Origin of the sequence: Cellulophaga sp., from assembly GCF_039943695.1 — a bacterium.
In the GTDB taxonomy this organism is placed as follows: domain Bacteria; phylum Bacteroidota; class Bacteroidia; order Flavobacteriales; family Flavobacteriaceae; genus Cellulophaga.
In genome coordinates, this window is the sequence record NZ_JBDVAA010000217.1 from 1 (window position 1) to 57671 (window position 57671).

The 57671-nt window shown below is 33.8% G+C and carries 46 protein-coding genes, 1 tRNA gene and 1 riboswitch (1 of these 48 running past the window's edge); of the genes, 23 read left to right on the forward strand and 24 right to left on the reverse strand.

Annotation, left to right across the window (positions count from 1 at the left end):
- The coding region (locus ABJD66_RS15995) for a porin family protein (RefSeq protein WP_348133505.1) at positions 1 to 443 on the forward strand (443 nt) is incomplete at its 5' end.
- Here the strand turns inward: ABJD66_RS15995 and ABJD66_RS16000 are convergent.
- From ABJD66_RS16000 to rplM, 11 genes are all read right to left on the reverse strand, one after another.
- Positions 438 to 1043: a hypothetical protein gene (locus tag ABJD66_RS16000; RefSeq protein WP_100893926.1), complete on the reverse strand. Its 606-nt coding sequence runs from the start codon at positions 1041 to 1043 to the stop codon at positions 438 to 440. The two genes, ABJD66_RS15995 and ABJD66_RS16000, sit on opposite strands and share 6 nt — an antisense overlap.
- Positions 1043 to 2494: an RNA polymerase factor sigma-54 gene (rpoN, locus tag ABJD66_RS16005; RefSeq protein ID WP_100893925.1), complete on the reverse strand. Its 1452-nt coding sequence runs from the start codon at positions 2492 to 2494 to the stop codon at positions 1043 to 1045. Before rpoN ends, ABJD66_RS16000 begins: the two co-directional genes overlap by 1 nt.
- 37 nt (positions 2495 to 2531) lie before the next feature.
- Complete coding sequence (asnS, locus tag ABJD66_RS16010; protein ID WP_100893924.1) at positions 2532 to 3965, reverse strand: asparagine--tRNA ligase; 1434 nt, start codon at positions 3963 to 3965, stop codon at positions 2532 to 2534.
- A gap of 68 nt (positions 3966 to 4033) precedes the next feature.
- Positions 4034 to 6451, reverse strand: a complete 2418-nt coding sequence (locus tag ABJD66_RS16015; RefSeq protein ID WP_303540544.1) for an MMPL family transporter — start codon at positions 6449 to 6451, stop codon at positions 4034 to 4036.
- A gap of 89 nt (positions 6452 to 6540) precedes the next feature.
- Positions 6541 to 6939 carry a hypothetical protein gene (locus ABJD66_RS16020; protein ID WP_348133511.1) on the reverse strand — a complete coding sequence of 133 codons (399 nt, stop codon included), beginning with the start codon at positions 6937 to 6939 and terminating at the stop codon, positions 6541 to 6543.
- Positions 6940 to 6950: 11 nt separating this feature from the next.
- Positions 6951 to 7508 carry a ribosome recycling factor gene (frr, locus tag ABJD66_RS16025; RefSeq protein WP_100893921.1) on the reverse strand — a complete coding sequence of 186 codons (558 nt, stop codon included), beginning with the start codon at positions 7506 to 7508 and terminating at the stop codon, positions 6951 to 6953.
- Between the two features lie 41 nt (positions 7509 to 7549).
- A complete protein-coding gene (pyrH, locus tag ABJD66_RS16030) occupies positions 7550 to 8257 on the reverse strand; it encodes a UMP kinase (protein ID WP_100893920.1) in 708 nt (235 codons plus the stop codon).
- A 172-nt stretch (positions 8258 to 8429) separates the two neighbouring features.
- Positions 8430 to 9395, reverse strand: coding sequence for a translation elongation factor Ts (tsf, locus tag ABJD66_RS16035; RefSeq protein ID WP_100893919.1), 966 nt, complete (start codon positions 9393 to 9395; stop codon positions 8430 to 8432).
- A gap of 96 nt (positions 9396 to 9491) precedes the next feature.
- Complete coding sequence (gene rpsB / locus ABJD66_RS16040) at positions 9492 to 10523, reverse strand: 30S ribosomal protein S2 (protein ID WP_100893918.1); 1032 nt, start codon at positions 10521 to 10523, stop codon at positions 9492 to 9494.
- Positions 10524 to 10777: 254 nt separating this feature from the next.
- Positions 10778 to 11164 (reverse strand): 30S ribosomal protein S9, encoded by a 387-nt coding sequence (gene rpsI / locus ABJD66_RS16045; RefSeq protein WP_100893917.1) that lies wholly within the window; start codon positions 11162 to 11164, stop codon positions 10778 to 10780.
- Positions 11164 to 11616, reverse strand: coding sequence for a 50S ribosomal protein L13 (rplM, locus tag ABJD66_RS16050; RefSeq protein ID WP_100893916.1), 453 nt, complete (start codon positions 11614 to 11616; stop codon positions 11164 to 11166). Before rplM ends, rpsI begins: the two co-directional genes overlap by 1 nt.
- A 241-nt stretch (positions 11617 to 11857) precedes the next feature.
- Between rplM and ABJD66_RS16055 the strand changes: the two genes are divergently transcribed.
- Both ABJD66_RS16055 and ABJD66_RS16060 read left to right on the forward strand, forming a co-directional pair.
- On the forward strand, positions 11858 to 14482 hold the full coding sequence (locus ABJD66_RS16055; RefSeq protein WP_348133517.1) for a DUF5916 domain-containing protein: 2625 nt from the start codon (positions 11858 to 11860) through the stop codon (positions 14480 to 14482).
- A 71-nt stretch (positions 14483 to 14553) separates the two neighbouring features.
- Positions 14554 to 15039, forward strand: coding sequence for a lipocalin family protein (locus tag ABJD66_RS16060; RefSeq protein ID WP_100893914.1), 486 nt, complete (start codon positions 14554 to 14556; stop codon positions 15037 to 15039).
- 72 nt (positions 15040 to 15111) lie between these two features.
- Here ABJD66_RS16060 and polA read toward each other — a convergent pair whose 3' ends face one another.
- Together polA and ABJD66_RS16070 are read right to left on the reverse strand one after the other, a co-directional pair.
- Positions 15112 to 17955, reverse strand: a complete 2844-nt coding sequence (gene polA / locus ABJD66_RS16065; protein WP_348133520.1) for a DNA polymerase I — start codon at positions 17953 to 17955, stop codon at positions 15112 to 15114.
- 47 nt (positions 17956 to 18002) lie between these two features.
- Positions 18003 to 18995 (reverse strand): N(4)-(beta-N-acetylglucosaminyl)-L-asparaginase, encoded by a 993-nt coding sequence (locus tag ABJD66_RS16070; RefSeq protein ID WP_348133523.1) that lies wholly within the window; start codon positions 18993 to 18995, stop codon positions 18003 to 18005.
- 41 nt (positions 18996 to 19036) lie between these two features.
- On the opposite strand from ABJD66_RS16070, the gene ABJD66_RS16075 reads away from it, so the two are divergent.
- The 3 genes from ABJD66_RS16075 (at position 19037) to ABJD66_RS16085 (ending at position 21428) form a co-directional block, all read left to right on the forward strand.
- On the forward strand, positions 19037 to 19765 hold the full coding sequence (locus ABJD66_RS16075) for a copper homeostasis protein CutC (RefSeq protein WP_348133526.1): 729 nt from the start codon (positions 19037 to 19039) through the stop codon (positions 19763 to 19765).
- Positions 19766 to 19813: 48 nt separating this feature from the next.
- The gene (locus ABJD66_RS16080) at positions 19814 to 21040 is read left to right on the forward strand and encodes a metallophosphoesterase (protein ID WP_348133529.1); all 1227 of its coding nucleotides are present in this window, start codon (positions 19814 to 19816) and stop codon (positions 21038 to 21040) included.
- A gap of 91 nt (positions 21041 to 21131) precedes the next feature.
- A complete protein-coding gene (locus ABJD66_RS16085; RefSeq protein ID WP_100893909.1) occupies positions 21132 to 21428 on the forward strand; it encodes a thioredoxin family protein in 297 nt (98 codons plus the stop codon).
- 63 nt (positions 21429 to 21491) lie between these two features.
- On the opposite strand, the gene ABJD66_RS16090 is transcribed toward ABJD66_RS16085, so the two are convergent.
- Positions 21492 to 24845, reverse strand: a complete 3354-nt coding sequence (locus ABJD66_RS16090; RefSeq protein ID WP_348133532.1) for a DUF2723 domain-containing protein — start codon at positions 24843 to 24845, stop codon at positions 21492 to 21494.
- Between the two features lie 155 nt (positions 24846 to 25000).
- On the opposite strand from ABJD66_RS16090, the gene ABJD66_RS16095 reads away from it, so the two are divergent.
- Positions 25001 to 25075, forward strand: a tRNA-Gln gene (locus ABJD66_RS16095).
- A gap of 47 nt (positions 25076 to 25122) precedes the next feature.
- Here the strand turns inward: ABJD66_RS16095 and ABJD66_RS16100 are convergent.
- Entirely contained in the window at positions 25123 to 26472 is a 1350-nt protein-coding gene (locus tag ABJD66_RS16100; protein ID WP_348133535.1) for a cation:proton antiporter, read from the reverse strand.
- Between the two features lie 200 nt (positions 26473 to 26672).
- Here ABJD66_RS16100 and rimP point away from each other — a divergent pair, with 200 nt between their 5' ends.
- Genes rimP through infB form a run of 3 tightly spaced genes read left to right on the forward strand, consistent with a single transcriptional unit; the run spans position 26673 to position 31277 of the window.
- Entirely contained in the window at positions 26673 to 27137 is a 465-nt protein-coding gene (gene rimP, locus ABJD66_RS16105; protein WP_100893906.1) for a ribosome assembly cofactor RimP, read from the forward strand.
- Between the two features lie 13 nt (positions 27138 to 27150).
- The gene (gene nusA / locus ABJD66_RS16110) at positions 27151 to 28383 is read left to right on the forward strand and encodes a transcription termination factor NusA (RefSeq protein WP_100893905.1); all 1233 of its coding nucleotides are present in this window, start codon (positions 27151 to 27153) and stop codon (positions 28381 to 28383) included.
- Positions 28384 to 28424: 41 nt separating this feature from the next.
- Positions 28425 to 31277 (forward strand): translation initiation factor IF-2, encoded by a 2853-nt coding sequence (gene infB, locus ABJD66_RS16115; protein WP_348133540.1) that lies wholly within the window; start codon positions 28425 to 28427, stop codon positions 31275 to 31277.
- Positions 31278 to 31348: 71 nt separating this feature from the next.
- Here infB and ABJD66_RS16120 read toward each other — a convergent pair whose 3' ends face one another.
- Both ABJD66_RS16120 and ABJD66_RS16125 read right to left on the reverse strand, forming a co-directional pair.
- Positions 31349 to 31717 carry an SPOR domain-containing protein gene (locus tag ABJD66_RS16120; RefSeq protein WP_348133542.1) on the reverse strand — a complete coding sequence of 123 codons (369 nt, stop codon included), beginning with the start codon at positions 31715 to 31717 and terminating at the stop codon, positions 31349 to 31351.
- 493 nt (positions 31718 to 32210) lie between these two features.
- Positions 32211 to 32582, reverse strand: a complete 372-nt coding sequence (locus ABJD66_RS16125; protein ID WP_348133545.1) for an SPOR domain-containing protein — start codon at positions 32580 to 32582, stop codon at positions 32211 to 32213.
- A 230-nt stretch (positions 32583 to 32812) separates the two neighbouring features.
- Here ABJD66_RS16125 and ABJD66_RS16130 point away from each other — a divergent pair, with 230 nt between their 5' ends.
- The 11 genes from ABJD66_RS16130 to ABJD66_RS16180 all read left to right on the forward strand — a co-directional run bounded on the left by ABJD66_RS16130 (position 32813) and on the right by ABJD66_RS16180 (position 47996).
- Positions 32813 to 34141, forward strand: coding sequence for a cytochrome c3 family protein (locus ABJD66_RS16130; RefSeq protein WP_348133547.1), 1329 nt, complete (start codon positions 32813 to 32815; stop codon positions 34139 to 34141).
- A 35-nt stretch (positions 34142 to 34176) separates the two neighbouring features.
- Positions 34177 to 37302 (forward strand): TAT-variant-translocated molybdopterin oxidoreductase, encoded by a 3126-nt coding sequence (locus tag ABJD66_RS16135; protein ID WP_348133550.1) that lies wholly within the window; start codon positions 34177 to 34179, stop codon positions 37300 to 37302.
- 32 nt (positions 37303 to 37334) lie between these two features.
- Complete coding sequence (nrfD, locus tag ABJD66_RS16140; protein WP_100893899.1) at positions 37335 to 39077, forward strand: NrfD/PsrC family molybdoenzyme membrane anchor subunit; 1743 nt, start codon at positions 37335 to 37337, stop codon at positions 39075 to 39077.
- A gap of 2 nt (positions 39078 to 39079) precedes the next feature.
- Positions 39080 to 39601 carry a DUF3341 domain-containing protein gene (locus tag ABJD66_RS16145; RefSeq protein ID WP_013621427.1) on the forward strand — a complete coding sequence of 174 codons (522 nt, stop codon included), beginning with the start codon at positions 39080 to 39082 and terminating at the stop codon, positions 39599 to 39601.
- A gap of 14 nt (positions 39602 to 39615) precedes the next feature.
- Complete coding sequence (locus ABJD66_RS16150; protein WP_100893898.1) at positions 39616 to 40176, forward strand: cytochrome c; 561 nt, start codon at positions 39616 to 39618, stop codon at positions 40174 to 40176.
- Between the two features lie 16 nt (positions 40177 to 40192).
- Positions 40193 to 41518 (forward strand): quinol:cytochrome C oxidoreductase, encoded by a 1326-nt coding sequence (locus ABJD66_RS16155; protein WP_348133555.1) that lies wholly within the window; start codon positions 40193 to 40195, stop codon positions 41516 to 41518.
- Positions 41519 to 41554: 36 nt separating this feature from the next.
- Entirely contained in the window at positions 41555 to 42622 is a 1068-nt protein-coding gene (locus tag ABJD66_RS16160) for a cytochrome c oxidase subunit II (protein WP_100893896.1), read from the forward strand.
- A gap of 46 nt (positions 42623 to 42668) precedes the next feature.
- Complete coding sequence (locus tag ABJD66_RS16165) at positions 42669 to 44474, forward strand: cbb3-type cytochrome c oxidase subunit I (protein ID WP_100893895.1); 1806 nt, start codon at positions 42669 to 42671, stop codon at positions 44472 to 44474.
- A gap of 143 nt (positions 44475 to 44617) precedes the next feature.
- Positions 44618 to 45439, forward strand: coding sequence for a DUF2807 domain-containing protein (locus ABJD66_RS16170; RefSeq protein WP_348133559.1), 822 nt, complete (start codon positions 44618 to 44620; stop codon positions 45437 to 45439).
- Positions 45440 to 45488: 49 nt separating this feature from the next.
- The gene (gene ruvB / locus ABJD66_RS16175) at positions 45489 to 46511 is read left to right on the forward strand and encodes a Holliday junction branch migration DNA helicase RuvB (protein ID WP_100893893.1); all 1023 of its coding nucleotides are present in this window, start codon (positions 45489 to 45491) and stop codon (positions 46509 to 46511) included.
- 9 nt (positions 46512 to 46520) lie between these two features.
- On the forward strand, positions 46521 to 47996 hold the full coding sequence (locus ABJD66_RS16180; protein WP_348133563.1) for a P-loop NTPase fold protein: 1476 nt from the start codon (positions 46521 to 46523) through the stop codon (positions 47994 to 47996).
- Positions 47997 to 48000: 4 nt separating this feature from the next.
- Here the strand turns inward: ABJD66_RS16180 and thiH are convergent, their stop codons facing one another.
- From thiH to ppk1, 7 genes are all read right to left on the reverse strand, one after another.
- Positions 48001 to 49110: a 2-iminoacetate synthase ThiH gene (thiH, locus tag ABJD66_RS16185; protein WP_100893892.1), complete on the reverse strand. Its 1110-nt coding sequence runs from the start codon at positions 49108 to 49110 to the stop codon at positions 48001 to 48003.
- Positions 49103 to 49876, reverse strand: a complete 774-nt coding sequence (locus tag ABJD66_RS16190) for a thiazole synthase (RefSeq protein ID WP_100893891.1) — start codon at positions 49874 to 49876, stop codon at positions 49103 to 49105. Before ABJD66_RS16190 ends, thiH begins: the two co-directional genes overlap by 8 nt.
- Positions 49866 to 50528 carry a thiamine phosphate synthase gene (thiE, locus tag ABJD66_RS16195; protein WP_100893890.1) on the reverse strand — a complete coding sequence of 221 codons (663 nt, stop codon included), beginning with the start codon at positions 50526 to 50528 and terminating at the stop codon, positions 49866 to 49868. Before thiE ends, ABJD66_RS16190 begins: the two co-directional genes overlap by 11 nt.
- A complete protein-coding gene (locus tag ABJD66_RS16200; RefSeq protein WP_348133568.1) occupies positions 50521 to 51135 on the reverse strand; it encodes a thiamine phosphate synthase in 615 nt (204 codons plus the stop codon). Before ABJD66_RS16200 ends, thiE begins: the two co-directional genes overlap by 8 nt.
- A gap of 123 nt (positions 51136 to 51258) precedes the next feature.
- Positions 51259 to 53121, reverse strand: coding sequence for a phosphomethylpyrimidine synthase ThiC (gene thiC, locus ABJD66_RS16205; protein ID WP_100893888.1), 1863 nt, complete (start codon positions 53119 to 53121; stop codon positions 51259 to 51261).
- Positions 53122 to 53144: 23 nt separating this feature from the next.
- Positions 53145 to 53348 carry a sulfur carrier protein ThiS gene (thiS, locus tag ABJD66_RS16210; RefSeq protein ID WP_100893887.1) on the reverse strand — a complete coding sequence of 68 codons (204 nt, stop codon included), beginning with the start codon at positions 53346 to 53348 and terminating at the stop codon, positions 53145 to 53147.
- Between the two features lie 113 nt (positions 53349 to 53461).
- Positions 53462 to 53555, reverse strand: a riboswitch (TPP riboswitch).
- Positions 53556 to 53624: 69 nt separating this feature from the next.
- The gene (gene ppk1, locus ABJD66_RS16215; RefSeq protein WP_348133573.1) at positions 53625 to 55643 is read right to left on the reverse strand and encodes a polyphosphate kinase 1; all 2019 of its coding nucleotides are present in this window, start codon (positions 55641 to 55643) and stop codon (positions 53625 to 53627) included.
- Positions 55644 to 55787: 144 nt separating this feature from the next.
- Between ppk1 and queG the strand changes: the two genes are divergently transcribed.
- Together queG and ABJD66_RS16225 are read left to right on the forward strand one after the other, a co-directional pair.
- Positions 55788 to 56717, forward strand: coding sequence for a tRNA epoxyqueuosine(34) reductase QueG (queG, locus tag ABJD66_RS16220; RefSeq protein ID WP_348133601.1), 930 nt, complete (start codon positions 55788 to 55790; stop codon positions 56715 to 56717).
- Positions 56718 to 56772: 55 nt separating this feature from the next.
- A protein-coding gene (locus tag ABJD66_RS16225) for an NADP-dependent malic enzyme (RefSeq protein ID WP_100893884.1) crosses the window boundary here: on the forward strand, positions 56773 to 57671 show its start. 1396 nt of this gene lie beyond the right edge of the window; 899 of the gene's 2295 nt are visible here — the first part of the coding sequence; the start codon lies at positions 56773 to 56775; its stop codon lies beyond the right edge, outside the window.

The window sequence follows — 57671 nt, forward strand, 5'->3', positions numbered from 1 at the left end:
TAGGTTTGGGCTATGCAGTAAATAATTACTATTCTAATTTAGTTGCTTCTAAACAGCATAATACTATTAGTTATGTTCTTGTTGATGATGATTTTGATTATACGCGTAGTAAAATAGAAACTCATTTGATAGAAATGCCTATAGAGTTTCGTTGGCGAAGATCTACACCTACTAAATATAAGTTTTTTAGAATTTATGCAGGTGCAAAATTGGGTTATGTTTTTAGCGCTAAGTCTAAATTTGTTTCTGATGATTTAAAAGACGTATTTAAAAACACAGATGTATCTAACTTTAGATATGGACTACAGTTTAACATTGGGTATAATACGTGGAATATACACGTTTATTACGGGTTGAATAGCTTGTTGGATAATGGTTATGTTGGTGGTGAGCAATTAAATATGAAGCCAATACGAGTAGGTTTTAACTTTTATATATTATAGCCAATATTTAATGGTGATTAACTGTGAGGTTAATCCAATTACAAAACCAACAATTATTTCTAAAGTAGTATTTGTTTTTAAATAGAGTTTAGCTGTAGATACTAAACCTGTGCATAAAATAGTAATTGCAATTGCATAGATGATATTTATCTCAAAATGCACGCTAAGGCTTATTAAAAACATAAGTAAGCTTCCCATTCCTGCGGCGTGTAAACTGCTCTTAAAACGAATAAAAAGCAACAATAGAGAGCTAAATATAGCAGCAAGCATACCTAGAAAGAAAAAGAAAAGTTCTGCGCTGTAGTTGTTAGGTATAACTTTATAAACTACAAGTAGCAATAATCCTAAGCTAATATATAAAGGGTATTTGCGTTCTTTTATGGTTGGTAGACTGTAAGATGTAATTATACCTATACTCCTAAGTATAATATAGCACACTACAGGTACAATAACAGTTAAAATTAGAATAGGTAACATATTACCTAAAAAATGATTTTGAGTATAATACTGTGGTGTTATTTTAAAATAGCAAATACAACCAATTATGGGAATAAATAAAGGGTGGAAAATAGAGGATATAATCTTGTAAAATCCCTTCATTAAATTTGTTTTCTTAACCTTGCTACAGGTATGTTTAATTGCTCCCTGTACTTTGCAACTGTACGGCGTGCAATAGGATATCCTTTTTCTTTTAATATAGCAGCAAGTTTGTCATCTGTTAAAGGCTTTCTTTTTTCTTCTTCGCCAATAACATTTTCTAATATTTTTTTAATCTCTTTAGTAGATACATCTTCGCCTTGTTCGTTTTTCATTGATTCAGAAAAGTATTCTTTTATCAATTTGGTTCCGTATGGTGTATCTACATACTTACTGTTTGCTACTCTAGAGACTGTAGATACGTCCATACCAATAGTATCTGCAATATCTTTTAATATCATTGGTCTAAGTTTGCGCTCATCACCGGTTAAAAAATATTCTTCTTGGTAGTTCATAATAGCGCTCATTGTTACAAAGAGTGTTTGTTGTCTTTGTTTTATAGCGTCTATAAACCATTTAGCTGCATCTAACTTTTGTTTGATGAAGAAAACAGTGTCTTTTTGAGATTTAGATTTTGTTTTTGAGTTTTTATATCCTTCTAGCATATTATTATATTGCCTAGATACGTGCAACTCAGGAGCATTTCTTCCGTTTAAAGTAAGTTCTAATTCTCCTTCAGCAATTTTTATAGAAAAATCTGGTACAATATGCTCAATAGCTCTAGTGTTTCCAGCATATGATCCGCCCGGTTTTGGGTTTAGTTTTTCAATTTCTGAAATAGCACCTTTTAGTTCTTCTTCAGTAATGTTGTGCTTTTGTATTAGTTTTTTGTAATGTTTTTTTGTGAACTGATCAAAAGACTTTTGTAAAATCTGAATAGCTAATTCTATCTCTGGAGTTTGCTCCTTTCTAGATAATTGAATAATCAAACATTCTTCTAAAGATCTTGCGGCAACTCCAGGAGGGTCTAATTCTTGTACTAAATTTAAAACCTTTATTATGTCTTTTTCTTCGGCAAATACATTTTGTGTAAAAGCCAGGTCATCCATAATGTCTGTAATTGGCCTACGTATGTAACCGCTTTCATCTACACTTCCAATTAAAAACTCGGCTATAGACCAATCTTTATCGTCTAAGTAAACCGTATTTAATTGGGTCATTAAATATTGATGAAAAGAGGTTCCTGCTGCATAAGGAATACTCTTTTCATCATCATCTGCACTGTAATTATTTGCTTGTGTACGGTAATCTGGTACTTCATCATCAGAAAGATATTCATCTATATTAATATCTTCAGCTTCAATTTTTTCAGTATCATTATCGTACAAATCATCATATTCATCCTCTATAGAATCGGCTTCATCTTTACCGGTTTCTAAAGCGGGATTTTCTTCTAACTCTTGTTTTAAACGTTGTTCAAAAGCCTGAGTAGGAAGTTGAATTAACTTCATAAGTTGAATCTGTTGTGGAGACAACTTTTGAGATAACTTAAATTGTAGGTGTTGTTTAAGCATTAATGTTAATTCTTTTTATGATTTTGTTTGTTAATTATTAAAATTCAGCATTTTGAGGTGTTCTTGGAAAAGGAATCACATCTCTAATGTTACCCATTCCTGTAGCAAAAAGTACTAGACGTTCAAAACCAAGACCAAAACCACTGTGTACAGCACTACCATATTTACGTAGGTCTGTGTACCACCATAATTCTTTTTCGTCTATATCTAATGCTTTCATTTTTTCTAAAAGAACATCTAAACGTTCTTCTCTTTGTGAGCCACCAACTATTTCTCCAATACCAGGGAAAAGAATGTCCATTGCTCTTACTGTTTTTCCGTCTTCATTTAAACGCATATAAAATGCTTTTATTTTTGCAGGATAATCAAACAATATAACCGGACATTTAAAATGCTTTTCTACTAGAAAACGTTCGTGTTCACTTTGTAAATCTGCACCCCACTCATTAATTAAGTATTTAAACTTCTTCTTTTTGTTTGGTTTGCAGTTTCTTAAAATATCTATAGCCTCTGTGTAAGTTACTCTTTTGAAGTTATTTTCTGTGATAAATTTTAATTTTTCAATTAAAGGCATATCACTACGTTCTGCTGCAGGTTTAGATTTTTCTTCGTCTAATAAACGTTTTTCTAAAAACTCTAAATCGTCTTTACAATTTTCTAATACATAAGATAAGACACTTTTTATAAAATCTTCTGCTAGGTCCATATTGGCATCTAAATCATAAAAAGCCATTTCAGGTTCTATCATCCAAAACTCTGCTAAATGTCTAGATGTGTTAGAGTTTTCTGCTCTAAATGTTGGTCCAAATGTATATACTTTACCAAGGCCCATCGCATAAGTTTCTGCTTCTAATTGGCCAGATACGGTAAGGTTGGTTTCTTTACCAAAAAAATCTTCGCTGTAGTTTACGGTGCCATCTTCATTTAAAGGTGGGTTTTTGCTATCTAAAGTAGATACTTTAAATATTTCTCCAGCCCCTTCTGCATCAGAACCAGTTATAATTGGTGTGTGCACGTGGTAAAATCCATTTTGCTGAAAGTATTGGTGTACAGCAAAAGATAATGCAGAGCGCATGCGCATAACTGCAGAAAAAGTGTTTGTTCTTACACGTAAATGTGCTTTTTCTCTTAAAAATTCTAAAGTGTGTTTTTTAGGCTGAATTGGATAAGTCTCTGGGTCAGCACCACCGTGAATTTCTAAGGTAGAAACTTGTATTTCTACAGACTGTCCTTTTCCTTGACTTTCTACAAGTGTACCTTTTACTTTAATAGCAGCGCCAGTAGATACTTGTTTTAGTAAACTTTCGTCTAATTTTTCAAAATCTACAACACATTGAATGTTTTGTATAGTAGAACCATCATTTAAGGCAACAAATCTGTTGCTTCTAAATGTTTTTACCCAACCGCTAACGGTTACTTCTTGTAAAAGATGTTTTCCGGACAATAAATCCTTAATGCTGTTTGTGTTCATTATAAAATATACTTCTTATTTTAAGTGATAAAGATAACTTTTTTTAAATCGTCTTTAAAATACTCAAATTAGTTTTGATTATTGATTTGATTTTTTTTCTTGATTTTAACCTCGTCTTTAGGTAAAATATCTATTTGTGGTTTTTTTAGAACTTCTTTATTTGCAATACTACGTTCTAAAGACAGTAGTAGTGACGGTAGTAATATTAAGTTTGCTAACATAGCAAATAATAACGTTGCAGATACTAATGCGCCTAATGCAACTGTACCTCCAAAGTTAGAAATTACAAAGACTGAAAAGCCAAAAAATAGAACAATAGAGGTGTAAAACATACTAACTCCTGTTTCTCTTAATGCGGCATAAACAGATTTTTTAATTGCCCATTTGTTAACCACTAGTTCTTGCCTATATTTAGCTAAAAAGTGAATTGTATCATCTACAGAAATACCAAAAGCAATACTAAATACTAAAATTGTAGATGGTTTTATTGGTACGCCTACAAAGCCCATCACACCTGCGGTAATAATTAGCGGTAGTAGGTTTGGTATTAGTGATATAATAATCATTCTAAAAGACCTAAACAAATAAGCCATAAAAAGGGCTATAAGTGCAATGGCTAGTGCTAGAGAAAGTACTAAATTGTTAACTAGGTACTTTGTTCCTTTTAAAAATAAAAGAGCTTTACCAGTTAAAAATGTATTGTATCTTTCTTTTGGAAATATTTTGTCTAAATTCTCTTGCAGTCTACTCTCTATATCTTGCATACGCTCTGTATCTACATCTCTCATAAATGTTGTGATACGTGCGGTTTGTCCTGTAGAATCTACAAAACTTTCTAGTAAATTACCATTGCTTTGAGAATTACGAGCCACATCCATAATAAAATTATTCTCTTGTGTGGTTGGTAATTGGTAATATTTAGGAATTCCGTTGTAAAATGCTTGCTTAGAATATTTCACAAGATTAACTACAGATATTGGGTGAGAAAGCTCTGGAATTTCTTCAATTACTTCACCAAATTTATCCATTCTTTTTAAAGTAGCTGGTTTTAAGACTCCATTTTTTCTTTTGGTGTCTATTACAACTTCAACAGGCATTATGCCTTTAAACTCTTTTTCAAAAAACCGTATGTCTTTAAAAAACTCGGCCTTTTTGGGCATATCTTCAATAGGGCTTCCAGAAATATCTATTTGATAAATCCCAATGATACTAATTGTTAATAGTAGAACAGAAACAATATAAACAGATATTCTTTTGTTTCTAACAATGTTTTCCATCCAGCTAACAAAAGTATCAATCCACTTTGTGTTTAGGTGTTTTAAATGTTTGTCTTTTGGCATTGGTAAAAAGCTGTAAACAATTGGTATAATTAGTAATGATAAAATAAAAATGCCAATAATGTTTATTGATGCTACAATACCAAACTCTTTAAGTAGTTGACTATCTGTAATAATAAAAGTAGCAAAACCAGATGCTGTTGTAATGTTAGTCATTAACGTAGCATTACCAATTTTAGAAATTACACGCTGTAAAGACAGTGCTTTGTTTCCGTGTTTTTTAACTTCTTGTTGGTATTTGTTTATTAAAAAGATACAATTTGGTATCCCTATTACAATTATTAATGGTGGTATTAGAGCTGTAAGTACTGTAATTTCATACTGTAAAAGACCTAGAATACCAAAGGCCCACATTACGCCAATAATTACTACGCACATAGATATAAACGTGGCTCTAAAACTCCTAAAAAAGAAAAAGAATATTAAAGACGTTACGCCAAGTGCAGCAAGTATAAACTTGTTTATTTCGTCTATAATATTTTTAGAATTCATTGTGCGTATATATGGCATTCCAGATATATGCAAATTCATTTCTGTTTCTTTTTCAAATGTATCTGTAAGGTGTTTAAAGTCTTTTAATATAAAATCTTTACGTACAGATGTATTTACAATGTCTTTATCTAAATACACTAAAGTTCTAATAGTGCCTGTTTCTTTATTGTAAAGTAGGTTCTCGTAAAACGGCATATTGTTAAATAAATGCTGTTTTAGACTATCTATTTCTTTGGTGGTTCTTGGTTTAGACTTTATAAAGTTTTGAAGTATAAATTTTTGCCCGTCTTCAGTTTTTACAAGCTCTTTAAGGTTGTCTGTAGATAAAACAAAATCAACCTCTGGAAAAGCGTCTAGCTGTTTGCTAAGTTTGTTCCATCTATTAAATTTTTCAGGAGTATAAAGTGTACTGTCTTTTGCAGCAATAGCAATAACATTACCTTCTTCGCCAAATAACTTTAAAAACGACTGATATTTAATATTAACCGGATGATGATCTGGTAATAAATTAGCTTCTGAGTTAGAAAACTTCATGTTTTTCCATTGAAAACCTAGAAAAACGGTGAAAGCTATTATTAGTAGTATAATGAGAATTCTATTTCTTAGAATTATCCGAGCAGTTTTTGCCCAAAAACCTTGCGTAATCTTTGCAACCATTATATGTAATTAAGGTGCGCAAAGGTAAAGAAGTATTATTAGTGTTCCCAAAAAATGGGCTTTAAATACGTGTTAATAGTAAATAAAACTTAATCTTCTATTTTGATTTTGTGTTGTTTGCAGAAATCTATAAGTTCTGCGGCAGTGCTACTTTGTTTAGAAACTTCTAGGTCTCTGTGTTTTTTGTTGCTTAGTTGAAACCTGTAATAGGTTATGCTAAATATTTTAATTGTTTTGAGTTGTGTAATCTCGCTTAGGTTATATGTTTCTTTATAAGATTTTTTTGTAAACATATAAATAGCATAACTTATTGATGCAATTAAGAGGGCTATGGAGAGGTAGAAGAGTAAGTTGCTCTGGTTGTTAATAACATTTAAACTGGAGCTTAGTATAATAAGTACAGAGAAGACTTTGCCGTTACTTTTTTGACTTTTTATATTGTCAATAATTTCAACTTTGTTTAAGTCTTCTCTGTAGTTAATTTTCATTAAAAAATAAATTAAACCTTCATTATTTCGGCTTCTTTAGTCACCAATAATGAATCTATTTTTTTTGTAAATTCATTCGTAAGTTCTTGTACATCTGCTTCAGCATTCTTTTTTAAGTCTTCAGATGCATTTTCAAGAGCTTTTATTTCTTTATTGGCTTCTTGTCTAGCGTTTCTAATACCAACTTTGGCATCGTCAGCTTCACCTTTTGCTTGTTTTGCTAAATCTTTTCTTCTTTCCTCTGTTAGTGGCGGTACGTTAATAATAACAAAATCACCATTGTTCATAGGGTTAAAGCCAAGATTAGAGTTCATTATGGCTTTTTCTATTTCGTGAAGCATATTTTTTTCCCAAGGCTGAACAGATATTGTTCTTGCATCTGGAGTGTTTACATTAGCTACTTGAGAAAGTGGAGTGGAAGAGCCGTAATAGTCTACCATTACGCTAGATAGCATAACAGGACTAGCTTTACCAGCTCTAATTTTAATAAATGCTTTTTCTAAATGGTCTATTGTGCCATTCATACTCTCTTTTGTACTGTCTAATATAAAATTAATTTCTTCGTTCATCATGTTAATATTTAATCTTGGTTCAGCATTAACTGTACCACTTATAGATTTACTTCTGTTCCTATATTTTCTCCTGATAGTAATTTTAATAAATTACCTTTTGTATTCATATCAAAAACAACAATTGGTAATTCATTTTCCTGACTCAAAGTAAAGGCTGTTGTGTCCATTACTTTTAAGCCTTTATTTAGTACATCTTGAAAAGATATTTTGTCAAACTTAGTTGCGTTTTTGTCTTTTTCAGGGTCAGATGTATAAATGCCGTCTACTCTTGTACCTTTTAATATTACGTCTGCTTCAATTTCTATTGCTCGTAATACTGCGGCAGAATCTGTAGTAAAGTACGGGTTACCTGTTCCTCCGCCAAAAATTACTACACGTCCTTTTTCTAAATGTCTCATAGCTTTTCTTCTGATAAAAGGCTCAGCTACTTCATTTATTTTAATTGCAGTTTGTAATCTTGTTTGTACACCAGCGTCTTCTAAAGCACTTTGTAATGCTAAGCCATTAATTACAGTGGCTAGCATACCCATATGGTCACCTTGTACACGGTCCATGCCGTTACTTGCTCCTGCAACACCTCTAAAAATGTTACCACCACCAATAACTATTGCTACTTGAATACCTTTGTCTGTTACCTCTTTTATTTCTTTAGCATATTCCGCAAGTCTAATTGGGTCTATTCCGTATTGTCTAGAGCCCATTAAGGCTTCTCCACTTAGTTTTAAAAGTATTCTTTTGTATTGCATTTTCTGGTGTTGTTTATGGTTAGCAAAAATAATGAAAAAAATGAACGGTAAAGTATGTCTTATATTTAATTCTAATATTTTGTTGTATTAGTATCCGTTTATTTAAATAAAAAAGCCGTTTTCTAAAAATAGAAAACGGCTTTACTTATAACTTTAAAAGTTTTGTGTCTTATTATCCAAGAGCAACTCTTTTAAAAGATGTTACAGCAACATCGCCGTAAGAAGAAACGTAAGATGCTACGCTAATTTTTTCATCTTTAATAAAGTTTTGGTCTAATAAACATTGCTCTTGATCTAGAGTAGTGTTATCAGATACAAATCTTTCCATTTTACCTGGTAAAATTTTATCCCAAATTTGCTCTGGCTTACCTTCTGCTTTAAGTTGTGCTTTAGCATCTTCTTCTGCAGTAGCCATAACTTCTGGAGTTAATTGAGCCATAGAAATATACTGAGGTACGTTTTTAAGAGTTTTTCCTAAACGACCTAACTCAATATTATCTTTTTCAATAACAGCAATTCTTGCTTCAGTTTCTGATGCTACATATGCAGGATCAAAATCTTTGTAAGATAATGTAGTTGCACCCATAGATGCAATCTGCATAGCAACGTCTTTACCTAGAGTTTCTATGTTTTCTACTTTTGCAGAAAAACCAACAACAGCAGCAAGTTTGTTAATGTGAACGTAAGAACCAACGTAAGGAGCCTCTACAGTCTCAAAAGCGTTAATTTCTAATTTTTCACCAATAACACCAGTTTGTTCAACTAGTTTTTCAGCAACAGTCATTCCTCCAAAATCAGCAGCTAAAAACTCTTCTTTAGAGTTGTAGTTTAATGCTAATTCTCCTAATTGGTTTGCAAGAGCTAAAAAGTTATCGTTTTTACCAACAAAGTCTGTTTCACAACCTAATACAATTGCAACACCTTTGTTAGCTTCTGCGTTAACTTTAGCAACAGCAGCACCTTCGCTAGAGTCACGATCTGCTCTTTTTTCTGCTACTTTTTGACCTTTTTTACGTAATACGTCAATTGCTTTGTCAAAATCACCTTCAGCTTCAACTAATGCTTTTTTGCAGTCCATCATTCCTGCGCCAGTAGCTTTTCTTAGTTTATTTACTTCTGCAGCTGTAATTTTTGCCATCTTATTTATGTTTTAATATTGCTCTAAATAAATATTATTTTTTTAGAACGATGTTAAATTAATATTTTGTTTTATTTATATAAAAGGTTGTTTAGATTACTCTATACCACCTTTAGTATTGTCTTGCCATACTTTTAACTCATCCCATTTACCATCTGCAGCCATTTTAGCTTGCTTTGGCCAAGAACCAGGATTTTTAGATGCAAAACTAGAACCAGCAGCAGTTAAGATAGCGCTTAAATCTTCAACAGATTTTGCAGCTAAATCTGCGTAAGTTTTAATTCCTTCGTTTTGGAAAATTTCAGCTATTTTAGGTCCAATTCCTTCTACTTTAGTTAAGTCATCTGCAGAAGTTGTAGCCTCAGCTTTTGGAGCTGGTGCAGCTTTTGCTTTTGGAGCAGCAGCTTCTTTACCTTCTTTTTCAGCTTGCTTATCAGACTTACGATCTGCTAAACCTTCAATAATTGCGTCAGAAACATGTGTTAATACAGCTTCAATAGATTTAGATGCATCATCGTTAGATGGGATAATGTAATCTATTGGTCTTGGATCAGAGTTTGTATCTACCATTGCAAAAATAGGAATGTTTAATTTTAAAGCTTCCTTAACTGCAATGTGCTCTCTCATTGTGTCTACAATAAATAAAGCTCCTGGTAAACGTGTCATATCAGAGATAGAACCTAAGTTTTTCTCTAATTTAGCTCTTAAACGATCTACTTGTAAACGTTCTTTTTTAGATAAAGTTAAAAAAGTACCATCTTTTTTCATTCTATCAATAGAAGCCATTTTTTTAACAGCTTTACGGATAGTTACAAAGTTAGTTAGCATACCACCTGGCCATCTTTCTGTGATGTAAGGCATATTTGCTTTCCCTGCTTTGTCTGCAACGATGTCTTTTGCTTGTTTTTTGGTAGCTACGAAAAGTATTTTTCTACCTGATGCTGCTATCTTTTTTAAAGCTTCATTAGCTTCATCAATTTTTGCAGCAGTTTTGTATAAGTTAATAACGTGTATTCCGTTACGCTCCATATAAATGTATGGTGCCATATTCGGGTTCCACTTTCTTGTAAGGTGTCCAAAGTGTACACCTGCTTCTAATAAGTCTTTTACTTCAATTTTGTTTGCCATTTTTTTTGTAATAGTTTACGTTCCGTTTTACTTAGCAATGCTAAAGTAGTGCGTATGCAGTCTTTAACATTTAGATGCTAAACTAGTGTTATTTATATGGTGATAAATAACAACGACAACTTGTTTTAATTTATGCTTTAGATTTTTTCTAAAGACTTCTCAATGAACTTGTTTTGTTGGTGATGTTCCAACGGTATAAAATATCAGATAAAATCTGATGTAAAAAAACCGGAACAAAGTTCCGGAATATATTCTTAACGCTTAGAGAATTGAAATTTCTTACGGGCTTTCTTCTGACCGAATTTCTTACGCTCTACCATTCTTGGATCTCTAGTTAAAAGACCTTCTGGTTTTAATACTAATCTGTTTTCAGCATCAACCTCACACATTGCTCTAGAAAGAGCTAGTCTAATAGCTTCTGCTTGTCCAGTGATACCTCCTCCGTAAACATTTACTTTTACGTCAAAGTTTTCTTCATTGCTAGTTAAAGCAAATGGTTGTTTCACTTTGTACTGTAAAGTAGCAGTAGGGAAATATTCATTTAAATCTTTTTTGTTGATTGTAATGTTACCTTTTCCTTCAGAAACATATACACGTGCAACAGCAGTTTTACGTCTGCCTATCTTATGAATTACCTCCATTATAAGTCCTTTAAGTTTATTGCTTTTGGTTTTTGTGCCTCTTGGTTGTGCTCAGAACCTACGTAAACTTTTAAGTTACGAAAAAGCTCAGCGCCCAATCTATTTTTTGGCAACATACCTTTTATTGATTTTTCCACTACACGTGCTGGGTTTTTCTCCAACATTTCAATAGCTGTCTGAGACCTTTGTCCACCAGGGTAACCTGTGTGTCTAATATAAGTCTTAGTTTGCCATTTGTTACCGCTAAGAGTAACTTTCTCTGCATTGATAACAATTACGTTATCCCCACAGTCCACATGTGGTGTAAAATTAGGTTTGTTCTTTCCTCTTAAGATTTTTGCAACCTTAGAAGCAAGACGACCCAACGTTTCTCCTTCAGCATCAACCAATAACCACTCCTTAGAAACGGTTGCTTTATTGGCTGAAATTGTCTTGTAGCTTAATGTATCCACACTAATATATTTTTATTATTTACTTAATCCCGATAAACGGGGTGCAAATGTACAATTATTTACTTGAAATACAAATGCTTATTTCCGTTTATTTTTATTGTTTTTTCTAAATGCTATTGTTTTCTTGATTTGCGAAGCTTTAATTTTTTTGATTTTAACAAAAATTTGTCATTTTTAATTATAAATCTGTAACAGGAGTCTTATTTTTACAACTTCTTTTAAAAAATAACCAAAACCACTAATGTTTAAATTTAACATAACAAGTGCTCTAGTATTTTTAACTACTGCGCTTTTTTCTCAAGAAAGTGCAAATATACAAGTTCCAAAGAGGGTGTACACTACAAATAGTGTAGAAAATAAAAAATCGCCTGTAATTGATGGTCATTTAACAGATGATGCTTGGAATAACTCCGAGTGGCAAGGAGATTTTGTAGAATGGAGGCCAGATGAAAACACATCTCCTACGCAGCCCACTAAATTTAAAATTGTGTATGATGACAAATTCCTTTACATAGCCTTTAAATGTTATGATGCTGATTTGGATAAGATTGAAAAACGTTTATCAAGGAGAGATGGTTTTCAGGGAGATTGGGTAGAAGTAAATATAGATAGTTATAATGATAAAAGAACCGCTTTTTCTTTTACGTTTACGGTTGCAGGTGTTAAAGGTGATGAGTTTATATCTGAAAACGGAAGTAGTTGGGATAGTAGTTGGAATCCTATTTGGTACGGCAGCTCTAAAATTGATGAAGAGGGGTGGACAGCAGAATTAAAAATACCTTTTAGTCAGTTAAAGTTTGGAGATGCAGAAGAACAAGTATGGGGTTTGCAAGTTAAACGTAGAATTTTTAGAGCTGAAGAAAGGTCTATTTGGCAACGTATTCCGTTAGAATCTTCTGGGTATGTGAGTGAGTTTGGTGAGCTTAGAGGCTTGCTAAACATCAAGCCACAAAAACAATTAGAGATTCAGCCTTTTGTAGTAAATCAATATGATAGTTATCCAAAAGAGGTTGGTAATCCGTATAGAGATGGCTCTGACTATAAATTAAATGGAGGTTTAGATGCTAAAATTGGTATTACAAATGATCTTACTTTAGATTTAACAGTAAATCCAGATTTTGGTCAAGTTGAAGCAGATCCGGGGGCAATAGCTTTAGATGGTTTTCAGATCTTTTTTAAAGAACAGCGTCCATTTTTTATAGAGAATAAGAATATTTTTGATTATGAGTTTGGTAGTGGTCAAGATAACTTGTTTTACAGTAGGCGTATTGGTCGTAACCCACACGGCAGACCTGCTTTATATGATGGTGAGTTTGTAGATGTGCCAAAAAACACTACAATTTTAGGGGCTGCTAAGTTTTCGGGAAAAACTAAAAGCGGTTGGTCATTAGGGCTTTTAGAAAGTGTTACAGGTAAAATGTATGCAGAGATAGATGCTAATGGAGAAAAAAGAGATGAGCTTGTTGAGCCGCTTACAAATTATTTAGTTGCTAGAGCTCAAAAAGATTTTAATAATAGAAATTCATATGTTGGTGCAATTTTTACATCAACAAATAGAAGACTTGAAGATAATTTAGATTTTTTACGCAAGTCTGCAGTTTCTGCTGGGGTAGATTTTAAGCATAATTGGAAAAACAGAGAGTATTATATAGAAGGTAATTTTGTAGCTAGTTCTGTTAATGGTTCTAAAGAAGCTATTGCGCAAACACAAAAATCTATTGCGCATTTATTTAACAGGGTAGATGCTGGTCATGTAAAATTTGACGATTCAAGAACTTCTTTGTCGGGTACAGGTGGTAAACTGGAGTTTGGTAAAGCTGGCGGTGGAGATTGGAGATATGAGGGCGGTGTACTTTGGTATTCTCCAGAATTAGAATTAAATGATATAGGCTTTTTACGACAGGCAGATAAGATTACACAGTTTGCAGAAGTGCAGCGTTTGTTTTTAAAGCCTACAGATTTTTACAGAAACATACGTTTGCAATTAGGACAGTACTCTACGTTTGATTTTGATGGCAATTATAATAGAATGTCATACCAGTTTAATGGTAATATAAGTTATAAAAATAATTGGTGGACAGAGGTAGAGGCTACTTATGATCCTGTTTTTTATAGCAATGCAAACTTGCGTGGTGGTCCAAGATGGCGTTTTGCAGAACAGGGTGGTTTTGCGTTGTTTGCAGGTTCAGATAATAGAAGAAAATTTTATGCTACTGTTGGTTATGTTGGTAATAAAGGTGCAGAGGATACATTTAAATATAATAGGTATGTGTTTAGGTTTACATACCAGCCGATAGATGCTTTTAGTTTGTCTATGGATAATGAGTTTTCTACAGAGAATAGTAAAACACAATACATAACTAAGCGAGAAACAAGTGATGAGACTAGGTATATTTTAGGAGAAATAGATCAGAACACATTTAGTAGTTCTATACGTTTAAATTATAACTTAAATCCTAATTTAAGTTTACAATATTATGGTCAGCCTTTCATTTCTAGAGGTAGATATTCTAATTTTAATTATGTTAATAATCCCGTTGCTGGTAGTATTGATAATAGAGTAACACTGTTTAATGAAAATCAAATAACGGAAAATAATGGTGTTTATTTAATTGATGAAGATGTAGATTCTAATACAGATTATGAATTTGGAGATCCAGATTTTTCATTTGTACAATTTAGGTCTAATTTAGTGTTGCGCTGGGAGTACATACCAGGTTCCGAAATATTTTTAGTTTGGTCTCAAGGACTTACAGGTAATGTTAATCCTGATGATGCTTTAGGTAGAAGTTTAAATAGGCAGATTTTAGATCGTAAAAAGGATAATACAATTTTACTTAAGGCCACTTATAGGTTTATACTTTAAGTAAAAAACTGGTAGATATACTATTATGTGTTATTTTGCGTTTTTAAAAAGAAAACTAATCGACTAAAAAGATGATAAAAAAGAGTTTTATAGTAATGGCTGCTGTATGTATGTTTGGAAGTTCTTGTTCTACGGATAGTGATAAAGAAATTTTTTCAGAGAACAGCTTGGTGGGTACTTGGGTGATTTCTGATGTTACAAGGGAAGAATCCTCTGAGGTGAGTTTACCTCAAGAAATAGCAAAGAATCTTATAGATCAAGGTTGTAAAATAATTACATATACTTTTAATGCTGATGATACATTTGTTGGTAAGGATAAATTAAATTATTTTGTAATTGAATCTAATGGAGCGGGCATAGAAGTTGATTGTCCTGAAGAAACAGATACTTTAGTTGGTGCTTGGGATTTAGATGGCGACCAATTAACAATTACAGACCCTACAGGAGGAAAAACTGTTATTACGGTTGACTTAAATGGTAATACGCTAATTATTGCAGGGGAAGATATTGATGAAGGTAATTATGAAGGTTTAGATGTTGTTTTTACAAAAAACTAAAACCATTCTATTTAAAAAATAAAAAAGGACATTAGAAAAATCTAATGTCCTTTTTGTTTTATTGTATTTTAATTAATGAGCAACTAGCCAATTATCTCCTGTTCCTATTTCTACGTCTAAAGGAACCGCAAGCGAGTATGCATTTTCCATTTCTGTTTTAATAAGTGTTCTTACTTCTTCTAATTCTGTTTTGTGAGCGTCAAAAACAAGTTCATCATGTACTTGTAAAAGCATTTTGGTTTTAAAATTACCTTGAGTAAGTTTCTTGTGTATGTTAATCATTGCAATTTTAATAATATCTGCTGCGCTACCTTGTATTGGTGCGTTAACGGCGTTACGTTCTGCTGCTCCACGCACAACAGCGTTTCTAGAGTTTATATCTTTTAGGTATCTACGTCTTCCTAAAACTGTTTGTACATAACCATTGTCTCTTGCAAAGTCTACTAATTCACTCATGTACTTTTTAAGTTTTGGATACGTGTCGTAATAGGCGTCTATAAGTTCTTTGGATTCTCCTCTGCTTAAGTCTGTTTGGTTGCTTAATCCAAATGCAGATACACCATATATAATTCCAAAGTTTACTGTTTTTGCATTACTACGTTGCTCTCTAGTAACCTCTTCTAAAGGAACGTTAAATACTTTTGAAGCTGTAGAGGCGTGAATGTCTTCTCCGTTTTTAAATGCTTCAATCATTGTTGTTTCATCACTTAAAGCAGCAATTATGCGTAGCTCTATTTGTGAGTAATCTGCTGCTAATAGTGTGTAATTATCATCTCTTGGTACAAATGCTTTACGTACTTGCCTTCCGCGCTCTGTACGTATTGGTATGTTTTGTAAGTTAGGGTTGTTGCTACTTAGTCTTCCTGTAGCGGCAACAGTTTGCATGTAGTCTGTGTGTACACGGCCAGTGCTTTCTTCTACTTGTTCTGGTAAAGCATCAATATAGGTGCTTTTTAACTTGGCTAAACCTCTGTATTCTAGTATGTTTTTAATAATCTCATGATCTTGTGCAAGATAAGAGAGTACGTCTTCTGCTGTAGAATACTGACCTGTTTTTGTTTTTTTAGGTTTATCTACAAGTTTTAGTTTTCCAAAAAGTATTTCTCCTAATTGTTTTGGTGATGCTATATTAAATTCTTCGCCTGCAGCTTCATAAATACTAGTTTCTAGGTTTTTAATATCTATGTTTAACTCATTAGAGAGAGATTTTAAAAAGTCAACATCTAGGTTAATACCTTCTAGCTCCATATCTGCTAAAACGCTTAATAGTGGAATTTCTATGCTGTTAAATAAATCTTCTGTTTTTGCGTCTTTAAGTTCTGGTCTAAAGTGGCTTGCTAGTTGGTAAGTAATATCTGCATCTTCAACCGCATACTCTGTTTGTTTTTCTACAGGAACCTGGCGCATAGATAACTGGTTTTTACCTTTTTTACCAATTAATTCTGTTATGGAAATAGGAGTGTAGTTTAAGTATGTTTCGGCTAACACATCCATATTATGTCTCATATCAGGATTTATTAGATAGTGAGCTAGCATGGTGTCAAAATATGTTCCTTTTATAATAAGGTTGTATTTGCGTAATACTTTAATGTCGTACTTTAAATTCTGACCTACTTTTTCAATGTTTTCATCTTCAAAAAACGGACGTAATTGCTCTATGAGTTCTTGTGCTTCTTCCCTTGCTTCAGGAAAAGGAATGTAATAGCCTTTGCTGGCTTCCCAAGAAAAAGCAATTCCTACTAACTCTGCTGTAAGCGGATTTAGTCCTGTTGTTTCTGTATCAAAACAGACAGATGTTTGTTTCATTAAGTTCTGCAAAAACAATTTCATAGCCATTCCAGGTGCTACACTTTGGTATATGTGCGGAATGTCTTTGCTTGTTTTTCTGCTAGATAACTCTTGCTGTAATTGCGTAGCAGAAGCGGAATCGCCGCCGCCAAATAATGAAAACTGACCAGCTCCGGCAGCAGCTGTTTTGGTTGTTGTTTTGGTAGATTTGTCATTATTGCTACTTGTGGCTGCGGTAGTTGTTTCTGTAGCAAATGTTTTTATAAGGTTGTCAGCAAGTCTTCTAAATTCTAGCTCTTCAAATATAGAGGTGACTTTTGGTAAATCTGGTTGGTCTAATTCATATTCTTTTTCATTAAACTCTACGGGAACATCTAACATTATGCGAGCTAATTTTTTAGAAAGTAAGCCAAGTTCTTTGTTAGCTTCAATTTTCTCTTTCATTTTACCTTTTAGCTCGTGAGTGTTGTCTAGTAAGTTTTCCATGCTACCGTAAGCGGCAAGAAATTTTTTAGCTGTCTTTTCTCCAACGCCAGGTAGTCCTGGGATGTTGTCCACGGCATCTCCCATCATTCCTAAATAGTCAATAACTTGTTCGGGTCTTTCTACTTCAAACTTTTTTTGAACTTCTGGTATTCCCCAGGTTTCATAGCCTCCACCAAACATTGGTCTGTACATAAAAATATTTTCAGATACTAACTGAGCAAAATCTTTATCTGGTGTAACCATAAAAACTTTGTAGTTTTCTTTTTCTGCTTTTTTAGCTAATGTTCCTATAATATCATCGGCTTCAAAACCTTCTTTAACAATTACAGGTATGTGCATTGCCTTTAAGATGTTCTCTATGTATGGTATGGCTAATTTTATAGCTTCAGGTGTGGCATCACGGTTGGCTTTATAGGCTTCAAACATTTCTACACGATCTACACTTCCGCCACGATCAAAACAAACTGCTAAATGGTCTGGCCTTTCTCTTTTTATAACATCTAATAGTGAATTGGTGAAACCTAGTATTGCTGACGTGTCTAGTCCTTTAGAGTTTATTCTTGGATTTTTTATAAACGCATAATATCCTCTAAAAATAAGTGCGTATGCATCTAGTAAAAAAAGTCTTTTTTGATCTGCCATCTTATAATCTTAATTAAGTGTCAAAACTACTAATTGTTGTTTTGTATTTAGTCTTTCTTGTAAAAAGAATTTACGTGTTCGTTAGTGTTGCTCTCTTTGGTTGTTTTGCGATAGGTAAAACCAGGATGAACACAATAGCCACCTGTTTCTCCTTTTTTGTTCATTGCTAAAAAGCCAATCTGGAAATCTTCACGGTCTTTATTTTTAGCCATAATTCTTTTTACGCCTTCTTCGCAAGCTTCTTGTGGTGATTTCCCTTGTCGCATTAATTCTACAATTAAAAAACTACCAACTGTTTTAATTACTTCTTCGCCAACACCTGTAGCGGTTGCGCCGCCAACTTCATTGTCTACAAATAAACCAGCTCCAATTATTGGAGAATCTCCAATACGCCCACCAACCTTGTAAGCCATACCGCTAGTAGTGCAAGCACCAGATATATCTCCTTTTTCATCCATAGCTAGCATACCAATAGTATCGTGGTTTTCTATATTAATAATGGTTTCGTATTTAGATGTCTTTTTCCACTCTAACCAATCGTTTTTAGATTTTTCTGTAAGTAAGTTTTCTTTTTTAAATCCTTGTTCGTAAGCAAACTGTTCTGCACCCTTGCCAGCTAAAATTATATGTGGTGTTTCTTCCATAACCTTACGTGCTACAGAAACTGGGTGTACAATATTTTGTAAATAAACTACAGATCCGCAGTTGCCATCTTTGTCCATAATACATGCGTCTAATGTAACATTTCCGTCACGGTCTGGTCTGCCGCCTAAGCCTACTGTATTGTTGTTAGCATCTGCTTCTTCAATCATTACACCCTGTTCAACAGCATCTAAAGAGTTTCCGCCTTTGGCTAAAACTTCCCAAGCTTTATCATTGGCATTTTTAAAATTCCAAGTACAAATAGCAATTGGTTTAATTGTCTCTACTTTTAAATCGGGAGCAATTGTTTTTTTGTTATCACAAGATGCTAATAATGGAGCAGAGATGATGCCGGCTGTACTTAAAGATGAATTTTTTAAAAACTTTCTTCGTTTCATAATAGTAGGTTGACTAATTTTAGGCTTTAAATATAATGATTATGATTTTAGAAGTGTGTGCAAATTCATTGGAATCTGCCTTAAACGCAGAAAAAGCTGGTGCTACTAGAATGGAGTTGTGTATGGAGCTTGGTGTTGGTGGTGTAACTCCTTCTTATGGTCTTGTTAAAGCTGTGCTAAAAGCTGTGAATATACCTGTGCACGTATTGGTTAGGCCTAGAAGCGGAGACTTTACATATTCAGATTCTGAATTTGAAGTAATGAAGCAAGATATTGCTTTATGTGTAGAGCTTGGTTGTGCAGGTGTTGTTTCTGGCGTGTTGCATAAAAATTTCACTTTAGATAAGGAAAGAACTCAGTTGTTAATAGATGAAGCAAAAAATTTGCAATTCACTTTTCATAGGGCTTTTGATTGGCTTAAAAATCCAGAAGAAGTATTTTTAACATTGCAAAGTATGGGGGTTAATTATGTGTTGTCGTCTGGGCAGAAAGCTTCGGCTCTACTGGGTATTTCTTTACTTTCTAAATTAAATAAAAAGTCATCAACCTGTGTGGTAATGCCTGGAGGTGGATTAAGAGCAGATAATGTTATCAATTTTAAAAAAGAAGGGTTTAAAGCATTGCATATGTCTGGTGCTGCTTTTAATAAAACTTTAGATGGTGATGTGCCTTTGTCTATGAATTCTAGTTCTTTTTTGGTTGAAAACCAAGTGCCAATATCTAGTGTGGCTAATATACAGCAGGTAGTCGCATTGTTAAATAAGTCTTAAATAGATATTTCTCCTTGTTAAACAAATACCTTTGCAAAAAAATAGATTATGCTTCGTTGGGTTATTTTTGTCCTTGTTTATTCCGTTTTGGGTTTTTATGCTTTTCAGGCATTAAAAACTGCTACTAGAATTAATTGGCTTCATTACTTATATATTGCAGTTTCGCTTTTGGCTGTTTTTAATTTTATTTATCAATTTAGTGTTGGCAATGAAGGACGAGTAATTAGCATTCCTATGAGTTATGCTTTTGGTTTTCTATTAAGTGTAATGGCTTTTAATTTAGTGCTTATTATTTTTCTTTTTTCTGAGGATATTATACGTTTTTTAGCAGGAGTTTATACTAAGTTTTTTGGAGAGTCTAAAGAGTTTGCGCTGCCAAGCCGTAGGCGTTTTTTAAGTTTAATAGGTTTAGGTTTGGCTTCTTTGCCTTTTGGAGCTTTGCTTTATGGTATGGCTAAAGGGAAGTATAATTTTAAGGTTCTAAAGTATGAATTGGCTTTTGATGATTTGCCAGATGCTTTTGATGGATATCAAATTACACAAATATCTGATATACATAGTGGTAGTTTTGATGATGAAGAAAAAATTAAATATGCTATAGATTTAATTAACGAGCAAAAGAGTGATGTTTTGTTGTTTACCGGGGATATGGTAAATAATACAGCAGAAGAAATGGATCCGTGGAAAACAATATTTTCTAAGCTTGAAGCTAAAGATGGTAAGTACTCTGTTTTGGGGAATCATGATTATGGTGATTATGTTAGTTGGGATTCTGAAGAGCTAAAAGAAGAAAATTTAGATAAACTGAAGAGCACTCAAAAGGAAATAGGTTTTGATTTACTTTTAAATGATAGCAGATTTTTGCAAAAAGGAGAAGATAAAATAGCTTTAGTTGGAGTAGAGAACTGGGGTGTAGGAGGATTTAAAAAAGCAGGAGATTTAAAAAAGGCCAGTGCTAATATTGCAAAAGACGATTTTAAAATATTGATGAGCCACGACCCTTCTCACTGGGAGCATGAGGTTATTAAAGATGAATATCATTACCACTTAACGCTAAGTGGACACACACACGGTATGCAATTTGGAATTGAAATTCCTGGTTGGATTAAATGGAGTCCTATTAAATGGAGGTACCGCTATTGGGCTGGTATTTACAAAGAAATGGGGCAGTATATAAATGTTAACCGTGGTTTTGGCTTTTTAGGATATCCAGGCAGAGTTGGTATTTGGCCAGAAATAACTGTAATTACACTAAAAAAGAAAGAATTGGCATAGTTTTATGACTCAAATAGTTGTAAAAAGATGGGCTAAACTATATAATTTAACAATTTTTCTTACTTTTGATTAACAACCCAAAGATTTATTTATGTCTAAATTTGGAGAACTAATAGATTTACAAGTACCTGTATTGCTAGATTTCTATGCAGAATGGAATGAGCAATCATCACAAATGCACCCTGTTTTAAGGGATGTAGCTGCGGCACTAGGTGATAAAGGTAAAATTATTAAGATTGATGTAGATAAGAATAAAGAGCTTGCGCAAGCATTGCGAGTAAAAGGCTTACCTACATTGATGATCTACAAAAATGGCGAAATGGTTTGGCGCCAAAGCGGCGAACAAGACGCAAATACTCTTATTACTTTACTTAACGAGTATTTATAATATATAAAATCCTATTATTTAATTTATACTATTGCATAAAGCTAACCCAAGGTTAGCTTTATGTTAGTTGTTAGTGCTATCTAATACAGTAGCGCTTGTGTCTACTGTATTAGAGTCTGGTAAATCTGGATCTGTCATTGGTGGCTCTTCTGGAGTTTCTTCTCTTAATAGCCTTCTAGATCTGTTAAGGTGAGAGAATTTAGTTAAGAACTCTGTGGCAATTAATTCTTCTTTCTCTGCTAGTTCTGTTTCGTTATTTCTTTTAAGTATGTCTATTAGTCTAAAGTAGCTCTCTAGGTCACCTAAAATGTCATTTTCTCTAACATATTGTTGATCCAAGTCTAAGGTGTTGTAGTAGCTTAGGTTTTCTTGGTACTTAGTTTTTAACTGTGCAAAAAGTTCTCTTGCTTTTTTAGTTTCGCCTACTCTATAGTAGCCATCTACAAAAGGTTCTACAAAGGCGTAGTAGCCAAAGTAGTCTACAGGCATATTTGTCACAGCTATATTTATAATATCTTTTGCTTTTTCTATTTTATTTTCTTCAATAAGTTGTTCTGTAAGTCTGGCAAGGTTGCCTCTAAAGCTAATAGACTGTGATCTTGTTTGTGTGTCGTGGTAAATGTCAGGACTACCAGAGTTACCCCATTTCCATTTTTTAACAATACTGTACATTAGGTCGCTATCAATACGGCCTATTTCATACGGACTTGCATTTTTTGTTTTAATTGGTACTAGTTTGTATGCTAAACCATCTAATTGTAAATACTCTTTCATCCAAATGTATTCACCACTATCAAAACTACCTCCAGAGAAATAAATTGGACGTTTCCAATCATTATTTGCAAGTATATCTAACATTAATAAACGATTCTTGCTCAGAGCGCTAGGTAAATCAATATCTATATAGTCTACTATTAAATCTGCATCTTCAGGTTTAACTAATCCGCTTTCTAAAACATTTTTCTTGTTTACAGGTACGCGTATTTTTTTAGTAGGGTAGTATATTAAGTCTAAAAAGCTTTCTGGGTACTGACTAAGATCTGCTCCTTGCTGCTTGTATATGTATCTTATTTTATTTGTTGGTTTGTCACTCGCAATCCAGTTCATAAAATCTTTAATGTCTAACCTTTTGTCTTTAAATTGAGGTAAAGGTTGCTCGTAAACCACATCTCTAGATCCAAACCTGTATTTGTTGTGTGTTAATTGAGACGGAATAGGATCACTAGTGTATGCCTTTTTCTTCATTTGGTCTATATACCAATCTGTAGCAAATAAACTTGTGTTAATAACACGTACGTCTGTGCGGTAACCTTCAATTTCTTGTAAGTACCAAAGAGGAAAAGTGTCATTATCGCCAATAGTAAATATCATAGCTCCTGCATTTTCTTCTGTAGAGTCTAAGTATGATCTAGCGGTACTGTTTGCTGTAAATCTATCAGACCTATCATGGTCATCCCAGTTTTGAAAAGCCATAAGTGTTGGTACGGCTAATAAGCAAACAACTGTTATAATTGGAGCTATAATTTTTGCTGATGTTAGTTTTTTAAGTTCATCATATAAACCAGCAACACCTAATCCTATCCAAATTGCAAACACATAAAAAGAACCAACTAGGGAGTAATCTCTTTCTCTTGGTTGAAATATAGTTGGGTTGGTGTAAAACTGTATGGCTAAACCTGTAAATAAAAAGAATACCAATAATGCCCAAAATTGTTTAGGATCTCTTTTAATTTGAAAAAGAATACCAATAATACCTAATATAAGAGGTAAGAAAAAATAAGTGTTCCTTCCTTTGTTATTTGCAACATCACTTGGTAAGTTATCTTGACTGCCAACTAAATAGTTGTCTATAAAATTTATTCCGCTAATCCAATTACCGTGGTTGTTGTATCTACCTTGTAAATCATCTTGTTTGCCAACAAAGTTCCACATAAAGTAACGCCAGTACATGTAGCCAAACTGAAAATCCATCATGTATCTAATGTTGTCCCATATGCTTGGAGGTATTACTTCTACGTAATCTTTATCTAGAACCTCTTTTAAAAATCCAATGTATTGTTCTGTTGCTATTTCTCCGCTAGCGTGACCATTCTTTACTTCTTGGCATATGCTTCTTAATTGTGAATTTCCTAAATACTTTGGTTTTATTTTAAAATCTAGACCACCATAATATTTCATATAGTTTTCTGCATTTTCTCTAGACCACATTCTAGGTAAAAGTCCAACATGTTTTTTGTCTGGGCCTTGTTCTGCTTCTTTGTAGTTGTTTACAATAATGTATTTTCCTAGTTTTTCATCTTGCTCGTACTTCGGCTTGCCGTCTATTTTATCTCCACCAGAAGAAAAGGCATCAGAATAATATGCTCCATAAACAGGGCTGTCTACTCCTGGGTATTGTTCTCTGTTGTAATAGGCTAAAAGAGATCTAGCGTCAGACGGGTCATTTTCATTAATAACAACGTCTGCATTTGCACGTATTGGTAACATTAGCCATGTAGAAAAACCTAAAAATAAAAACATTAAACATAGAACAATTGTGTTTGCTGTTTTAAAGTTATTTTTTCTGGTATAATTTAATCCGTAGGCAAAAGCAATAATAAAAAGTAAACCCATTATTATAGAGCCAGAGTTAAAAGGTAGTCCAATACTGTTAATGAAGAACACTTCACTCCAACCAAATAATTTTAGAACGTATGTTAAAGAGAATTTGTAAACCAGCATTAAAATAGCAATAACGGCAATGTTAGCTATTAAAAAGTTTTTAACTGTGGTTTCTTTGTATTTTTTAAAGTAGAATAATAGTCCTATTGTTGGTATGGCTAAAAAGCCCATAAACTGTATACCAAAAGTAAGGCCTACTACAAAAGAGATCATAATAATCCATCTGTTTCCTCTTGGGTGGTCTAATTCATCTACCCATTTAAGACCTAGCCATAAAAGCAAAGCCATAATAAAACTTGCCATTGCGTAAACCTCTGTCTCTACAGCGTTAAACCAGAAGCTATCAGAAAAAGCAAAGGCTAAAGAACCAACTAAGCCACTACCTAGTATTGCAATAGCTTTGCTATTGGTTAATGCGCTGTTAGCTTCTTTAAGTATAATTTTTTTGGCCAAATTGGTAATAGACCAAAACATAAACAGAATGGTAAAAGCACTAGATGCGCCAGAAACAAAGTTTACCATACTTGCAATTTGAGTTTTGTCTGTTGCGAACATGGCAAAAAACGCACCTATCATTTGTAGTAAAGGTGCTCCTGGTGGGTGACCAACTTGTAATTTTGCAGAAGTTGCTATGTATTCACCAGCATCCCAAAAACTACTTGTAGGTTCTACAGTTATTAAGTAGGTAATAAATGCTATTAAAAAAGTTACCCAGCCAAGGATAGTATCCCATTTTTTAAAATTCTTAGAGAACATACAGTTTTTTGTTTATGAATTAAGGCGAATTTAGTAATAAATTGAGATATGAAAGATAAAATTTTATAAAGGTTTAACAAAGTTTTGAAAATTTTTTGAAAAATGTTTTGTGTAAACGAAAGTTTATTATAAATTTGCACCCTCAAAACAAACATTGGCCCATGGTGTAATTGGTAACACACCGGTTTTTGGTACCGACATTCAAGGTTCGAGTCCTTGTGGGCCAACCACTGTTAAGTAAAAACCCGATATCAACTTGATATCGGGTTTTTTGTTTTTAATGGTTTATGTGATCTTCGCTGTCTGTGCTGTCCTCTTCAGGTAGTTCTAAGTCTGTGTTATTGTTGTTAATGCTTTCGTAATCGTCATTAGCATTTTCGTCATGTAGTTTGTCTAATTCATCTATATCCTCATCAATTTCGTCTAAAATGGTATTCATTTTACGTTTGTCTTTAATCATAGCGCCGGTCATAATTAAGCTAGTTCCTATTATCACAAAAAGTAAAATTCCAGAATCAAAAGTTTCTATTTGTGCTTCTTGTGGTATTGCATAAAATAATAAAACGGTAATTAATCCTCTAGGGGCAATAAAAAGTTGTGGTAAAATATCGCTACCAACAAAAACACGTAGAATTATAAATCTAATTACATATATAGATATAATTATTAGAATACTGGTAATTGCTACGTTAATGCTAAATAAAGAAGAGATGACGATGGTGATGCCAAAAATAACAAAGAAGAACGTACGTACTACAAAAGCTGTTTCTAGTGTAATAATATGTAGTTCGTGGTAAATTTGCTCTGCTCGCTCTTTATTTAGGTATTTAGATAGGAATCCGCCAAAGAACAAGTTCATGTTGGCAATTATAAGTCCAAATATTAAAATAATAATTAAAGATGATAAGTGAAGTTTTTTGCCTAAAGCATATAAGAGTAAGAGCACTGCAATTAGTAAAAACTGTTTTGCTTGTGATTTTATTTGCTGAAAAACCAATATTATGGCATAACTAGCAATTATAGATATCACTATTGTTAAGCCAATATTACCCGCAAAACCTGCAGCGCCATTACCAGCACCTTCGGTTGGGTTTAAATTACCCGTTAAAAAATAAAACATCATAATTCCCATAATGTCAGAGAAGGTGCTCTCGTAAATATGAAATTCTTTTTTATTTTCTGACAACCCGCTAACACTAGGTATAATTATAGCGCTAGATAATATGGACAAGGGTGTTGCGTATAGCCAAGCAGATTGCATTGTCATACCGTCTATAAACTGATGTAAAATTAAGGCTGCAACATATGCAGAGGCTATAAGGCCAACTAGTGCAATGGCCATAGATTTTAAAATAGGAACTAATTTTTCTCTTTTAAGTTTTAACTCTAGCGCTGCCTCTAGCACAATCATAATAAGTCCAACAATACCTAGTAGTTCTAGTGATGGAAAAAAATTAATGCTGTCTTCTCCAATAAATTCTAATACGTATTTTAAAATAACACCTAAAACAATAAGCATTAATACAGATGGAATGTTAGTTTTTTTAGAAATTCCGTTAAAAAGAAATGAGATAATAATGATAACCGATGCGGCAATAATAAGATTGTAAGAGGATAATATTTCCATTTTTGGATATTAGTTTGTGTTTAGTTTTTAAAAATATACATAATTACCTAAACAACAGTGAGGATCGCTTTATTTTGTGAAAAATAATATGTATATTTGCATCGCTGAAAGAATATACTGTATTCATGAGGGGACTTAATAGTCCCCTCTTTTATTAACTATACTTTTTTTGGTTTAATAAAATTTCTGTAAAAAGAGTTATGTTTAAAGAGCAAGTTACATCTTTGTTGGAAGGGGCTTTAAAAGAAAACCCATCATTGTTTTTAATTGATTTTACTATAACACCAGATCATAAAATTAATATTGTTTTAGATGGTGATAATGGTGTTACGCTTAAAGATTGTGTGGCGGTTAGCAGAGCTATAGATCACAACTTAGATAGAGAAGAGCAAGACTTTTCTGTAGAGGTTGCTTCAGCGGGAGCTTCTACGCCATTGGTTTTACCTAGACAGTATACAAAAAATATTGGCAGAAAATTAGAGGTAAAAACAATAGAAGGTCGTAATTTTGAAGGAGAATTAACTGCTGCAACGGAAGATACCATTACTCTAGAGTGGAAAGCAAGAGAGCAGAAGCCCGTAGGTAAAGGTAAAGTTACTGTTCAGAAAAAGGAAGAAATTTCATTTTCTGATATTAAGGAAGCAAAAGTTATATTAAAATTTTAATAAATAAATCAATATGGAAAATATTGCGCTAATAGAATCTTTCTCGGAATTTAAAGATGATAAATTCATAGATAGGGTAACGTTAATGGCAATTTTGGAAGAAGTGTTTCGTAACGCTTTGAAAAAGAAATTTGGTTCTGATGATAACTTTGATATTATTATAAATCCTGATAAAGGGGATTTAGAAATATGGAGAAATCGTGTTGTTGTAGAAGACGGTGAAGTAGAAGAACCTAATGAAGAGATTTCATTAACAGATGCGCGTAAGATTGAACCAGATTTTGAAGTAGGAGAAGATGTATCTGAAGAAGTGAAGCTTATAGATTTAGGAAGACGTGCAATTTTAGCATTACGCCAAAATTTAATAGCTAAAATTCATGAGCATGATAATACTACTATTTATAAGCAGTTTAAAGATCTAGAAGGGGAGATATACACGGCAGAAGTGCATCATATTAGGCATAGAGCGGTTATTCTTGTTGATGATGAGGGGAATGAAATTGTAATGCCTAAAGACAGGCAAATACCTTCAGATTTCTTTAGAAAAGGAGATAATGTTCGTGGTATTATAGAAAGTGTAGAGCTAAAGGGTAATAAGCCTTCTATTATTATGTCTAGAACATCGCCTAAATTCTTAGAGCAATTATTTTTTCAAGAGATACCAGAGGTTTTTGATGGTTTAATTACTATTAAAAAAGCAGTACGTATCCCTGGAGAAAAAGCAAAAGTGGCTGTAGATTCTTATGATGATCGTATAGATCCTGTTGGTGCCTGTGTGGGTGTAAAAGGTTCTAGAATACATGGTATTGTAAGAGAATTAGGAAATGAGAATATTGATGTTGTTAACTGGACTAGCAATCCACAATTGTTAGTTACAAGAGCATTAAGTCCTGCAAAAATATCATCGGTTAAGTTAAACGATGAGAAAATGACTGCGCAAGTTTACTTAAAACCAGATGAGGTTTCAAGAGCAATTGGTAGAGGTGGTCATAATATTAGATTGGCAGGGCAATTAACTGGTTATGAGATTGATGTATTCCGTGAAGGAGTAGAAGAGGATGTTGAGTTAACAGAGTTCTCTGATGAAATTGATAGCTGGATTATAGAAGAATTTAAGAAGATTGGTTTAGATACTGCAAGAAGCGTATTAGAGCAAGATTCTCAAGATTTAGCAAAGCGTACAGATTTAGAAGTTGAAACTATTTTAGAAGTTGTGCGCATACTTAAAGAAGAATTAGAAGATTAAGCTATATATTAGCAAAAATTTAAGAATACGAATACTTGTTTATGGCAGAGAATGCAACAATAAGGCTCAATAAGGTCCTCAGGGAATTAAATATTTCTTTAGATAGGGCTATAGACCATCTTTCGTCCAAAGGACATGAGGTGGAGGCAAGGCCTACTACTAAGATTTCCAATGAGGTGCATCAAATTCTTTTGGATGAATTCCAAACGGATAAGAGCAAGAAAGTTGCTTCTAAGGAAGTTGGCGAGGAAAAACGTAAAGAAAAAGAAGCGCTTAGATTGCAATTGGAAAAAGAGCAAGAAGAAAAGCGTTTGGCAAGAGAGAAAAGAGCAGCTGCGCAAGAGGTTGTTAAGGCTAAAGCAGAATTATCTGGCCCAAAGACTGTTGGTAAAATAGATCTTGATGCAGGTAAAAAGAAGCCAGCTCCTGTTGAGGAAAAAGTAACTCCTAAAGAAGAAAAACCTGTTCAGGCTAAAAAGCCAGTGGTTAAAGAAGAGTCTAAGCCGGTTGAAAAACCTGTGGCAAAAGAATCTACAACCATAAAAACGGGTAAAGTTGAGTTAGCGGGTCCTAAAACTGTTGGTAAGATAGATTTAGATGCGGGTAAAAAGAAGTCTGCTCCTGCAGCTAAAAAGCCTGCTCCTGTTAAAAAAGAAGAGCCAAAAGCAAAAGTTGAAGCGGAAAAACCAGCTGAGACTACTGAGGCAGAAGCTAAGGAGAATACGGTTATAACTACTCAATATCAAAAATTATCTGGACCTAAGCTTACGGGTGCAAAAATTGATTTGTCTAAGTTTAATAAGCCTAAAAAGAAAGAAGCTCCTAAGAATGCTGCTGGTGCTGGAGGTGATAAGAAAAAACGCCGAAAGAGAATTGTTAGTAATAACAAGCCAGGTGGTAATAATAGAGGTGGACAAGGTGGAAATAACAGGGGTAAATCTGGACCAGGGAAAGGAAGATTTAATGCTCCAGTTGTAAAAGTTGAGCCTACTGAAGAAGAAGTTCAAAAGCAGGTTAGAGAAACTTTGGAGAAACTTCAAGGTAAGTCTAAAAAAGGAAAAGGAGCTAAGTATAGAAGAGATAAAAGAGATCAGCACCGTCAACAGACAGAGAAAAATCTTGAGAAGCAAGAAGCAGAAAGTAAAATCTTAAAAGTAACAGAGTTTGTTACTGTTGGTGAGGTTGCTACTATGATGGAGGTTTCTAGTACTCAGATAATATCTGCTTGTATGTCATTAGGAATTATGGTGACGATGAATCAGCGTTTAGATGCTGAGACATTATCTATAGTTGCTGAAGAGTTTGGATACGAAGTTGAGTTTATTGCTGCAGAGATTGAAGAATCTATTGTGGAAGAGGTTGATGCTCCTGAAGATTTAAAAGAAAGAGCTCCTATTGTAACGGTAATGGGTCACGTAGATCATGGTAAAACATCTTTATTGGATTACATTCGTAAAGAGAATGTAATTGCTGGTGAAAGTGGTGGTATTACACAGCATATTGGTGCTTACGGGGTTCAGTTGGATAATGGACAAAAAATAGCGTTCTTGGATACTCCGGGTCACGAGGCCTTTACGGCAATGCGTGCACGTGGTGCTCAAGTAACGGATATTGCAATTATAGTTGTTGCGGCAGATGATGATATTATGCCTCAAACAAAAGAAGCTATTAGTCATGCACAAGCGGCTGGAGTTCCTATAATTTTTGCAATAAATAAAATAGATAGACCTACTGCAAATCCAGATAAAATTAAGGAAGGTTTAGCGCAGATGAACTTATTGGTTGAAGATTGGGGTGGAAAAATTCAGTCTCAAGATATTTCAGCTAAAAAGGGAACTGGTGTTAAAGAGCTTTTAGAGAAAGTTTTATTGGAGGCTGAGTTGTTAGAGCTTAAAGCAAATCCTAAAAAGTTAGCTTCAGGTACAGTAGTAGAGGCGTTCTTGGATAAAGGTAGAGGTTATGTTTCTACAATTTTAGTACAAGCCGGTACTTTAAAAATAGGTGACTATGTATTAGCTGGTACTTGTAGTGGTAAAATTAAGGCAATGCAAGATGAACGTGGTAATAACGTTCAAGAGGTTGGTCCTTCTACGCCAATATCTATTTTAGGTTTAGATGGTGCGCCACAGGCAGGTGATAAGTTTAATGTGTTAGAGGATGAGCGTGAGGCTAAGCAAATTGCTTCTAAGCGTTCTCAATTACAAAGAGAACAATCTGTGCGTACGCAGCGTCATATTACTTTAGATGAAATTGGTAGGCGTATTGCTTTAGGAGACTTTAAAGAGCTTAATATTATTCTTAAGGGTGATGTTGATGGTTCTGTTGAAGCACTTACAGATTCTTTCCAGAAACTTTCTACTGAAGAAATACAAGTAAATATTATACACAAAGCTGTTGGTCCTATTACGGAGTCAGATGTATTGTTAGCTTCTGCTTCAGATGCAATTATTATTGGGTTTAATGTAAGACCAATGGGTAATGCAAGAGCAATTGCAGAAAAAGAGGAAATAGATATTAGAATGTATTCTATTATTTATGCTGCAATTAATGATCTTAAGGATGCAATGGAAGGTATGCTTTCTCCTGAAATGAAAGAGGAGATACTTGGTACTGCAGAAATACGTGAGACCTTTAAGATATCTAAGGTAGGTACAATTGCAGGTTGTATGGTGTTAACAGGTAAATTGGTTAGGAATGCGGGTATACGTTTAATACGTGATGGTGTTGTAATTTACACAGGAGAACTTGCTTCTTTAAAACGATTTAAGGATGATGCTAAAGAAGTTGCTAAAGGGTATGATTGTGGGCTTCAAGTTAAAAACTACAATGATATTAAGGAAGGTGATATAGTTGAAGCTTTCCAAGAGGTAGCGGTTAAAAAGAAATTGAAATAATAATTTCTAAATCATATAAAAAAAAGCGACTCAGAAATGAGTCGCTTTTTTGTTTTATGTTAATCTAGTATTTATTCCTTTTGATTAGATATTAATACTGCTGAAGGGTATTTTGTTTTAACTGTCTTTAGCTTCTGTTGGGCTTCGTTTATGTTGTTGAAATTACCAAGCGTAATGCTGTGTATGTTTTGGTTGCTTTTTAGCTTAGTGCTCATTCCTGGGAAATTTCTTTTTGCTTCAGATTTTATTTTATTCGCTTCGGCTATGTTTGTGCTTTGGTGTATTTGTATGGCAAAGGGAGGAGCTAGTAATGTGTTTTGGTTAACTGTTGTTGTTTTGTTTTCTTCTTCGTTTATTGATATTTCGCTTTCTTGTGCAAAACATAGTGTAGAGAAAAAAGTCAGAAAAAATAGACTGATGTAGATCTTTGTTGTTTTCATATGTATTGGGTTTTGTTTCTTATAAAATTAGTGTTTTATTTTGTTGCATAAAAATGTTGTCTATTTATCGGTGTATAATTGGTGGTTCGGCTTTAGATTGTGTTTTTTTATTTTTCTTACTGGTTAGCTATTAAAATGGTATTCGTTTGTGTTGTGTCTTAGTAAGCTGTGTGGTAAAACTTATTGTTGGGGCTTCCGGTGTTTATTTTGCAATTTTATTTGTTACTCTCTCTCTCTCTCTCTCTCTCTCTTTCTGTGTTTATAGGTTATTTTTTAAGATTCTTATGTTGTTTACTGTTGGTGTTCTCTTCTTTGTTGGGTTGGATATGTAAAAAAAAACTCAGGTATAATATTGGTGCGTAGTGTTTTTGTTTGCTTAACATTGAATTTGTGATTTCGTTTTATTTAAGTAAGTTTTTAATTTGTTCAATTAGGTTATAAAAAAAAAGAGCGACCCATTTCTGGATCGCTCTTTTAATTGTGTTTGTATAGATTATTTTTCCTTTTGGTCTGCAATTAAAAATGCGTTAGGATACTTTTTGTGTACTTCTATTAGTTTTTGTTGAGCTTCAAATTTTGTGTTAAATTTTCCTATTCTCACCTTGTAATTTGGTTGGTCAAAACTAATTTCTGAAAACCAGTTTGTAAAGCTTTCTTGTGCTTCGCTTTTTTTGCTGTTAGCTTTACTGGGGCTTTGGCTAGAGTGTATTTGTATAGTGTAGTATTTTGATGTTTTATTGATTTCAGTGTATAAATCTAAAAGCTTCTCAAGGCTTTTGTCTTGCTTTATAGTAACGTCTCCTTCTTGAGCAAAACAAAAAGTGCTTAGGGTAAGGCATATTATGCTTGTATAAAGTGTTTTCATTAGTTGTGCGTGTTAATATTAATAAGCTTATGCAAATGTAAATTATTATAAATCAAACATAACGCATAAATATTATTTAGAACAATTATAAATTATAAATTATCAATCCCTTAACATTTCCAAATTTAAGTCTATGTCGTATTTTTGCGTTCAATTTAAGAAGCGATATAGGGCGTGTGCCTGTTATATAGTAATTATCGTGCCAGGATTTCGATAGAAATATTTTAAATATGAAAAAGGTTTTATACCGTAATCAACTTTCTAAATTTTTGGGTGTCAATCTGATAGCTGCAATGCTATTTTCAGTATCCCTATTTTCTCAATCAGAAAATGCTGATCCTGCAAAGGGGAAACAGATCTTTAATCAAAATTGTGCATCATGTCACTCTTTGGATAGAAAAGGAACTGGTCCTGCTTTAAGGAATGTAGAGTCTCGTTTAGAGGAAGAAGGTTTAGATCGTGAGTGGATTTATGCGTGGGTTAAAAATAGTTCAGGTGTTATTAAGTCTGGGGACTCTTATGCTAATAAGATTTTTGCAGAGTATAGCAATACTGCAATGACTGCTTTTCCTACATTAAGTAATGGAGATATTGATAATATCTTGGCTTATACAGCTGCAGTAGAAGAAAAGCCTGCTGCTAGTGCTGCTGTTCCTGTTTCAGGTGATGTATCAGGTGGTTCCTCTAGTGGGGTTTCTAATGAGATTATCTTAGGAGCGTTGGCTTTGGTTTTTGCGTTGTTGGTTGCTATGTTGTTTATGGTTAACAAGACTTTGCGTAACATTGCTAAAGCTAATGGTATTGATGTTGAGAGAGAAAGAGCTGAAAAACGAATTCCTATTTGGAAAGCGTTTGTTCAAAACCAGTTTTTGGTTTTGGTTTCTGTTGTATTCTTGTTATTAACTAGTGCTTACTTTGTATATGGTTACTTTATGCAAGTGGGTATAGATCAGGGTTACGAGCCAGTTCAGCCAATTCATTTTTCTCATAAAGTTCATGCTGGAGATAATAAGGTAGATTGTAAGTATTGTCATTCTTCTGCTAGGGTTTCTAAGACTTCGGGTATTCCGTCTTTGAATGTTTGTATGAATTGTCATAAATCGATATATGAGTACAAGGGTAATCCAGAGGGTCCTTCTCAGTCTGATATTGAAAATGGTTATACAAATGAGTTCTATACTAAGGAGATTAAAAAGCTTTATGCTGCTGTTGGTTGGGATGAAGAAGGTCAAAAATATACTGGTGAGTCTAAGCCTGTAGAGTGGGTTAGGATACATAATTTACCAGATTTTGTTTACTTTAATCACTCTCAGCACGTAAGTGTTGCTGGAGTTGAGTGTCAGACATGTCACGGTCCAATTGAGGAGATGGAAGTTGTTAGTCAGCATGCTCCATTAACTATGGGGTGGTGTATTAACTGTCATAGAGAAACAAATGTGAAAATGGAAGGTAATGCTTATTATGATAAAATTCATGAAGAGCTTTCTAAAAAGTATGGTGTAGAGAAGCTTACGGCTGCTATGCAAGGTGGTTTAGAATGTGGTAAGTGTCACTATTAATTGATTGTAAAAGAAGATAATTTCAGATATATCGTATGTCATCAAACAAAAAATATTGGAAAAGCGAAGCGGAGTTAAATCCTAACGATTCCATTGTTGAGGCGCTAAAACAGAACGAATTTGTTCAGGAGATACCTGTTGAAGATTTCTTAGGTGATAAGGAAGGTTTAGCAGCAAGTTCTACTAATAGAAGGGATTTCTTAAAGTATGTAGGTTTTAGTACTGCTGCTGCAACAATGGCTGCTTGTGAAGGGCCGGTTGTAAAATCAATACCTTATGTTGTTCAGCCAGATCAAATTATACCTGGTGTTGCTAATTATTATGCAACAACAATAGCAGATGGTTTTGACTTTGCAAGTGTTTTGGTAAAAACTCGAGAGGGTAGGCCAATAAAAATTGAAAATAATACAGATGCTAAAGTAAACGGGTCCGCAAATGCTCGTGTGCAAGCTTCTGTTTTGTCATTATATGATAGTAAGAGATTGCAGGGTCCTGTGTCTAAAGGGGAGGCTGTTGAGTGGTCTGCTTTAGATGGTGTGGTTAAGTCAAAATTAACTGCGTTGAAGGGTTCTGGTAAGCAAATTGCATTATTAACGCAAACTTACGCTAGTCCATCTACTTCTAGATTGATTGCTGAGTTTAAGGAGGTTTACGGTGAAAATGTAAATCATGTTACTTATGATGCTATTTCTGCTGATGCTGCATTAAATGCTTTTGAGGAAAAGTATGGTGAAAGAGCATTAGCTGATTATAACTTTGAGAAAGCTGAGTTGATTGTTTCTTTTGGGGCAGATTTTCTTGGTGATTGGCAAGGTGGTGGATATGATAGTGGGTATTCTGCTGGTCGTGTTCCAAAAAATGGAAAAATGTCAAGGCACATTCAGTTTGAGGCAAATATGTCGTTAACTGGTGCTAATGCAGATAAAAGAGTGTTGTTAACTCCTACGCAGCAGAAAATTGCTTTAGCTAAATTTTACGCTAAAGTAATGAATGTGTCTGTAGGTGGTGAGTTGCCTGCTGCTGTAGAAAAAGCTGTTTTAGCTACTGCAGAAGAGTTTAAAAAGGCTAAAGGTAAAGCTGTTGTTGTAACAGGTTTAGATGATAAAGATGCTCAAGCGATTGTTTTGGCAATTAATGAAAAGCATTCTAGTGTTGCTTTTGATGCTAAGGCACCAAAATATGTAAGACAAGGTAGTGTTAAGGCTGTTGCTAAATTAATGGCAGATATGAAAGCCGGTAAGGTGGGTCTGCTTATTATGGATGGTGTAAACCCTGCTTATACAATGCCAAATTCGGCTGAGTTTACAGATGCATTGTCTAAGGTAGATTTATCTGTTGCTTTTTCACAAAGTAATAATGAGACTGTAGCTGTGTCTACTTATGCTGCTGCTGCTCCTAATTACTTAGAGTCTTGGGGTGATGTTCAAATTAAAAAAGGACATTATGCATTAATACAGCCAACAATTAAAGAGATTTTTGATACGCGTCAATTCCAATCATCGTTACTAGTTTGGATGGGATCTGATAAGACGTATTATGATTATATTAAGGAAACTTGGAGTTCTTCTGTGTTAGGAGGCGGAAAGTGGAATCAGGCGTTACATGATGGTGTTTATAAAGCACCTGCTACTATTGTAGATGTTGTTGAGGAAACTGTTGCTTCAGTTGTTTCTGAAGAAGAGTCGATAGTGTCATCTCTAGTAGATTTATCTATGGCGGCTTCTAAGTTATCTAAGGCATCTTCATCTGGTATGGAGTTAGCTTTGTACTCTAAGGTGGGTATGGGAGATGGTCAGCAGGCTAATAATCCATGGTTGCAAGAGTTTCCAGATCCAATTACTAGAGTATCTTGGGATAATTATGTTACTGTATCTAAAGCTGATGCTGAAAAGTTAGGTCTTGTTAATGATCATGTGGCTAACGGTGGTTTAGATGGTAGTAAGGTAAACCTTAAAGTGGGAGATGTTGAGTTAAAAGAGGTTCCAGTAATTATTCAGCCAGGTCAAGCGCCAGGTTCTGTTGGGCTTTCTTTTGGTTACGGAAGAAAATCTGGTTTACAAGCAGAAATGCAAACAGGTGTTAATGCGTATGCATTATATCAAGGAGGTGTTTCTAATCAATCTGTATCTGTGTCTAAAGCAGAGGGTATGCATGAGTTTGCTTGTGTGCAGCTTCATAAGACATTAATGGGTAGAGGTGATATTATCAAAGAAACTACATTAGAAATTTTTAATACTAAAGATCACGCAGAATGGAATCCAGTTCCTCAGGTGTCTTTAAATCATAACGAAGTAGATGCTGTTTCAGTTAGTCTTTGGGATGATTTTGATCGTTCTGTTGGTCATCACTTTAATTTATCAATAGATTTAAATGCATGTACTGGTTGTGGGGCTTGTGTTATAGCTTGTCACGCTGAAAATAATGTACCTGTTGTTGGTAAGGATGAAGTGCGTAAGTCTAGGGATATGCACTGGTTGCGTATAGATAGATATTATTCTTCTGAAGATACTTTTGAAGGGGATAATGTTAAGAAAGATGAATTTGATGGTTTAACTGGAGATAAGGGTTCTTTAAGTGGATTTGGTGAGTTGGAAGATCCTTCTGCTAATCCTCAAGTAGCTTTTCAGCCAGTAATGTGTCAACACTGTAATCACGCTCCATGTGAAACAGTTTGTCCTGTTGCTGCAACATCTCACAGTAGACAAGGTCAAAACCATATGGCGTATAATAGATGTGTTGGTACAAGATATTGTGCAAACAACTGTCCGTATAAAGTACGTCGTTTTAACTGGTTCTTGTATAACAACAATGACGAGTTTAATTACCATATGAATAACGATTTAGGAAAAATGGTAATTAATCCAGATGTAAATGTTCGTTCTCGTGGAGTAATGGAGAAATGCTCTATGTGTATTCAAATGACTCAAAAGTCTATTTTGGATGCTAAGAGAGACGGGCGCACAGTAAAAGATAGTGAGTTTCAAACGGCTTGTTCTGCTGCATGTAGTAGTGGTGCAATGGTATTTGGAGATGTAAATGATAAAGAAAGTGAGGTTGCTGAGTTGAAAGAAAGTAACCGTATGTATCATTTATTAGAGCACATTGGTACAAAACCAAATGTTTTCTATCATGTTAAAGTGAGAAATACACAAGAATCATAATTAATTAACGGAACGTAACTAGAACATAAATTATGGCGTCGCATTACGAAGCACCTATACGAAAACCCCTAGTAATTGGAGATAAAGGATACCACGATGTAACTGTGGATATTGCTGCTCCTGTAGAAGGGAAAGCAAACAAACAGTGGTGGATTGTTTTCTCTATTGCATTAATAGCATTCCTTTGGGGAGTTGGTTGTATAATATACACAGTATCTACAGGTATCGGTACTTGGGGATTAAATAAAACAGTAGGCTGGGCCTGGGATATTACCAACTTTGTATGGTGGGTAGGTATTGGGCACGCGGGAACATTAATTTCTGCAGTACTATTGCTGTTTAGACAAAAATGGAGAATGGCTATTAACCGTTCTGCAGAGGCAATGACAATTTTCTCTGTAGTGCAGGCAGGTTTATTTCCAATAATACACATGGGGCGTCCTTGGTTGGCGTATTGGGTATTACCTATTCCTAACCAATTTGGTTCTTTATGGGTAAACTTTAACTCACCATTATTATGGGATGTATTTGCAATTTCTACTTACTTATCAGTATCATTAGTTTTCTGGTGGACTGGTCTTTTGCCAGATTTTGCAATGTTACGTGATAGAGCTGTTAAGCCGTTTCAGAAGAAAATATACAGTTTAGTAAGTTTTGGTTGGACGGGTAGAGCAAAAGATTGGCAGCGTTTTGAAGAGGTTTCTCTTGTGTTAGCAGGTTTGGCAACTCCACTTGTACTTTCTGTACATACTATTGTATCTTTTGATTTTGCCACTTCGGTTATACCAGGATGGCATACAACAATTTTCCCTCCATATTTTGTGGCAGGTGCAATTTTCTCAGGATTTGCAATGGTGAACACGCTTCTTATTATTATGAGAAAAGTGTGTAGCTTAGAAGCGTATATTACAGTGCAGCATATAGAGTTAATGAACATTGTAATTATGATTACTGGTTCTATAGTTGGTTGTGCATATATTACAGAGTTGTTTATGGCTTGGTATTCTGGTGTAGAATACGAGCAATACGCTTTCTTAAACAGAGCAACAGGACCTTATGCTTGGGCATACTGGGCAATGATGTCTTGTAATGTTTTCTCTCCGCAATTTATGTGGTCTAAGAGATTGCGTACTAGTATTATGTTCTCTTTTGCTATTTCTATTGTAGTAAACATAGGAATGTGGTTTGAGCGTTTTGTTATTATTGTAACATCATTACATAGAGATTATTTACCATCTTCATGGACAATGTTCTCTCCTACGTTTGTAGATATAGGTATATTTATTGGTACAATAGGTTTCTTCTTTGTATTGTTCTTATTATACTCTAGAACATTCCCTGTAATAGCGCAGGCAGAAGTAAAATCTATTTTGAAAGCTTCTGGTAGTAAGTACAAGAAGTTAAGAGATGCAGGTAAACCTATGTATACTATGCCAGAAAAAACAATTTATACTAATACTGTTGCAGCTACACCTGTAGAAGCAAAAGAAGAGGTTGTAGTTGGTAATGAGGAAGAAAAGGTTTCGGACTTATTAAGTTCTTTAGGTAAGTTTGATGTTGCTACTGATACACCAGATGACTTAAAGCAAGTTAAAGGTATTGGTCCGCAAATGGAACAAACATTAAACCAGATTGGGATATATAGTTTTGCTCAGGTTAGTAAAATGACACAGAAAGAGTATGATCTATTAGATTCTATTACAGGGTCTTTCCCAGGAAGAGCACAAAGAGATGATTGGGCTGGACAAGCCAAGAACTTAAATAACAATAAATAATTATGGCATCTAAAGTTATTCACGCATTTTATAATGATGATGATATATTGATGCTCGCTGTTAAGAAAGTAAAAGCAGCTAAGCATCATATAGAAGAGGTATATTGTCCTTTTCCTGTTCACGGGTTAGACAAAGCTATGGGGCTTGCTCCTACTAGAATAGCCATAACTGCTTTTATTTATGGTTGTATAGGCATTACAATAGCAACTCTTATGATGAATTACATCATGATAGAAGATTGGCCTCAGGATATTGGTGGTAAACCTAGTTTTAGTTACCTAGAAAATATGCCGGCCTTTGTTCCAATTATGTTTGAACTTACTGTGTTTTTTGCAGCTCACTTAATGGTTATAACTTTTTACATGAGAAGTAAATTGTGGCCTTTTAAACAAGCTGAAAATCCAGATGTAAGAACAACAGATGATCTATTTTTAATGGAAATAGAAATTCATGATAATGAAGAAGAATTAAAATCTTTGTTAGCAGACACAGGAGCAGTAGAAATTAATATTTCAGAAAAATAGTCTTAATAACAGTTATGAAGATATTTAAAAATATAGGTTTGGTTTTAGGAATAGCTCTTCTTATGGCATCTTGTGCAGATAAGAACAGTCCTAATTACCAATATATGCCTAATATGTACGAGGCAGTAGGTTATGAAACGTACCAAAAAGTAGATTTTTTACCTAGCGGTATGGAAGCTGGTTTGCCAGTAGAAAACACTATATCTAGAGGTCATATGCCTTATGAGTTTGCTAATGATATTGAAGGTAAAGAATTAGCTCGTTTGCAGGCTAGCCCATTAGACTCTTTAAAAACAGAAGTTAATTTAACCAAAGGTAAAGAGTTGTATGCTATTAACTGTGCAATTTGTCATGGTAATAAGGGTGATGGTCAAGGGAATTTAGTGAAGAGAGAGAAAATATTAGGTGTTCCTAATTATGCAGATGCAGGAAGAAATATTACAGTAGGTAGCACTTACCATACTATATATTACGGATTAAATTCTATGGGTTCTTACGCTAATCAACTTAATCACGATGAACGTTGGCAAGTTGCGGAATACGTAATGCAATTGAAACAAGACTTAACTAAATAATACATAGATTAAGAATATGTACACTTTTTCAAACAGACTAAAAATAGCTTCTTTTATATTAATGGCTGTTGGTGCTATAGGTATTGCAATAGGCTTTATCTCTATGCCTAGCACAGTAGAAGATGCTAAAGAAATTGTAGCTAGCCATACTAGTGGTCACGGAGATCATGAAGTTGCTGCAGAAGATCATAAATCAGATGCTCATGGCAATACTGCTCACGCAGAAGGTCATGATAGTAGTCATGATGAGCATTTATTACATCAATTGCGAAATAAACCTTGGGCTGCATTGTATGTTGCTGCTTTCTTTTTCTTTATGATAGCATTAGGTGTATTAGCATTTTATGCAATACAAAGAGCAGCACAAGCAGGTTGGTCTCCTTTATTATTTAGAGTAATGGAAGGTATAACGGCTTACTTGGCACCAGGAGGTATTATTGTTTTTGTAATATTACTTGCTTCTGTAGCGCATTTGAACCATTTATTTGTTTGGATGGATGCTGATGTTGTAGCTCACGATAAATTATTGCAGGGTAAAGCGGGTTACTTAAATGGAACTTTCTTTTTAATAAGAGCTGCTATTTTCTTAGGAGGATGGATTGCTTATAGAACAATATCTCGTAAATTATCTTTAGCACAAGATGCTGCTGATGATAATACTAACTTTGTTAAAAACTTTAGATGGTCTGCAGGTTTCCTAGTATTTTACTTGGTATCTGAGTCTATGATGTCTTGGGATTGGATAATGAGTGTAGATCCACATTGGTTCAGTACTCTGTTTGGTTGGTATGTGTTTGCTAGTATGTTTGTGTCTGGTATTACAGTTATAGCAATGGTAACAATATACTTAAAGTCTAAAGGTCTTTTAGAAGATGTAAACGATAGTCATATTCATGATTTAGCTAAATTTATGTTTGGTATTAGTATTTTCTGGACCTACTTATGGTTTGCTCAGTTTATGCTTATATGGTACGCTAACATACCTGAAGAAGTTACATACTATGTAACCAGAATACAAGATTATAACTTACCATTTTTTGGAATGGTAGCTATGAACTTCTTGTTTCCATTATTATTGTTAATGAATAGTGATTACAAAAGAGTTAACTGGTTTGTTATTATGGCAGGTGTAGTTATACTAGCGGGTCACTACTTAGATATATTTAATATGATTATGCCTGCAACAGTAGGAGATCAATGGTCTATAGGATTGTCAGAAATATGTTCTGTTTTATTCTTTGCCGGTCTGTTTATTTTTGTTGTTTTTAGAGCTTTAACAACAGCTCCATTGCAGCCAAAGAGAAATCCATTTATTGGAGAGAGCAAGCATTTTCATTATTAATAAGGAAGTTTACAACAGCATAAAATAAATCATACAATGATTACAGTTTTAACTATAACGGTTTTAGTCTTAGTAGCCATAGCAATTTGGCAAATGACCAAAATTTTTGAATTGTCGCAACTTAGAGCGGCTAAAAATGAAACAGCAACGGATAACGATAACAAAGTTAACGGTTATCTAATGTTTGCTTTCTTGGTATTTATTTACGGTATAACAATCTTTAGCTTTTACAAGTATACAAAAGTATTGTTGCCAGAAGCAGGTTCTGCTCATGGAGCTGAGTATGATAGCTTGATGTTTGTTTCAATGCTTATTATATTTATTGTACAAACAATAACTCAATTTTTATTACACTATTTTGCTTATAAATATCGTGGTGAAAAAGGTAAAAAGGCATTGTTTTATGCTGATAACCATAAGCTAGAATTTATTTGGACAATTATTCCGGTAATAGTTTTAGCTGGATTAATCCTTTGGGGATTATACACGTGGACTAATATAATGGATATTAATGATGAGGACGATCCATTAATTGTAGAGCTTTATGCACAACAATTTAACTGGACAGCTAGATACGGTGGTGCAGATAATGTATTAGGAGAGGCAAACGTTAGAATGATTGATATTGATAAGGCTAATATTCTTGGTGTAGATGAGTCAGATCCAAATGGAGCTGATGATGTAATTGTTAAAGAATTACATTTACCAGTGGGAAGAAAAGTTAATTTCCATATGCGTTCTCAAGATGTATTACACTCAGCTTATATGCCTCACTTTAGAGCGCAAATGAATTGTGTACCAGGTATGATTACTCAATTCTCTTTTACACCTATAAAAACTACAGCAGAAATGCGTCAGGATCCTGATGTAATTGATAAGGTGAAAAGAGCTAATAAGATTAGAGCTAAAAAAGCTGCAGCAGGAGAGCCAAATAGTGATCCTTGGGAGTACGATTATATTTTACTTTGTAATAAAATTTGTGGTAAATCTCACTACAATATGCAAATGAAGATAATTGTTGAAACTCAAGAGGAGTACGACAAATGGATGGCTTCTCAGAAAACTTTTGGTGGTGAAACCGCTACAGGAGTTGCCGTAAAATAATTGATTTAAGAAACTAAGTTAACTAACAAAAATAGAATATCTGATTATGTCAGGAACACACGAACACGACGACGATCACGGACATCATCACAAAGAAACCTTCATTACTAAATATATATTTAGTATGGATCATAAGATGATTGCAAAGCAGTATTTAATTACTGGTTTAATTATGGGTTTCATTGGTATAGCAATGTCATTGTTATTTAGAATGCAATTGGCTTGGCCGGGTGAATCTTTTCCTTTATTTGAAGCTGTATTAGGTAAATGGGCACCAGGTGGTGTTATGGATGCTGATGTGTATTTAGCATTGGTAACTATGCACGGTACTATAATGGTTTTCTTTGTACTTACAGCAGGTTTAAGTGGTACATTTAGTAACTTACTTATTCCATTGCAAATTGGAGCTAGAGATATGGCTTCAGGATTGTTAAATATGATCTCTTATTGGTTATTTTTTACATCTGCAGTTATAATGGTTTGTTCTCTTTTTGTAGAGTCAGGACCAGCAGCAGCAGGTTGGACAATCTACCCTCCTTTGTCTGCATTACCTATGGCTCAATCAGGTTCTGGCGCAGGTATGACATTGTGGTTAGTATCTATGGCTATATTTATAGCATCATCTTTATTAGGATCATTAAACTATATTGTAACAGTTATTAACTTAAGAACAAAAGGTATGTCTATGACAAGATTACCTTTAACAACTTGGGCATTATTTGTTACTGCTATAATTGGTGTTGTTTCTTTCCCGGTTTTATTTTCAGCGGCATTGTTGTTAATTATGGATAGAAGTTTTGGAACATCATTCTTCTTATCAGATATATTTATACAAGGAGAGGTATTACACTATCAAGGTGGATCACCTGTATTATACGAACACTTATTTTGGTTCCTAGGACACCCAGAGGTATACATTGTAATTTTACCAGCAATGGGTATTGTATCTGATGTTATGGCAACAAATGCTCGTAAACCAATTTTTGGTTATAGAGCAATGATTATGTCAATTATTGCAATTGCATTCTTATCTACAATTGTATGGGGTCACCATATGTTTATCTCAGGTATGAATCCTTTCTTAGGTTCTGTATTTACATTTACAACTTTATTAATAGCAATACCATCTGCTGTAAAAGCATTTAACTGGATTACTACAATCTGGAAAGGTAACTTGCAAATGAATGTTGCAATGTTATTTTCAATCGGATTTGTTTCTACATTTATTACTGGTGGTTTAACTGGTATTATTTTAGGAGATAGTACATTGGATATTAACGTTCATGATACTTACTTTGTGGTAGCTCACTTCCACTTAGTAATGGGTATATCTGCTTTATATGGTTTATTGGCAGGTGTATACCACTGGTTCCCAAAAATGTTTGGTAAGATGATGAATAAAAACTTAGGTTATGTTCATTTCTGGATCACTGCTATTTGTGCTTATGGTGTTTTCTTTCCAATGCACTTTGTAGGTATGGCTGGTGTACCAAGACGTTATTATGAAAATACAGCATTCCCAATGTTTGATGAGCTTACTGATGTTAACATCTTAATAACAGTATTTGCTTTAATAGCAGGAGCTACTCAGTTAGTCTTTGTTGGTAACTTTATCTATAGTATTTTCTACGGTAAAAAGGCAGAGCAAAACCCTTGGAAAGCTACTACTTTAGAGTGGACAACTCCTGTAGAGCATGTTCACGGTAACTGGCCAGGTGCTATTCCTGAAGTTCACAGATGGGCATATGATTATAGTAAAACAAATGAAAACGGAGAATATGTAATACCAGGACAAGATTATGTTCCTCAAGTAGTACCTCTTCAAGCTGGTGAAGAAGAACTTACTCACTAGACTTCATAAAAATTATATAAGGCCTTTTAAAATTTATTTTAAAAGGCCTTTTTTTTGGCATCATTCTTGGCAATAATATATAGTTAAGCTGTATTTTAGTATCTTGTTTAACAACAAACACAAACCATTAAACACACCATATTTTGAAACAAATTATTTTAAGTATACTGCTACTTACATCAGTAGTAAGTATCGCGCAGAAAAAACCAAAAATTAAAGGAAGTAAAACTGTTATTGAGGTAACTAATGAGTTGCCGCCTTTTAACTCCATTAAAATAGCTGATGATTTACGAATAGAGCTTAAAAAAGCAAGGGAAAACAGTTACACTTTTATAGGAGATGATAATCTTTTAGATGTTCTTAAGTTTGAGGTAACAGATAGTATATTAGAAGTTAGTTCTTTTTACAGAATAGTCTCAAGAAAAAAACTAGTGTTGACAGTAAATTATATGGGATTAAACGGTATAACTATGTTAGATGGCCGTTTAGATATGAAGGATATTGTTACTACAGGTTATTTAGATATTAATCTCCAAGGAAGTTCTAAGCTTAACTTAAATACGCTTGCTGATGTTGTTACTATTTCAATGTCTGGTAATAGCAATGCAGAACTTAATGTAGATTGTGACGAGTTAGTTATTAGTCAAGATCAAAAAAGTAACTTAGGGCTGTATTTAGAAGCGCAAATGGCTAAAGTAACAATGCACGGTAATGCTGATAGTAAACTTGAGGGTGCAGCTACAGATCTAGACATAGATCTGTTTGGTAATTCTCAATTAAGAGCAGAATCACTAAAAGGAACTTCTGTATCTGCTAACTTAGATGAATCTCCAGATGTTAGAATATTTGCCACAGAAAGCTTTGATTTATCATCTAAAGGTAGCTCTAAAACATATTTGTACGGCACTCCTAAAATTACAATTACAGACTTTTTAAACGCATCTCAATTAATTAAAAAGGAATAGATTATTTTCTAATTAGAAAGCTTTCAATTTCTAGTATCTTTGTTAGACTATGAATGAAAACCTAGACCCAACATCAGAAAATTTTTCTTCTGAAGAATTTGATATAGAAAGAGCATTAAGACCCTTAAGTTTTGATGATTTTGCTGGTCAAGATCAAGTTTTAGAAAACCTAAAAGTTTTTGTAGAAGCTGCTAACCAGAGAGGAGAGGCTTTGGATCATACTCTTTTTCACGGACCTCCAGGTTTAGGGAAAACTACATTGGCTCATATTTTAGCTAATGAGTTAGGTGTTGGTATAAAAGTTACATCTGGACCAGTTTTAGATAAACCAGGAGATTTAGCAGGTTTGCTTACGAACTTAGATGAAAGAGATGTTCTTTTTATTGATGAAATACATAGACTTAGTCCTATTGTAGAAGAATACTTATACTCTGCAATGGAAGATTATAAAATTGATATAATGATAGAGTCAGGCCCAAATGCACGCTCTGTACAAATAAATTTAAACCCTTTTACCCTTATTGGAGCAACAACACGTTCTGGGCTTTTAACGGCTCCTATGAGGGCTCGTTTTGGTATTCAGAGTAGATTACAATATTATACAACAGAATTATTGTCTACTATAGCAGAACGTAGTGCAGAAATTTTAAATGTACCTATAGATTTAGAAGCTGCAATAGAAATAGCGGGTAGAAGTAGAGGTACACCTAGAATTTGTAATGCATTGTTGAGACGAGTAAGAGATTTTGCGCAGATAAAAGGCAATGGTAAAATTGATATAGAAATTTCTAGGTTTGGACTAAATGCATTAAATGTAGATGCACACGGTTTAGACGAGATGGATAATAAAATATTAACCACTATTATAGATAAATTTAAAGGTGGTCCAGTAGGTATTACTACATTGGCAACCGCAGTATCTGAAAGTGCAGAAACTATAGAAGAGGTATACGAACCTTTTTTAATACAACAAGGCTTTATCATGCGTACACCTCGTGGTAGAGAGGTAACGGAATTAGCATACAAGCATTTAGGTAGAATTAAGGGAAGTGTGCAAGGAGGTTTGTTTTAATTCTTAATTATGAACGATAGATTAGAGAAAGTTGAAATACCATTTAATGATTTCAAGAAAAAATTAGATGCTAACTCTAAAGTTCTTTTTTCTGGAGTATTTGGTAGTGGAAAAACGACTTTTTTAAATGATTTCTTTTTAAATGATAATGATTATCAGGCTATTCATTTATACCCTGTGAGTTATTCTGTTGTTTCTAATAAAGACATTTTTGAACTTATTAAATACGATATCTTATTTCAGTTATTAGGTAAGATAAGCAAAGAAGATTTTGAAAAGGTAGAAATACCCTATCACTTAACTTTGTTTGCTTATTTAACGAGTAACCAAGATCTAGAAAGTAAAGCTGATTTCTTTGCTTCTTTTCTTTCGTTTGCAGGTAAGTATGGAAATGTAGCTTTAAAAGTGTATGGTCAAATTAAGAGAATGAAAACTGACCTTCTAGATTACCATAAGAAGTTTCAGCAGGATGATTTTAAATTTTTAGAAGAGTATTTGAAAGTTCCTGTAAATGAAACTGGCCATGTTTACGAAGAAGACTTTTACACTGAATTAATTAGGATACTTTTAGAAAAGCTAAAAGAAAAAGGAGAAAATAAAAAAACAACTGTTTTGGTTGTAGATGATTTGGACAGGTTAGATCCTGAGCATATTTTTAGAATCCTTAACGTTTTTTCTTGTCATTTTGATTTTAGAGGTGTCGATAGTGATAATAAATTTGATTTTGATAAAGTTCTTCTAGTCTGTGATTATAAAAATATTGAAAGTGTTTTTAGTCATAAATACGGATCCTATGCAGATTTTAGTGGATATATTGATAAGTTTTATAGCTCAATTTATTGGTATTCTCCATCGGAATATTTAAATAAAGTGATTGTTAATTATTTAAATAGTATTAAAATTGATTCAAATTCTAACTTCTTTAATAATCGTAATAAAATAGGCGGGCAAATAAAATATCTAATTAGTCAGCTGATTAGATATGATTTGTTGACTTTTAGAGAAATATTAAAATTTGAAAAATTTTATGATGGGAAAGGAATAAATTATAACAACCCTGATGTAGATTCAATTTTGAAAGGATATAATTTTATAGCAGTGTCTATTATTCAATTTTTTAAAGTTTTTATGGATAATGATAGTTCTTTTTTGTTAAAAATAAAAAAGGCTAAAGAGATGGAAATACACTATGGAGAAAATAATTCCGTTAATAACGGAATAGAAGCTTTAGCTGAATTGGTTCTATTTCTTAATTATAACGAATTGAAAAACGAAGAATACTTAGGTTCGGACAGAGTTTTTATTAAAGATTTTAAATACAATAATTATATATTTAATTGTAGAATAGTGACTAGTCTTGATTATGATATAGGGGTAAAGTGTGATAATGTTCAAACAGAAGGAGAAGACTACGTAGCAGGGAAACTATCATATTTTTCAGTTTTTTATGATGCAATTATAAAATATAATAGTGTTTTTAAATAATAAACTACCACGCATTTTCCCAATCTTTCCATACAACTTCAAAACCTTTGCTTTGCAACATTTGTGCAATAGTTTCTGTGCTACGTTCATCAGAAATTTCAAACTGTTCTAAAGATTGTGGTTCTACAACATAACCTCCAGGATTTGTTTTAGACTCTGCACTTATAGACGTTATTCCTAAGTTGATAATGTTGTTTCTAAATTTTTCGCTTTCTCTGGTAGACATAGATAGCTCAACATCTTCGTCTAACAAACGATAAGCACATATCAGCTGTGCTAAATCTGCATCTTCCATTACTACTTTTGGTTCTAAACCACCCGTATGTGGTCTAAGTCTAGGAAACGAGATAGAATATTTAGTTTGCCAATAGGTTTTTTGTAGATATTGTAAATGCAAAGCAGTAAAAAAACTGTCTGCTCGCCAATCTTCCAATCCAAATAAAGCACCTACACCAATTTTATGTACGCCAGCTTTGCCTAAACGGTCTGGTGTTTCTAGCCTGTAATCAAAATTAGACTTTTTACCTTTAGGGTGGTGTTTTTTATATTCGTCTCTGTGGTAGGTTTCTTGGTACACCAAAACGGCGTACAAGCCATTTTCTACAAGCAATTCATACTCGTCTTGGTCTAATGGTTGTACTTCTATGGTAATATTAGCAAACTCTTTTTTTAACAGTTTAATAGCATTATTTATGTAGTCTACACCAACAGTTTTATTTGCTTCACCAGTTACTAATAAAATATGGTTATACCCTTTGCTACGTAAAAAGGTAGCTTCCTTTAAAATTTCTGCGTCAGTTAGCGTACGCCTAGGTATTTTGTTTGTTAAGCTAAAACCGCAGTAAGTACATATGTTTTGGCACTCATTACTTAAATACATTGGCGCATACATTTGCATTGTATTACCAAAGCGTTTTTTAGTTAATGCACTACTCATTTGTGCCATTTGCTCTAAGTATGGCTTTGCAGCAGGGGAAATTAACACTTTAAAGTCTTCTAGATTACGTTTGTTACTTTGTAAAGCGGCTTCTACGTCTGTGCTGGTTTTACTGTAAATATCAGCAACAATGTTGTCCCAACTATACTTATTAAAAAGTGATGTAAAATTACTCATTTAAAAAAGAGGTTAAAGGTGAGCTTGCTTCTGCAGTTTGTTTTATTGGAGCTAGCTTTGCATTGTAAGCCAAACGACCAGCCTCTACAGCTAATTTAAATGCGTTTGCCATTGCAGTTGGGTTTTGTGATACGGCAATTGCAGTATTTACCAAAACTGCATCTGCACCTAGTTCCATAGCGTGTGCTGCGTGTGACGGTGCTCCTATGCCTGCATCTACAATTACAGGAACGTTACTTTGTGCTATAATTATTTCTAAAAAATCTACTGTTTTTAATCCTTTGTTGCTACCAATTGGTGCGCCCAATGGCATTACGCATTGTACGCCTACATCTTCTAAACGTTTGCATAGAACAGGATCTGCGTGTATGTAAGGCATAACTACAAAGCCTTGTTTTACCAATTCTTCTGCAGCTTTTAAAGTTTCTATAGGATCTGGCAGCAAGTATTTTGGGTCTGGATGAATTTCTAATTTTACCCAGTTAGTTTCTAAAGCTTCTCTAGATAATTGAGCAGCAAAAACTGCTTCTTTTGCTGTACGCACGCCAGAGGTGTTTGGTAAAAGGTTTATTCTAGAATGATTTAAGTGTGATAAAATATCGTCATCTTCATCTGCTACATCTACGCGTTTTAACGCAACTGTAACTAGTTCACTTTCTGATGCTAGTAAAGCATTTTTCATTACGGCTGAAGAACTAAATTTTCCTGTTCCGGTAAATAGTCTTGATGAAAACTCTTTGTCTGCTATTATTAAATTATCCTTCATCGTTTTTATTTTTATCAAACTTATACACTTGCTCTTGTGTTGCAGGTGTGCTTAAAATTTTATTTAAAGTGGCAATGTTGTTAAAATTGCTTGTAATTTCTGTTGATGCTGCAATACCGTAAATTCCTGTTTTTAATAACTCAGGAACGTCTGCTATAGTAATGCCGCCAATGGCAATTATTGGAGTATTTGTTTTTAACTCATCTATAATTGCTTGGTATCCTTGTAAGCCTAAAGTTGGACTTAAATTTTGCTTTGTTGTGGTAAATTTAAATGGGCCTAAACCAATATAATCTACTTCTTTTTTTAATAAGTTTTCACAATCTTCTAAGGTGTTTGCAGTACCGCCAATACTAATCCATTTTCCTAAATGCTCACGTGCTTCTAATGGGCAAGCATCTGTTTTTCCTAAATGCACACCATCTGCATTTACTTCTTTGGCAATTTTATAATGATCGTTAATAATTAATCTAGTCTGAAAATGAGAAGTTATTTCTTTGGCCTTTAAAGCAGTTTGCAATAAGGTTTCTTCGTCTATATTTTTTAGGCGTAATTGTACCCAATCTGCACCAGAAGAACATGCTTTTTGTATGTTAGCCAAATGCATTTCTGGAGTATCGCCTTGGCTTATATAATGTAATTTACTAATCATTATTTCTGTTTTTTAGGCTAGTAATGTAAGCCTCATTTATTTGCTTAAATGCTTCTAAAGGATTTTTGCTATTCCAAACTCCTCCTAAAACGCCAATTCCTTTGTAACCTAATGTGTTAAATTTGCTAAGGTTTTCTGCAGTAACCCCTCCCATACCAACAATTGTTTTGTTTATATGATTTACATTAAAGCCACGCCCTTTATAACCTTTTTTTGATATGGAATTAAAAACAGGACTAAGCAGGTGATAATCAAACTCAAAATAACAACTGTTTAATTCTTCTGGATCATGAAATGAAGAACTTATGGTTTTGCCAAACATATTTAAGTCTTTAAAATACCGTGTAGGATTGTCTATAGTATCTCTACGTTTTTGCTCTTGAAAATGAATACCTTTTAAGTTGTAACTATTTATTAGCTCATGATGGTGATGTATAATAACACGGTTGTAGTATTCTGGTTTTATTTTGTTTAGATACTCTTTATGCTGCTTTAAGTCTTTAAAAGGTTTTCTTAAATGATAATATTGTAGCCCAGCGTTAAATAGTTGATGAAGTATTTCTATTTCGTTAGGTACATCTTCTTCTGGTGCTATAAGTACAATCATTTTATTAGGTTTTTTTAAGTTAGGGATTGTAGTGGCATCCTTTTGCTTTTTTTTAGCAAAAGATATAACGGAAAGCCCGCCTACGCCTTACTTAGTAAAAGGCGTAGGAACTTCCACTTTATATTACAAATACACTTCTGATCCTTTTTCTTTAAACTCTTTAGATTTTTCTTCCATTCCTTTTGCAATAACTTCGTTGTCGTCCGCAATTTTGTTTTCGGCAGCAAAGTCTCGTACTTCCTGAGATATCTTCATAGAACAGAATTTTGGTCCGCACATAGAGCAAAAATGAGCAACTTTAGCGCCTGCAGCAGGTAAGGTTTCATCATGATACTCACGAGCACGTTCTGGATCTAGTCCTAAATTAAACTGATCTTCCCAGCGGAACTCAAAACGCGCCATACTTAAGGCATTGTCTCTGTGCTGAGAACCCGGATGACCTTTGGCTAAATCTGCAGCATGAGCCGCTAATTTATAGGTGATAACACCTACGCGCACATCTTCTTTATTTGGTAAGCCTAAATGCTCTTTTGGTGTAACGTAGCAAAGCATTGCGCAGCCGTACCAGCCAATCATTGCAGCACCAATACCAGATGTAATATGGTCGTAACCTGGAGCAATATCTGTAGTTAAAGGGCCTAAGGTGTAAAAAGGAGCCTCGTCACAAACTTCAATTTGTTTTTCCATGTTTTCTTTAATCATGTGCATTGGCACGTGACCTGGACCTTCTATAAAACACTGTACTTCATGTTTGCGTGCAATCTGAGTTAATTCTCCTAGTGTTTCTAGTTCTGCAAATTGTGCTTCGTCATTAGCATCTGCTACAGAGCCAGGACGTAAGCCGTCTCCTAATGAAAAGGAAACATCGTATTGTTTTAATATTTCGCAAATATCCTCAAAATGAGTATATAAAAAACTTTCTTTATGGTGAGCTAAACACCATTTTGCCATAATAGAACCACCACGAGAAACTATGCCTGTAACACGTTTTGCAGTCATTGGTACGTAGCGTAATAAAACACCTGCGTGAATGGTAAAATAATCTACACCTTGTTCTGCTTGTTCTATTAAAGTGTCTCTAAAAATTTCCCAAGTTAAATCCTCGGCAACACCGTTTACTTTTTCTAAAGCTTGGTAAATTGGTACGGTGCCTACTGGTACTGGTGAGTTACGTATGATCCACTCACGAGTTTCATGAATGTTTTCTCCGGTGGATAAATCCATAATATTATCTGCTCCCCAACGGCAAGCCCAAACTGCTTTTTCTACTTCTTCTTCTATAGATGAAGTTACTGCAGAGTTACCAATATTTGCGTTTATTTTAACCAAGAAGTTACGACCTAAAATCATAGGTTCTGCTTCTGGATGATTTATGTTTGATGGTATAATTGCACGACCTCTAGCAACTTCACTACGTACAAATTCTGGAGTAATTTTTTCTGGAATATTAGCACCAAAATGTTCGCCTTTGTGTTGTTTTCTAATTTCGGTCATTTCATCTATTCGTTGGTTCTCACGAATAGCTATGTACTCCATTTCTGGAGTAATAATTCCTTTTTTTGCGTAGTGTAATTGTGTTACGTTTTGTCCTTTTTTTGCGCGTAGCGGTTTTTTTAAAAGTTTAAAACGCATATGGTCTAAACTAGCATCGTTTAAACGCTCGTTACAATACTCCGAAGAAAAAGATGCTAACTCTTCTACATCTCCACGCTTTTTAATCCAAGGTTCTCTAATGCGTTCTATACCGCTGTGTATATCAATTTCTTTGTTTGGATCTGTATAAGGACCAGAAGTATCATAAACCGTTACGGGTTCATTAGGTGTTTTCTTTTTGGTCATAGAGTCTACAGTATCGCTTAATGCAATTTCTCGCATTGCAACTTTAATTTCTGGATGTAATTTACCAGAAACATATACTTTTTTAGAACTAGGAAATGGTTGTCTTGTAATACCGTTTTGCTTAGGTGCGGTGTCTTTCTTTTTCATTGTAAATCTTTTAAGTTTTTAGGTTACCCTCCTTGAGCAGGACGTATTAGTAATACATTGTCATGGGGTTGTAAAATGGTAGAACTCCAGCTGCTTTTTGGTATTACACCGCCGTTAATGGCAATGGCAACACCAAAAATGGTTATTTCTAGAGTTTTTATTAGTTGAGACACATTAGTTTCTCTAGGAATTAAGTGCTCTTTGTTATTTACGTTTATGGGTATCATAACGATACATTTTAAGTGCTAGGTTATAGCGTTAAAAATCCAACTAAATCGTAAACTGTGTGTGAAAATGCATTCTCCAGAAACGGAAAAAAACATTAAAAGATAGAAATCATAAAAAGAATTCAACTTTTCCCTTCGGCTGTACTAACAGCATCAGGTTCAAAGGGTATTTCTCAGTTCTTAAAAAGAACACCCCTAAAGTTTACATAACAAATGTATTAAATAAATTATGATAAGACCTAATAAAAAATAAAACTATTATAAGAAAAAGATGACTTACTGGTTTTTAAAATAGTTGTAAGTAGCTAGCTGAGATTGAACTGGAGCGTTATTGTTTGTAACGTAATTATTTTTTTGTTCAGCGTCTATAACTCTTGCTTTTACATTATCTGATAACTGAATATTTAAAATATCTTTTACTATTTTAAAATTATCTTTATCTCTTACAGGTGTAATCACTTCTATTCTGTGAGATAGGTTGCGAGTCATCCAATCTGCAGATCCAATAAATAGTTTTTCGTCTCCGTTATTTCCAAAAAGGTATACACGACCATGTTCTAAATACCTGTCTAAAATACTAGTAATTGTAATGTTTTCGCTTTGGCCCTTTATGCCAGGAACTAAGCAACAAATACCACGAATTAACAACCGTATTTGTACACCAGCATTACTTGCTTTGTACAACAGTTGAATCATTTTTTTATCTTCAAGGCTGTTCATTTTTAAGACAATTAAGCCTTTTTTGCCAGCTTGTGCTAATTCAATTTCTTTTTCTACCATAGTAGAAAATATATGCCTAGATGTAAAAGGAGATATAAGTAGTTTTTTAGCTTTAGGAACAATTAAAACACCTTCTAAAACCAGAAAAACACGATTTAACTCTTTACATATTTTGCTATTTGCCGTCATTAAGCCAAAGTCGGTATATAGCTTAGCCGTTTTTTCGTTAAAATTGCCTGTTCCAATGTAACTATAGGTTTTAAGTTTGCCCTTAATCTCTTTTTCTATGTATAAGATTTTAGAGTGTACTTTAATTCCTGGATAGCTGTAAATTACCTTTGCACCATTTTCTTTAAATATTTTTCCCCATCTTAAATTGTTATCCTCATCAAACCTTGCTTTTGCCTCAATAAAAATAATTACATTTTTACCTGCTTTTGCAGCTTTTGCAATAGCAGTATTTAGCCTAGATGTTTTTGCTAAACGGTACAAAGTCATTTTTATGGTCTTAACCTCTGGAGAAACAGCAGCTTCTTCTAATAATTTTATAACGGGCTCAAAAGATTGATGCGGATAATGTATAAGTTGATCTTTTGATTCTATGGCGTCAAAAACAGAGTTGTATTTAGTTAGCAAAGAATGGGGAATAGGCTCTAGGTTTACGTTGTTTAGTTTCTTTTTTGTTGGATTTGGGAAACTAAAGAAATCTTTAAAATTATGATAAACACCACCAAAAATAATATCTGTGTTGTATATGTCTAATGCATTTTTAACAGCTTCTAAAAGTGCAATTGGAGCGCTTGCGTCTATAAGTGCACGTGTTGCTTGCCCTGTTTTTCTTTTAGGTAATGCATCAAGAATTTTTTGCATTAGATCTCCAGAGAATTCATCTTCAATATACAGTTCTGCATCTCTAGAAATTTTTAAAGCATAGTACTCTTTACTGTTTTTGTTTAAGAGGTTGTGTTTTAAAATGTCATCTAAAAAAGTAATGTAAAATGTTTGGTCTGTAGATGGAAAAACAACAAAGCGTGGTTGGTTGTCAGGTATCTCAACTAATTCTATTTGTTCTTCTTCTTTTAAAGCAACTAAGTATGATGCTTCATTTTTTGCAAAAATTGAATTTTTAATAGAGCTGGGGCCAGTTTGTATATCTACTGTATTTTTTAAATTAGAACTATAGTAATCCTCTGCATATAGTTTTTGTTGTTTGTTAAAATCTTTAAAGTTAATTAAGTGAATATTTTCCTTTTTTAAATCGGGAATAATTTCATCTAAAAAAGCACTTCCAAATTCTTGTTGTTGTTGGTTAACTTGTTTTTTAATTTCTGCAAGTACCTTGTTTGGTTTAGTTATTAACTTTTTACGCAGTGGTTTTTCTAAGTCTTTTATTTGTCTAATGTCAGATACACGAACTTTAAAAAACTCATCTAAATTAGAAGAAAAAATTGCTAAAAATTTTATACGCTCATACAGCGGATTTCTTTTGTCTTTAATTTCTTGTAAAACTCGATGGTTAAAACGTAACCAAGATAAATCTCTGTGGTAATATTTAGAATTGAAAAGCTTGCTCATAAATAGTAAAATAGGCAATTTATATGTTTTGCAATAAAGATATGTAAGTATTTTGTTAAGTTATTGCTTTTACAAGTACGTTTGTTAGTATTAGCATCACTAAATAATTTTTTATTACTAGTAAAACTTTAAATTTGCTTTGTGATGTTACCTATTGTACATAAAGAAAATGCAACGACTTTAATAAAAGAAGAAGCCAAACGACTAGGTTTTATTTCTTGTGGAGTTTCTAAAGCTGAGTTTTTAGAGGAAGAAGCTCCTCGTTTAGAGAGTTGGTTAAATAAAAATATGAATGGGCAAATGTCTTATATGGAAAACCATTTTGACAAACGTCTAGATCCAACTAAATTAGTTGATGGCTCTAAATCTGTAATATCATTACTGCTAAATTATTATCCAGAGGCTACTCAAAATGATGATGCTTTAAAGATTTCTAAATATGCTTACGGTCAAGATTATCATCACGTTATAAAATCTAAACTAAGAGCGTTGCAGGAGTTTATTACCGACAATATTGGTGAGGTAGAGGGTAGGGCGTTTGTAGATTCTGCTCCTGTTTTAGACAAAGCTTGGGCGGCAAAAAGCGGTTTGGGTTGGATAGGTAAAAACAGTAACCTAATAACTCAAAGAGTAGGTTCTTTTTATTTTATAGCAGAGTTAATTGTAGATGTAGAATTGGCTTATGATAGTGCTGTAACAGACCATTGTGGTACCTGCACCGCTTGTATAGATGCTTGCCCTACGCAGGCCATTGTAGATCCTTATGTTGTGGATGGTAGCAAGTGTATATCTTATTTTACCATAGAATTAAAAAATGAAATTCCTGCAGAGGTTAGAGGTAAGTTTGATGATTGGATTTTTGGTTGCGATGTTTGCCAAGATGTATGTCCTTGGAATAAGTTTTCTAAACCACACCAAGAGCCCTTATTTAATCCGCATCCAGATTTATTATCTATGACCAAAAAAGACTGGGAAGAGATAACAGAAGATGTTTTTAGAAAAGTGTTTAAGAAATCTGCAGTGAAGCGTACTAAATTTTCGGGATTACAACGCAACATAGATTTTTTAGAATAATATTATAATTTAATTGCTGGGATACCCGTAAATTTGCATCTTAAAATTAGAAACAATGAGCAACGAGAAGAATAGAAGAGAGGCTTTAATTTACCACGCAAAACCGCAACCAGGTAAAATAAAAATTGTTCCTACTAAGCCTTATGCAACACAAAGAGACTTAGCATTGGCATACTCTCCGGGCGTAGCAGAGCCTTGTTTAGAAATAGAAAAAGATAAAGAAAACGCATATAAATATACATCTAAAGGTAATTTAGTTGCTATAATCTCTAATGGTACAGCTGTTTTAGGTTTAGGAGACATAGGTCCTGAAGCATCTAAACCAGTAATGGAAGGAAAAGCCTTATTGTTTAAGATATTTTCTGATATTGATGGTGTAGATATAGAGGTTGATACTAAAGATGTAGATAAATTTGTAGAAACCGTAAAGATGATAGCACCTACTTTTGGTGGTATTAATTTAGAAGATATAAGTGCACCTGCTGCTTTTGAGATTGAGCGTAGATTAAAAGAGGAATTAGATATTCCTGTAATGCATGATGACCAACACGGTACAGCAATTATTTCTGCTGCAGCATTATTAAATGCACTGGAAATTGCTGGTAAAAAAATTGATGAAGTACGTATTGTAATAAGTGGAGCAGGTGCTGCTGCTGTATCTTGTACAAGATTGTATAAGGCATTTGGTGCTAAAGATGAAAATATTGTAATGCTAGATAGTAAAGGTGTTATAAGGTCTGATAGAGACAATTTATCTAAAGAAAAAGCGGAGTTTGCATCAGACAGAAAAATAGATACTTTAGATGAAGCAATGGTAGATGCAGATGTTTTTGTAGGCTTATCTATTGCAGATATTGTTTCTCCAGAGATGTTGATTTCTATGGCTAAAAAACCTATTGTTTTTGCAATGGCTAATCCTAATCCAGAGATAAATTATGATTTAGCTGTAAAAAC

Coding starts and splice junctions, on each gene's coding strand:
- ABJD66_RS16145 (WP_013621427.1), top strand. CDS start 39,080: ATGGCATCTAAAGTTATTCACGCATTTTATAATGATGATGATATATTG.
- thiH (WP_100893892.1), bottom strand. CDS start 49,110: ATGAGTAATTTTACATCACTTTTTAATAAGTATAGTTGGGACAACATT.
- ABJD66_RS16135 (WP_348133550.1), top strand. CDS start 34,177: ATGTCATCAAACAAAAAATATTGGAAAAGCGAAGCGGAGTTAAATCCT.
- ABJD66_RS16125 (WP_348133545.1), bottom strand. CDS start 32,582: ATGAAAACACTTTATACAAGCATAATATGCCTTACCCTAAGCACTTTT.
- asnS (WP_100893924.1), bottom strand. CDS start 3,965: ATGAACACAAACAGCATTAAGGATTTATTGTCCGGAAAACATCTTTTA.
- infB (WP_348133540.1), top strand. CDS start 28,425: ATGGCAGAGAATGCAACAATAAGGCTCAATAAGGTCCTCAGGGAATTA.
- ABJD66_RS16165 (WP_100893895.1), top strand. CDS start 42,669: ATGTCAGGAACACACGAACACGACGACGATCACGGACATCATCACAAA.
- ABJD66_RS16120 (WP_348133542.1), bottom strand. CDS start 31,717: ATGAAAACAACAAAGATCTACATCAGTCTATTTTTTCTGACTTTTTTC.
- ABJD66_RS16190 (WP_100893891.1), bottom strand. CDS start 49,876: ATGAAGGATAATTTAATAATAGCAGACAAAGAGTTTTCATCAAGACTA.
- ABJD66_RS16130 (WP_348133547.1), top strand. CDS start 32,813: ATGAAAAAGGTTTTATACCGTAATCAACTTTCTAAATTTTTGGGTGTC.
- nrfD (WP_100893899.1), top strand. CDS start 37,335: ATGGCGTCGCATTACGAAGCACCTATACGAAAACCCCTAGTAATTGGA.
- ABJD66_RS16055 (WP_348133517.1), top strand. CDS start 11,858: ATGTTTAAATTTAACATAACAAGTGCTCTAGTATTTTTAACTACTGCG.
- ABJD66_RS16090 (WP_348133532.1), bottom strand. CDS start 24,845: ATGTTCTCTAAGAATTTTAAAAAATGGGATACTATCCTTGGCTGGGTA.
- nusA (WP_100893905.1), top strand. CDS start 27,151: ATGGAAAATATTGCGCTAATAGAATCTTTCTCGGAATTTAAAGATGAT.
- tsf (WP_100893919.1), bottom strand. CDS start 9,395: ATGGCAAAAATTACAGCTGCAGAAGTAAATAAACTAAGAAAAGCTACT.
- ABJD66_RS16100 (WP_348133535.1), bottom strand. CDS start 26,472: ATGGAAATATTATCCTCTTACAATCTTATTATTGCCGCATCGGTTATC.
- ABJD66_RS16075 (WP_348133526.1), top strand. CDS start 19,037: ATGATTTTAGAAGTGTGTGCAAATTCATTGGAATCTGCCTTAAACGCA.
- ppk1 (WP_348133573.1), bottom strand. CDS start 55,643: ATGAGCAAGCTTTTCAATTCTAAATATTACCACAGAGATTTATCTTGG.
- queG (WP_348133601.1), top strand. CDS start 55,788: ATGTTACCTATTGTACATAAAGAAAATGCAACGACTTTAATAAAAGAA.
- rimP (WP_100893906.1), top strand. CDS start 26,673: ATGTTTAAAGAGCAAGTTACATCTTTGTTGGAAGGGGCTTTAAAAGAA.
- frr (WP_100893921.1), bottom strand. CDS start 7,508: ATGAACGAAGAAATTAATTTTATATTAGACAGTACAAAAGAGAGTATG.
- thiC (WP_100893888.1), bottom strand. CDS start 53,121: ATGAAAAAGAAAGACACCGCACCTAAGCAAAACGGTATTACAAGACAA.
- polA (WP_348133520.1), bottom strand. CDS start 17,955: ATGGCAGATCAAAAAAGACTTTTTTTACTAGATGCATACGCACTTATT.
- ABJD66_RS16155 (WP_348133555.1), top strand. CDS start 40,193: ATGTACACTTTTTCAAACAGACTAAAAATAGCTTCTTTTATATTAATG.
- thiE (WP_100893890.1), bottom strand. CDS start 50,528: ATGATTAGTAAATTACATTATATAAGCCAAGGCGATACTCCAGAAATG.
- ABJD66_RS16200 (WP_348133568.1), bottom strand. CDS start 51,135: ATGATTGTACTTATAGCACCAGAAGAAGATGTACCTAACGAAATAGAA.
- rpsB (WP_100893918.1), bottom strand. CDS start 10,523: ATGGCAAACAAAATTGAAGTAAAAGACTTATTAGAAGCAGGTGTACAC.
- pyrH (WP_100893920.1), bottom strand. CDS start 8,257: ATGCAATACAAAAGAATACTTTTAAAACTAAGTGGAGAAGCCTTAATG.
- ABJD66_RS16080 (WP_348133529.1), top strand. CDS start 19,814: ATGCTTCGTTGGGTTATTTTTGTCCTTGTTTATTCCGTTTTGGGTTTT.
- rpoN (WP_100893925.1), bottom strand. CDS start 2,494: ATGCTTAAACAACACCTACAATTTAAGTTATCTCAAAAGTTGTCTCCA.
- ABJD66_RS16180 (WP_348133563.1), top strand. CDS start 46,521: ATGAACGATAGATTAGAGAAAGTTGAAATACCATTTAATGATTTCAAG.
- ABJD66_RS16000 (WP_100893926.1), bottom strand. CDS start 1,043: ATGAAGGGATTTTACAAGATTATATCCTCTATTTTCCACCCTTTATTT.
- ABJD66_RS16070 (WP_348133523.1), bottom strand. CDS start 18,995: ATGAAACGAAGAAAGTTTTTAAAAAATTCATCTTTAAGTACAGCCGGC.
- ruvB (WP_100893893.1), top strand. CDS start 45,489: ATGAATGAAAACCTAGACCCAACATCAGAAAATTTTTCTTCTGAAGAA.
- ABJD66_RS16085 (WP_100893909.1), top strand. CDS start 21,132: ATGTCTAAATTTGGAGAACTAATAGATTTACAAGTACCTGTATTGCTA.
- ABJD66_RS16020 (WP_348133511.1), bottom strand. CDS start 6,939: ATGAAAATTAACTACAGAGAAGACTTAAACAAAGTTGAAATTATTGAC.
- ABJD66_RS16060 (WP_100893914.1), top strand. CDS start 14,554: ATGATAAAAAAGAGTTTTATAGTAATGGCTGCTGTATGTATGTTTGGA.
- ABJD66_RS16150 (WP_100893898.1), top strand. CDS start 39,616: ATGAAGATATTTAAAAATATAGGTTTGGTTTTAGGAATAGCTCTTCTT.
- rpsI (WP_100893917.1), bottom strand. CDS start 11,164: ATGGAGGTAATTCATAAGATAGGCAGACGTAAAACTGCTGTTGCACGT.
- ABJD66_RS16015 (WP_303540544.1), bottom strand. CDS start 6,451: ATGGTTGCAAAGATTACGCAAGGTTTTTGGGCAAAAACTGCTCGGATA.
- thiS (WP_100893887.1), bottom strand. CDS start 53,348: ATGATACCCATAAACGTAAATAACAAAGAGCACTTAATTCCTAGAGAA.
- ABJD66_RS16160 (WP_100893896.1), top strand. CDS start 41,555: ATGATTACAGTTTTAACTATAACGGTTTTAGTCTTAGTAGCCATAGCA.